61 protein-coding genes (1 of these 61 running past the window's edge) are annotated in these 57,671 nt (G+C 32.4%); 40 read left to right on the top strand and 21 right to left on the bottom strand.

Annotation, left to right across the window (positions count from 1 at the left end; translation table 11 throughout):
• The 3 genes from N4A35_05820 to yaaA all read left to right on the top strand — a co-directional run.
• A protein-coding gene (locus N4A35_05820; GenBank protein ID MCT4580919.1) for a DEAD/DEAH box helicase crosses the window boundary here: on the top strand, positions 1–249 show its 3' portion. Its footprint begins 1,080 nt before the window's first position; only the last 249 of its 1,329 coding nucleotides appear in the window; its start codon lies beyond the left edge, outside the window; the stop codon is at positions 247–249.
• A 69-nt stretch (positions 250–318) separates the two neighbouring features.
• Complete coding sequence (locus N4A35_05815) at positions 319–3,282, top strand: hypothetical protein (protein ID MCT4580918.1); 2,964 nt, start codon at positions 319–321, stop codon at positions 3,280–3,282.
• A gap of 9 nt (positions 3,283–3,291) precedes the next feature.
• A complete protein-coding gene (gene yaaA, locus N4A35_05810; protein MCT4580917.1) occupies positions 3,292–4,059 on the top strand; it encodes a peroxide stress protein YaaA in 768 nt (255 codons plus the stop codon).
• A gap of 69 nt (positions 4,060–4,128) precedes the next feature.
• Here the strand turns inward: yaaA and N4A35_05805 are convergent, their stop codons facing one another.
• On the bottom strand, positions 4,129–5,301 hold the full coding sequence (locus tag N4A35_05805; GenBank protein ID MCT4580916.1) for a cysteine desulfurase: 1,173 nt from the start codon (positions 5,299–5,301) through the stop codon (positions 4,129–4,131).
• 248 nt (positions 5,302–5,549) lie between these two features.
• Here N4A35_05805 and hisS point away from each other — a divergent pair, with 248 nt between their 5' ends.
• The 4 genes from hisS to N4A35_05785 all read left to right on the top strand — a co-directional run bounded on the left by hisS (position 5,550) and on the right by N4A35_05785 (position 10,000).
• Entirely contained in the window at positions 5,550–6,917 is a 1,368-nt protein-coding gene (gene hisS, locus N4A35_05800) for a histidine--tRNA ligase (GenBank protein MCT4580915.1), read from the top strand.
• 42 nt (positions 6,918–6,959) lie between these two features.
• Complete coding sequence (locus N4A35_05795; protein ID MCT4580914.1) at positions 6,960–7,766, top strand: ion transporter; 807 nt, start codon at positions 6,960–6,962, stop codon at positions 7,764–7,766.
• A 112-nt stretch (positions 7,767–7,878) separates the two neighbouring features.
• Positions 7,879–8,307 (top strand): hypothetical protein, encoded by a 429-nt coding sequence (locus N4A35_05790; protein ID MCT4580913.1) that lies wholly within the window; start codon positions 7,879–7,881, stop codon positions 8,305–8,307.
• Complete coding sequence (locus N4A35_05785; protein MCT4580912.1) at positions 8,291–10,000, top strand: hypothetical protein; 1,710 nt, start codon at positions 8,291–8,293, stop codon at positions 9,998–10,000. Before N4A35_05790 ends, N4A35_05785 begins: the two co-directional genes overlap by 17 nt.
• On the opposite strand, the gene N4A35_05780 is transcribed toward N4A35_05785, so the two are convergent.
• The 3 genes from N4A35_05780 to N4A35_05770 form a co-directional block, all read right to left on the bottom strand.
• Positions 9,997–10,398 carry a YchJ family metal-binding protein gene (locus N4A35_05780; protein MCT4580911.1) on the bottom strand — a complete coding sequence of 134 codons (402 nt, stop codon included), beginning with the start codon at positions 10,396–10,398 and terminating at the stop codon, positions 9,997–9,999. The two genes, N4A35_05785 and N4A35_05780, sit on opposite strands and share 4 nt — an antisense overlap.
• 35 nt (positions 10,399–10,433) lie before the next feature.
• On the bottom strand, positions 10,434–11,984 hold the full coding sequence (locus N4A35_05775; GenBank protein MCT4580910.1) for a peptide MFS transporter: 1,551 nt from the start codon (positions 11,982–11,984) through the stop codon (positions 10,434–10,436).
• 144 nt (positions 11,985–12,128) lie between these two features.
• Positions 12,129–13,268, bottom strand: coding sequence for a hypothetical protein (locus N4A35_05770; GenBank protein ID MCT4580909.1), 1,140 nt, complete (start codon positions 13,266–13,268; stop codon positions 12,129–12,131).
• 138 nt (positions 13,269–13,406) lie between these two features.
• On the opposite strand from N4A35_05770, the gene N4A35_05765 reads away from it, so the two are divergent.
• Together N4A35_05765 and N4A35_05760 are read left to right on the top strand one after the other, a co-directional pair.
• A complete protein-coding gene (locus tag N4A35_05765) occupies positions 13,407–14,354 on the top strand; it encodes a mevalonate kinase (GenBank protein ID MCT4580908.1) in 948 nt (315 codons plus the stop codon).
• Between the two features lie 12 nt (positions 14,355–14,366).
• The gene (locus N4A35_05760; GenBank protein MCT4580907.1) at positions 14,367–15,251 is read left to right on the top strand and encodes a UbiA family prenyltransferase; all 885 of its coding nucleotides are present in this window, start codon (positions 14,367–14,369) and stop codon (positions 15,249–15,251) included.
• Here the strand turns inward: N4A35_05760 and N4A35_05755 are convergent.
• Together N4A35_05755 and N4A35_05750 are read right to left on the bottom strand one after the other, a co-directional pair.
• Complete coding sequence (locus tag N4A35_05755; GenBank protein MCT4580906.1) at positions 15,226–16,164, bottom strand: 2-dehydropantoate 2-reductase; 939 nt, start codon at positions 16,162–16,164, stop codon at positions 15,226–15,228. The genes N4A35_05760 and N4A35_05755 overlap by 26 nt on opposite strands.
• Entirely contained in the window at positions 16,164–16,451 is a 288-nt protein-coding gene (locus N4A35_05750) for a hypothetical protein (protein MCT4580905.1), read from the bottom strand. The genes N4A35_05755 and N4A35_05750 overlap by 1 nt, the downstream gene beginning before the upstream one ends.
• 177 nt (positions 16,452–16,628) lie before the next feature.
• On the opposite strand from N4A35_05750, the gene rbfA reads away from it, so the two are divergent.
• The 5 genes from rbfA to N4A35_05725 are packed head-to-tail and all read left to right on the top strand — an operon-like array spanning position 16,629 to position 19,784.
• Complete coding sequence (rbfA, locus tag N4A35_05745; GenBank protein MCT4580904.1) at positions 16,629–16,967, top strand: 30S ribosome-binding factor RbfA; 339 nt, start codon at positions 16,629–16,631, stop codon at positions 16,965–16,967.
• Positions 16,968–16,970: 3 nt separating this feature from the next.
• A complete protein-coding gene (locus tag N4A35_05740; GenBank protein MCT4580903.1) occupies positions 16,971–17,741 on the top strand; it encodes a class I SAM-dependent methyltransferase in 771 nt (256 codons plus the stop codon).
• On the top strand, positions 17,741–18,166 hold the full coding sequence (gene tsaE / locus N4A35_05735; GenBank protein ID MCT4580902.1) for a tRNA (adenosine(37)-N6)-threonylcarbamoyltransferase complex ATPase subunit type 1 TsaE: 426 nt from the start codon (positions 17,741–17,743) through the stop codon (positions 18,164–18,166). Before N4A35_05740 ends, tsaE begins: the two co-directional genes overlap by 1 nt.
• Positions 18,163–19,383 (top strand): alanine dehydrogenase, encoded by a 1,221-nt coding sequence (locus N4A35_05730; GenBank protein ID MCT4580901.1) that lies wholly within the window; start codon positions 18,163–18,165, stop codon positions 19,381–19,383. Before tsaE ends, N4A35_05730 begins: the two co-directional genes overlap by 4 nt.
• A 20-nt stretch (positions 19,384–19,403) precedes the next feature.
• Positions 19,404–19,784, top strand: coding sequence for a Rid family detoxifying hydrolase (locus N4A35_05725; protein MCT4580900.1), 381 nt, complete (start codon positions 19,404–19,406; stop codon positions 19,782–19,784).
• On the opposite strand, the gene N4A35_05720 is transcribed toward N4A35_05725, so the two are convergent.
• On the bottom strand, positions 19,781–20,392 hold the full coding sequence (locus N4A35_05720; protein MCT4580899.1) for a class I SAM-dependent methyltransferase: 612 nt from the start codon (positions 20,390–20,392) through the stop codon (positions 19,781–19,783). The genes N4A35_05725 and N4A35_05720 overlap by 4 nt on opposite strands.
• Positions 20,393–20,672: 280 nt before the next feature.
• Positions 20,673–20,945, bottom strand: coding sequence for an HU family DNA-binding protein (locus N4A35_05715; GenBank protein MCT4580898.1), 273 nt, complete (start codon positions 20,943–20,945; stop codon positions 20,673–20,675).
• 443 nt (positions 20,946–21,388) lie between these two features.
• Between N4A35_05715 and N4A35_05710 the strand changes: the two genes are divergently transcribed.
• From N4A35_05710 to N4A35_05680, 7 genes are all read left to right on the top strand, one after another.
• Positions 21,389–21,841, top strand: a complete 453-nt coding sequence (locus N4A35_05710; protein ID MCT4580897.1) for a transcriptional repressor — start codon at positions 21,389–21,391, stop codon at positions 21,839–21,841.
• A gap of 1 nt (position 21,842) precedes the next feature.
• Positions 21,843–22,199, top strand: a complete 357-nt coding sequence (locus N4A35_05705) for an STAS domain-containing protein (GenBank protein MCT4580896.1) — start codon at positions 21,843–21,845, stop codon at positions 22,197–22,199.
• 24 nt (positions 22,200–22,223) lie between these two features.
• On the top strand, positions 22,224–23,504 hold the full coding sequence (locus tag N4A35_05700) for an adenylosuccinate synthase (GenBank protein ID MCT4580895.1): 1,281 nt from the start codon (positions 22,224–22,226) through the stop codon (positions 23,502–23,504).
• Positions 23,505–23,635: 131 nt separating this feature from the next.
• Complete coding sequence (locus tag N4A35_05695; protein MCT4580894.1) at positions 23,636–24,265, top strand: PorT family protein; 630 nt, start codon at positions 23,636–23,638, stop codon at positions 24,263–24,265.
• A gap of 371 nt (positions 24,266–24,636) precedes the next feature.
• A complete protein-coding gene (locus N4A35_05690) occupies positions 24,637–25,296 on the top strand; it encodes an alpha/beta hydrolase (protein ID MCT4580893.1) in 660 nt (219 codons plus the stop codon).
• Position 25,297: 1 nt separating this feature from the next.
• Positions 25,298–25,897, top strand: coding sequence for a Crp/Fnr family transcriptional regulator (locus N4A35_05685; protein MCT4580892.1), 600 nt, complete (start codon positions 25,298–25,300; stop codon positions 25,895–25,897).
• Positions 25,898–25,976: 79 nt separating this feature from the next.
• On the top strand, positions 25,977–26,579 hold the full coding sequence (locus tag N4A35_05680; GenBank protein ID MCT4580891.1) for a hypothetical protein: 603 nt from the start codon (positions 25,977–25,979) through the stop codon (positions 26,577–26,579).
• On the opposite strand, the gene N4A35_05675 is transcribed toward N4A35_05680, so the two are convergent.
• Complete coding sequence (locus tag N4A35_05675; protein MCT4580890.1) at positions 26,576–27,172, bottom strand: YigZ family protein; 597 nt, start codon at positions 27,170–27,172, stop codon at positions 26,576–26,578. The two genes, N4A35_05680 and N4A35_05675, sit on opposite strands and share 4 nt — an antisense overlap.
• 3 nt (positions 27,173–27,175) lie before the next feature.
• Positions 27,176–27,793 carry a NifU family protein gene (locus N4A35_05670; protein ID MCT4580889.1) on the bottom strand — a complete coding sequence of 206 codons (618 nt, stop codon included), beginning with the start codon at positions 27,791–27,793 and terminating at the stop codon, positions 27,176–27,178.
• 192 nt (positions 27,794–27,985) lie between these two features.
• Between N4A35_05670 and N4A35_05665 the strand changes: the two genes are divergently transcribed.
• Complete coding sequence (locus tag N4A35_05665; GenBank protein ID MCT4580888.1) at positions 27,986–28,897, top strand: T9SS type A sorting domain-containing protein; 912 nt, start codon at positions 27,986–27,988, stop codon at positions 28,895–28,897.
• A 4-nt stretch (positions 28,898–28,901) separates the two neighbouring features.
• Positions 28,902–29,978: a cytochrome-c peroxidase gene (locus N4A35_05660; protein ID MCT4580887.1), complete on the top strand. Its 1,077-nt coding sequence runs from the start codon at positions 28,902–28,904 to the stop codon at positions 29,976–29,978.
• Positions 29,979–30,004: 26 nt separating this feature from the next.
• Here the strand turns inward: N4A35_05660 and N4A35_05655 are convergent, their stop codons facing one another.
• Genes N4A35_05655 through N4A35_05645 form a run of 3 tightly spaced genes read right to left on the bottom strand, consistent with a single transcriptional unit; the run spans position 30,005 to position 32,557 of the window.
• Positions 30,005–30,901 (bottom strand): hypothetical protein, encoded by an 897-nt coding sequence (locus N4A35_05655; GenBank protein MCT4580886.1) that lies wholly within the window; start codon positions 30,899–30,901, stop codon positions 30,005–30,007.
• Positions 30,902–30,905: 4 nt separating this feature from the next.
• Positions 30,906–31,517 carry an RNA polymerase sigma factor gene (locus N4A35_05650; GenBank protein MCT4580885.1) on the bottom strand — a complete coding sequence of 204 codons (612 nt, stop codon included), beginning with the start codon at positions 31,515–31,517 and terminating at the stop codon, positions 30,906–30,908.
• On the bottom strand, positions 31,514–32,557 hold the full coding sequence (locus tag N4A35_05645; GenBank protein ID MCT4580884.1) for a hypothetical protein: 1,044 nt from the start codon (positions 32,555–32,557) through the stop codon (positions 31,514–31,516). The genes N4A35_05650 and N4A35_05645 overlap by 4 nt, the downstream gene beginning before the upstream one ends.
• Positions 32,558–32,723: 166 nt before the next feature.
• Between N4A35_05645 and N4A35_05640 the strand changes: the two genes are divergently transcribed.
• From N4A35_05640 to N4A35_05600, 9 genes are all read left to right on the top strand, one after another.
• Positions 32,724–33,794: an FAD:protein FMN transferase gene (locus N4A35_05640; GenBank protein ID MCT4580883.1), complete on the top strand. Its 1,071-nt coding sequence runs from the start codon at positions 32,724–32,726 to the stop codon at positions 33,792–33,794.
• Between the two features lie 149 nt (positions 33,795–33,943).
• Complete coding sequence (locus N4A35_05635) at positions 33,944–34,975, top strand: MoxR family ATPase (protein MCT4580882.1); 1,032 nt, start codon at positions 33,944–33,946, stop codon at positions 34,973–34,975.
• Positions 34,976–35,017: 42 nt separating this feature from the next.
• Positions 35,018–35,881: a DUF58 domain-containing protein gene (locus N4A35_05630; protein ID MCT4580881.1), complete on the top strand. Its 864-nt coding sequence runs from the start codon at positions 35,018–35,020 to the stop codon at positions 35,879–35,881.
• Entirely contained in the window at positions 35,882–36,841 is a 960-nt protein-coding gene (locus N4A35_05625; GenBank protein MCT4580880.1) for a hypothetical protein, read from the top strand.
• Positions 36,841–37,863 (top strand): VWA domain-containing protein, encoded by a 1,023-nt coding sequence (locus N4A35_05620; GenBank protein MCT4580879.1) that lies wholly within the window; start codon positions 36,841–36,843, stop codon positions 37,861–37,863. The genes N4A35_05625 and N4A35_05620 overlap by 1 nt, the downstream gene beginning before the upstream one ends.
• 1 nt (position 37,864) lies before the next feature.
• The gene (locus N4A35_05615; GenBank protein ID MCT4580878.1) at positions 37,865–39,028 is read left to right on the top strand and encodes a VWA domain-containing protein; all 1,164 of its coding nucleotides are present in this window, start codon (positions 37,865–37,867) and stop codon (positions 39,026–39,028) included.
• Positions 39,021–39,944, top strand: coding sequence for an outer membrane protein assembly factor BamD (bamD, locus tag N4A35_05610; protein ID MCT4580877.1), 924 nt, complete (start codon positions 39,021–39,023; stop codon positions 39,942–39,944). The genes N4A35_05615 and bamD overlap by 8 nt, the downstream gene beginning before the upstream one ends.
• 35 nt (positions 39,945–39,979) lie before the next feature.
• Complete coding sequence (locus N4A35_05605) at positions 39,980–41,749, top strand: BatD family protein (GenBank protein ID MCT4580876.1); 1,770 nt, start codon at positions 39,980–39,982, stop codon at positions 41,747–41,749.
• Positions 41,736–42,497: a hypothetical protein gene (locus N4A35_05600; protein ID MCT4580875.1), complete on the top strand. Its 762-nt coding sequence runs from the start codon at positions 41,736–41,738 to the stop codon at positions 42,495–42,497. Before N4A35_05605 ends, N4A35_05600 begins: the two co-directional genes overlap by 14 nt.
• 22 nt (positions 42,498–42,519) lie before the next feature.
• Here the strand turns inward: N4A35_05600 and N4A35_05595 are convergent, their stop codons facing one another.
• The 8 genes from N4A35_05595 to N4A35_05560 all read right to left on the bottom strand — a co-directional run bounded on the left by N4A35_05595 (position 42,520) and on the right by N4A35_05560 (position 48,801).
• Positions 42,520–42,915 (bottom strand): hypothetical protein, encoded by a 396-nt coding sequence (locus tag N4A35_05595; GenBank protein ID MCT4580874.1) that lies wholly within the window; start codon positions 42,913–42,915, stop codon positions 42,520–42,522.
• Between the two features lie 3 nt (positions 42,916–42,918).
• Entirely contained in the window at positions 42,919–44,310 is a 1,392-nt protein-coding gene (locus tag N4A35_05590; GenBank protein ID MCT4580873.1) for a YHYH protein, read from the bottom strand.
• A gap of 66 nt (positions 44,311–44,376) precedes the next feature.
• Positions 44,377–45,318: a c-type cytochrome gene (locus N4A35_05585; GenBank protein MCT4580872.1), complete on the bottom strand. Its 942-nt coding sequence runs from the start codon at positions 45,316–45,318 to the stop codon at positions 44,377–44,379.
• A 79-nt stretch (positions 45,319–45,397) separates the two neighbouring features.
• Positions 45,398–46,069: a hypothetical protein gene (locus N4A35_05580; protein MCT4580871.1), complete on the bottom strand. Its 672-nt coding sequence runs from the start codon at positions 46,067–46,069 to the stop codon at positions 45,398–45,400.
• A 1-nt stretch (position 46,070) separates the two neighbouring features.
• On the bottom strand, positions 46,071–46,526 hold the full coding sequence (locus N4A35_05575; GenBank protein ID MCT4580870.1) for a hypothetical protein: 456 nt from the start codon (positions 46,524–46,526) through the stop codon (positions 46,071–46,073).
• A complete protein-coding gene (locus N4A35_05570) occupies positions 46,519–46,791 on the bottom strand; it encodes a hypothetical protein (protein ID MCT4580869.1) in 273 nt (90 codons plus the stop codon). Before N4A35_05570 ends, N4A35_05575 begins: the two co-directional genes overlap by 8 nt.
• A gap of 37 nt (positions 46,792–46,828) precedes the next feature.
• Complete coding sequence (locus N4A35_05565) at positions 46,829–47,344, bottom strand: RNA polymerase sigma factor (protein ID MCT4580868.1); 516 nt, start codon at positions 47,342–47,344, stop codon at positions 46,829–46,831.
• Between the two features lie 53 nt (positions 47,345–47,397).
• Positions 47,398–48,801, bottom strand: a complete 1,404-nt coding sequence (locus N4A35_05560; GenBank protein ID MCT4580867.1) for an FAD-binding protein — start codon at positions 48,799–48,801, stop codon at positions 47,398–47,400.
• A 98-nt stretch (positions 48,802–48,899) separates the two neighbouring features.
• Here N4A35_05560 and N4A35_05555 point away from each other — a divergent pair, with 98 nt between their 5' ends.
• The 8 genes from N4A35_05555 to N4A35_05520 all read left to right on the top strand — a co-directional run bounded on the left by N4A35_05555 (position 48,900) and on the right by N4A35_05520 (position 57,324).
• On the top strand, positions 48,900–50,033 hold the full coding sequence (locus N4A35_05555; protein ID MCT4580866.1) for a glycosyltransferase family 4 protein: 1,134 nt from the start codon (positions 48,900–48,902) through the stop codon (positions 50,031–50,033).
• Positions 50,030–50,839, top strand: coding sequence for a hypothetical protein (locus tag N4A35_05550; protein MCT4580865.1), 810 nt, complete (start codon positions 50,030–50,032; stop codon positions 50,837–50,839). Before N4A35_05555 ends, N4A35_05550 begins: the two co-directional genes overlap by 4 nt.
• Positions 50,840–51,580: 741 nt before the next feature.
• Positions 51,581–53,020 carry a hypothetical protein gene (locus N4A35_05545; GenBank protein ID MCT4580864.1) on the top strand — a complete coding sequence of 480 codons (1,440 nt, stop codon included), beginning with the start codon at positions 51,581–51,583 and terminating at the stop codon, positions 53,018–53,020.
• On the top strand, positions 53,021–54,088 hold the full coding sequence (locus tag N4A35_05540) for a hypothetical protein (protein ID MCT4580863.1): 1,068 nt from the start codon (positions 53,021–53,023) through the stop codon (positions 54,086–54,088). It begins immediately after the preceding gene.
• 4 nt (positions 54,089–54,092) lie between these two features.
• Complete coding sequence (locus tag N4A35_05535; GenBank protein MCT4580862.1) at positions 54,093–55,214, top strand: hypothetical protein; 1,122 nt, start codon at positions 54,093–54,095, stop codon at positions 55,212–55,214.
• 2 nt (positions 55,215–55,216) lie between these two features.
• Positions 55,217–55,948 (top strand): hypothetical protein, encoded by a 732-nt coding sequence (locus N4A35_05530; GenBank protein MCT4580861.1) that lies wholly within the window; start codon positions 55,217–55,219, stop codon positions 55,946–55,948.
• Positions 55,949–56,121: 173 nt separating this feature from the next.
• On the top strand, positions 56,122–56,832 hold the full coding sequence (locus N4A35_05525) for a hypothetical protein (protein ID MCT4580860.1): 711 nt from the start codon (positions 56,122–56,124) through the stop codon (positions 56,830–56,832).
• Between the two features lie 3 nt (positions 56,833–56,835).
• On the top strand, positions 56,836–57,324 hold the full coding sequence (locus N4A35_05520) for a hypothetical protein (protein MCT4580859.1): 489 nt from the start codon (positions 56,836–56,838) through the stop codon (positions 57,322–57,324).
• Positions 57,325–57,671 lie beyond the last annotated feature (347 nt).

Genomic DNA, 57,671 nt, shown 5'->3' with positions numbered 1-57,671 from the left:
TTGATGAATAAGAACATCAAGATGCTTGACTTCCCTGAAGAAGTTGAAGTTTCTAACATCTTTACCGATGAAGAGCTTCCCTCTTTTCATCAAAAAAACTACCTACCTCAACATAAACAACAAGAAGGTGGAGGTGCTTTTCACGACAAGAAAGAGAAAAACACAAAAGTTAACCTAGGTGGAAGCTACAGAAGAATAATTAAAGCTAAATATAAAAAACCAAAGAAAAGAAGTGGAAAAAAGAAGTAGTTTTGTCATTTTTTTTCGATTAATCAACATTTAATTTATATATTAAAGCTTAAAACTTATCTTATTCTAATGTATAAACTTATACCCCTTATTACTCTTTTTTTATTCAATGCCTTAACAAGTATTGCACAACAGCATTCCCTTATTCAATATAGCGTGACTGAGGGGTTGGCTCAATCTGAAGCTTCATACATTTATCAAGATAGTTTGGGGTTTTTATGGATAGCCACGACTGGTGGTGGAGTATCAAAATTTGATGGAGTTCACTTTGAAAACTTTAATGAGAATAACAATCTTGGAGGGAATATTGTAACTGACATCACAGAAGGAGAAGATCATAAAATATATTTTGCCTCTACTTGGGGACCTCTTTCTTATTATCATAAAGGTTTAATTCATCAATTACCTGATCAAGAAACGGGCTTTCATCATATTATTTATGATCAACAGAAAAAAATAATCTATGCTGCAAAAAATAAAGCTATTTATTATCTAAGTGACAGTATATGGCAAAGTGTCTCCACGCATAATCAGGAGAAAATAAAAGGCTTCTTCTATGATCAGAAACATTCGATCTACTACTTTACCTCGAAAGAAATATACTCTTTAAATACAGAGACTAAAGAATCCCAAAAGTTATTTCAAACTCAAAAGTTTATTACAACTGTAAAATGGGCTCCTAATAATGAATTAATTGTGAGTTTAGAAAATGAAGGAATCTACAGCATTAACAGTGTAGATTCATTAACTCCATTTTTATTTAACCACCTACTTCCCTCACCTATTCAGATTACCAATATTGTATACGATTTAAATAATACGCTCTGGTTTTCTACCAACAATCATGGTGTTTACAAATACGTTAACAATGAATTAGTGAATATTTGTGATCAAAATGGAATCCCCTCTAGTGCGATCAATTCCCTCTTTTGCGATCGACAAAATAATATCTGGATTGGGGTTATTGGAGAAGGGATCTTTAAGTATATAAAAACTCCTTTTATCAATTATTCTAATATTGAGGGGCTCAATAAAGCTAATAACTTTGCTATACTCAAAGATGCTAAAGGCAATTTATGGACTGGAACAAGCCACAATGGTTGCTTTGTCTACGACGGGAAAGATGTGATTAATTACACTTCTAAAAATCACCTCCCAAACAATACCGTGTTTAGTATTATTGAAACACCAGATCATACCATCTGGTTGGCAACAAGAAAAGGTATCGTTCAATATAAAAATGGTGTATTTAATACAATCGATAAAACCCAAGGATTAGTGAGTAATGCTGTAAACTATCTTCTCTACGACAAACAAGATAGACTATGGGTAGCAACAAACGAGGGGATCTCCATGATACAGGATAAGAAAATCACTAATTACAATCATGAAAATGGATTATCCAATGAACAGATTCACGCCATTTATGAGGATCATAAAGGTATTATTTGGTTTGGAACAAGTGATGGACTGTTAAAATATTATGAGGGTAACTTTAGAAAATATAGCATCATCGATGGACTTTGCAACTCTTATGTGGGGAGTATAATAGAAGATGACAATGGCATTTTATGGGTAGGTACTGATCGTTGTATTAGTAAGCTTGTTAACGAACAATTTATACCATACACTGAAAAAGATGGCCTAAATTCGACAATTATATACCTTATGAATAAAGATAATGAGGGCAATCTATGGGTAGGAACTAATAAAGGCTTAGATAAAATAAAACTCAATAAGCAAAGTGAAATTGAATCCATAAACTTTTTTGGAAAAAATGAAGGATTTTATGGCACCGAAAATAATACTAGAGGAACCTTTAAAGATCAAGAAGGAAACCTTTATTTTGCAACAATTAAAGGAATTTTCAAATACCAAGCTAAAAAAACGACAAAAAATGACATTAGTTTTCCCTTATACCTCACCAACATTAAATTATTCCTCAATAACATTGAAGAAACCTATCAATATGGGAATAAAAATGCCTTTGGTATCCCTGACAGCTTAATTCTTCCTGCTGACAAAAATCATTTAACATTTGAATTTTTAGGAATAGATCTCAAATCTTCTACAGAAATAAAGTATTCATACAAGTTAGAGAATTTTGACTCGACGTGGTTTACCAATATGGGGGCCGACTATGCAGTATACTCTAATATTCCTCCAGGAGCATACACATTCAAAGTAAAAGCCACTTCGAAAAATAGTCAATCTACTCCTGATTTTGTTTCTTGTTATGTTAAGATTGAAGAACCGCTACCTCCGTTTTATTATCAATGGTGGTTTGTATTGCTTTGCTCAATTTTAATCATTTCAATCATGTATAACCTTGTTTTCCTTAGAAACAGGGCGCTAAGGGTTTCTAAAGAAGAATTGGAAGATAAAGTAAGAGAAAGAACTAAAGAAATTAGTAAACAAAATAAAGAGAAAACGGTTTTACTACAAGAAATACATCATCGTGTAAAAAATAATTTACAGATTATTAACTCATTGTTTAATATTCAAGCACATTATACTACCAATGAGGAAACTAAAACCTTGTTTAAAGAAAGTCAAAACAGAATTCTTTCCATGTCTAAGATTCATCAGTCACTCTATGAATCTAATGACTTCTCAAAACTAAATATCAAAACTTATGTTACCAACCTCGTTAACGATATTAAAGAAAGTTATGCTGTAAACAAAGAAGTCAACTTAGATTTAAATATCGATGATAATATACATATTGGATTAGACGGACTGATTCCTTTTGCCTTAATTGTCAATGAAATTATCTCTAATTCTCTAAAATATGCATTTGATAATCCAACTGGAAACATCATAGAAATTAATATTAAACAACACGACGATAAAAAAACAATCATACATATTGGAGACAATGGAAAAGGACTCCCTAGTGATTTCAACTGGGAAAACCCAACATCAATGGGAATAGACCTTATTAAAACATTAGCTGATCAACTTGAAGGTACAATTACTGTTGACAGCAGTAGTCAAGGAACAAACTATTTACTTACATTTGTTTCTAAATAATAAATTAAAATGAAAATTGTAATTTCTCCTGCTAAATCTTTAGATTTTGACAAAACAATTTCTACTGAATTATCCTCTCAAAATATTTTTGAAAAAGAAAGTCAACTCCTAATTAATAAATTAAAAAAACTTTCTAAAAAGAAATTAGGAGAACTGATGAAGTTAAGTCCTCAATTGGTTGATTTAAACCATCAGCGTTATCAAGAATGGGAGCTACCATTCACCACTACTAATGCTAAACAGGCAGGTTATGTATTTACTGGTGAAGTATATAGGGGCTTAGATTTTGATTCTTTTTCAGAAAAAGAAATTGATATCGCTCAAGATAAATTAAGAATCCTGAGTGGTTTGTACGGTTTACTAAAACCACTTGACTTAATTCAACCCTATCGATTAGAAATGGGGACTCGCTTAAATTATAGTGCTAAAATTAAGAACCTCTATCAGTTTTGGGACCATAAACTAACTGATGCTATCAATAAAGAATTAAAAGCTGATGATGGAATTTTAATCAACTTAGCTTCTAACGAATATTTTAAAGCTGTAAAAGCAAAAAATATTACTGGAGAAATCATTACTTGTAACTTTAAAGACAATAAGAATGGTACTTATAAGACAGTGATGACTTACGCTAAAAATGCTAGAGGTAAAATGACGCGCTATATCATCGAAAACGACCTAAAAAACAAAGAAGAAATCAAAACTTTTGATGTAGATGGTTATGTCTTTAACCCACGTTTGTCTTCTGAAGAGGAGTATATTTTTACAAGGGGTTAATCAATTATTAAACAAAAAAAGCGCTTTTCAATGAATAAGCGCTTTTTTTATTTTCCTTTATGATATGATTTATAACATTTCTTTAATCTTTTCTAAAGTATAGTTTATTTCTTCCTTAGTTGTATAACGGCCAAATGAAAAACGAATGGCTTGACAAGGATTTGTTTTCTCTAAAGCAGATAATACATGAGAGCCTTGATTACTACCAGAAGAACAGGCACTTCCTCCTGAAGCAGCAATACCATTAATATCTAAACTAAACAAAAACATTCCGCTTTTTTCATTTTCTGGAAAACAAACGTTCAATACAGTGTATAAGGATTTATTCTCCTCTACCTCTCCATTAAATGAAATCTGATCATTTATTTTTAATAATTCAGTTTTCATATAGGTCTTTAATCCTTGAATTTGCGTTTGATGCGCTTCTACATCTTCGTAAGCTAACTCGACTGCTTTTCCTAAACCTATAATTCCGTATAGATTTTCTGTTCCACCTCTATGTCCTCTTTCTTGAGCGCCTCCAAACATCAATGTATTCAGTTTATTCTTTTTATTAACATATAAAAAACCAACTCCTTTTGGGCCATGAAATTTATGTGCTGCACAAGTAATAAAATCAATATGAATTGCTTTTAAATCAAAACGATAATGTCCCATAGTTTGAACAGTATCTGAATGAAATAAAGCATCATTTTCTTGGCAAAGTTTTGAGACCACATCCAATGGCAATAAATTTCCAATCTCGTTATTCCCATGCATCAATGAGACTAATGTTTTCTTATCACTTGATTTTAATAATTCCTCTAAATGAGCGATATCTACACTTCCTCTTTGATCTAATTTTACATATACAACTTCTACATTATTGGTATCTATAAGACTTTCTGCCGTATGACCAACAGCATGATGCTCAATCGTACTTGTTATGATACGTTCAACTCCTAAATCGACTACAGAACACCTTAAAGCCATGTTATCTGCTTCAGTACCTCCAGATGTAAAGACAATTTCAGATGGTTCTGCATTTAAGGTCGTAGCAATTGATTTTCGTGCCATTTCAATTGCATTTTTCGTCTTTCTTCCAAAAGCATGTGTTGAAGATGGATTACCAAAATGCTCTTTCATATAGGGAACCATTGCATCAAAAACTTCTGGTGCCATTGGTGTTGTTGCTGCGTTGTCTAAGTAAACGTTCATAATTTGTTGTAATTCTAGTGCTGCAAAAATAAAAAACTTAAGCATATATACTATCAATTTATCTATTAGAAAAAGTTCTTATTATTGAAAAGCTATACTTAATGTAATTAGATAATGAGATAATGAGTGAATTAGATAATGAGGAATGTAGGCATTAATTATAATTATTGAATCAATAGAAAACTAATGACTTTACACAAAAATCAACGTATCTGTTCGCAGAGTATTCAATTAGATGAAAAATATTTTTAATTTTGTTGACTTCATATTTAATTTAGTGTAAACGCAACTCAATGGCCAAACCATCTATACCTAAGGGAACAAGAGACTTCTCTCCTACCGAAATTTTAAAACGTAACTATATTTTCGATACCATCAAAAAATCGTTTATCAACTTTGGTTTTTTACCTATTGAGACGCCTTCAATGGAGAAACTAGAAACGTTGACAGGTAAATACGGGGAAGAAGGGGATAACTTGATTTTTAAAATTCTAAATCGTGGAGATAAATTAAAGAAAGCCTTAAACAATGTTTCTAATGAAGAAAATCCATCTCAAGGTAAAATAGAACACACCTTATGTGCTGAAGCTTTACGATATGATTTAACTGTTCCATTCGCCAGGTATGTTGTGCAACACAGAAATGATATTGCTTTTCCTTTTAAACGCTTTCAAATACAACCCGTATGGAGAGCTGACCGACCACAAAGAGGTAGATATAGAGAATTCTACCAATGTGATGCTGATATCATTGGAAGTAAATCTTTGATACATGAGGTTGAGTTAGTTCAACTTTTCGATGAGGTACTGACTAAACTTGGTTTACCTGATTTTACAATAAAAGTGAATAATCGTAAAATTCTAACTGGTATTGCCGAAATTACTGGTGAAGCAGACCGAATTATCGATATTACTGTTGCCATTGATAAATTAGATAAAATTGGTGAAGAGGGAGTTGTTAATGAATTAATCAATAAAGGGATTAGTGAACAAGCTATAGAAAAAATAAAACCTTTATTCCAATTAAAAGGTGATATCGGGCTTATCTTATCAGAAATGAAAACCCTTTTAACGGACTCTGAAATTGGATTAAAAGGTTTGGAAGAACTAAAAGAAGTATTTGACACTGTAAAAGCTATAGGTTTATCAACTGCAAAATTAGAATTTGATGTAACCTTAGCTCGTGGGTTAAACTATTATACTGGTGCCATTTTCGAAGTAAAAGCGAATAATGTTAACATGGGAAGTATTTGTGGTGGTGGAAGATATGATGATTTAACAAGTATTTTTGGTTTAAAAGACATCTCTGGTGTAGGTATTTCTTTTGGAGCTGATAGAATTTATGATGTGATGGAAGAACTAAACCTCTTTCCTTCATTTAAATCTTCAACAACTCAGGTTTTATTTGCAAACTTTGGAGCTAACGTTCCTTCAATGTTGAAAATTTTAAAAACTGTAAGAGCACAAAATATTCATGCTGAATATTACCCTGAAAACGCCAACTTAAAGAAGCAAATGAAATACGCTAATGCTAAAGGAATTCCTTATGTTGCTTTTATAGGTGATAATGAATTGGAAAGCGGTTCTTTTAAAATTAAAAACATGGAAACTGGTGAGCAAGAAGAGCTTAATTTAGAGAAATTGCCTCTATTATTAAAATAAGACTTTGTAAATTGTAGCACTTTTTAAAAGGATTACATAGACATGAAACCATGGCAAGATAAAATACACGAAATCGTTTATGAAGCTGATACTCCCGCTGGTAGAGTATTTGACATTACCTTGTTATGGGCTATTCTAATTAGTATTGCCGTAGTAATGCTGGAAAGCGTCAATAGTATTAAAGCTATTTACGGAACTGAATTAGAGATTTTAGAATGGGGATTTACCATTCTTTTTTCAATTGAATACGTTTTAAGAATTATTTCTATTCAAAAACCTTTTAAATATATCCTTAGTTTTTATGGGTTGGTAGATTTACTCTCAATACTACCTACTTTCTTGAGTTTATTTATTGTTGGTTCACGTTCTTTAATTGTCATTCGTTCTTTACGCTTGCTGCGGGTTTTTAGAATACTTAAACTTGCTCACTTTATTGGAGAAGCTAATACATTAGTAAAAGCCTTAAAGGCTAGTCAAGCCCGAATAATTGTTTTCTTATTTGCTGTACTTAGCTTAACTTTTATCCTAGGAACGGTAATGTACCTTATAGAAGGAACAACACCTAATAGTGACTTTACTAGTATCCCAAGAAGTATATATTGGGCTATTGTAACGCTTACTACTGTAGGATATGGAGATATTGCTCCACAAACAGTATTGGGGCAATTTATCGCTTCTATCATCATGATTATCGGATATGCAGTTATTGCTGTTCCTACAGGTATTGTTAGTGCAGAAATCGTGAAAAATGATGATAAAAACATAAGCACTCAAGCTTGTAAAAGTTGTTCTATGGACGGACACGATGTCGACGCTATTCACTGTAGATATTGCGGAGAAAAACTTTAAGCTTAAGTTCTCTTATTTCTTCTTTATCATTTTATTGTTTTTTCGTATCTATACAATTCTTTGTAGAAAAAATGAACCTTTTAATCATACAATTGTATTGATTAACATAACAATGAATAAAATAATGAAAATAAAAACAATTCAATTACAGCACACCAACCCTTCTTTGGGTCCCCACGAAGTTATCACAACCGTAACACTTACCGCTAATTCTTCGACAGAAAAAGAAATCAGTACTTTTATAAGCAATGCTATAATCAACAACACTTGTAGTTTGGCTGATTACTTAAATAACCAACTTGAAGAAAATCATGAACCTGTTAATAAAGTAGAAGAAAACGCTCCCAAAAATGCTTTAAACCAAGGAGAACAAATTTCTAACCTAATCTTTCATTTTGAAACAGGAAAAACAATTAAAATTAGTGATGTGTATAGACGTTATTCTTTAACTAATTTTTATCCTGAGTTTACCCAATATATGGTTGCCAATGGTTCTATTACCAAAGAAGATAACACTATGTTTGGTGAAGCGCGATTATAGCATTAACCTTTCCTTATTTATGAATCAATTGATTAAAACGATATCCATAGTAGCTTGTTTTCCGGTATTGGCATGCAGTTCTACAGCTCAAAATGAAATAGTAGCCCCCATAGCTATTCAAACGATCAGACTAGAACATACTAACCCAAGTTTGGGACCTTATGAAGAAGTAAGGACCTTTCGCCTAGAATGCAATGAAAAACATAAAGAAACTGTCCATACTTTTTTGACAACAAGTGAAATTAATCATACAGTAAAATTATATGAATACCTTAAAGCGATTCAAGAAAAAGACCAAAAACTCATCGAAAAAACAGTCAAAAACAAACCCAACAACAAGTTCAATCAAGGAGAACCAATATCGAATTTAACGTTCACTTTTAAAGACGGAAGTTCCGTCGAATTATCTGATGTTTATCGAAACTATCATTTAACTCATTTCAATCCCAATTTTACAAAATACCTTGTAAAACATGGGAGTTTAACCACTAACAAATCAAACGACGATTTAAAAATTATGCATACAACCGATTATAAAGACACAGATTTAGTAATAAAAGTTCAATTAACACCAGGAGGACCAGGAAGTGATGACTACGAACTTTCGATTTTAGGAAATGGAACCTACACTTATAACAGCGAAATAGGTTCCATCCCTCAAACGAGTGTACACGAAATTCTAAAAAAAGCAGAAGCTATTCATTTTAAAGATATTACCGCTAACAATCAACCGTTATCCTTTGTTCATGATGGACAACAAACCAATGTCGCAATATGGTCTGATGGCTATCTAAAACAAGGTGAATTTGGGTATGGTAACCCTATGCCTGAATCAGTTCAAAATTTGGTAGATTTAATCCTTACAAAAACTGGAAAAACAAGAAATGGTTTCCATGCCCCTGCTCCATCTTCTTTGTTTGAAGAAATAAACTATACTGACTCTGATGTAATCATCAAAATAACAAGAACTAAAGGAGGCCCCAATTCGATGCATCAAAATTTATCAATCTTAGGTGATGGTACTTGTATCACCACTATTTATGGTCCAGGAAATAAAAAAAGACTAAGCAAAGAAGAGCTTAACGAAATATTTGAAAAGGCTAAAAAAGCTGGGATTTTTAACGAAGAGGAATTGACGGACTTCCCTAAAAAACAAAAAACACAAATTATTCACGACGGGCCCTCTACTAGTATTTCTCTTTGGAATAATGGAACGCTAAAAAAAGAAATGTCTGGGCATGGCCACTCCATGACACCCGGAACTATGGAGATTATCAATTACATATTCCATTTATTAGAATATGATTATAAACCTTCCGATGTCATACTTGAATTACAACTAACTCCTGGTGATCCAGATTCAGAAGATTATCAATTAACGTTATATGGTGATGGCCACTACAAATTTTCAAGTAGTAAGGAAAGTCAAACATTATTAAATCAATCTTCAGGTACTATTAGTATCGATACTAAAGTAAAAATATTTCACAAAATTAATCAAGAACAATTCCGTCGACTAGTTTATCAAAATTCATTAAAAGAGATAATTGCTAATGATGAGCAAAATGCCATTGTTTCATATTGGAATAATGGATCTTTAAAGCAGGAAGTGTTTAATGTTAATGGTGTTATACCTCAAGAACTTACTGAAGTTATTAATTTTATTTTTGAAACAATTAAAGCTCAAAATTAAACAACATCAATATAGTACCAAACACCTTTTTCTTTGATGAATTGAGAATGTTCATGTATATATTGAATCCCTCTTTTATCTTTAAAATAAGCTTTGAACTCAACTGTACCACGGTTATCATGTTGTAATCCTTGAGTAGTATTTAAGACCTCTAACTTAATCCACTCAACAGATTTAGCCCATTTTACAATTGCTTTCTTTTCAGATAATGGCCGAGTTGAACGATGGTGACTTTTCATTAAATAGTCACCATCTGCTTGGGTAAAAGCCGTATATCTTGAGCGCATTAATTGTTCAGCAGTTTCAGCATTGACTATCGACTCATGTATTTTAGCACAACAATCATAGTAAGAACTAGGCAAACCACATGGACAATTCTTTTTTATTTCTATAGACATGGCTACAAAAATAAAAAATTAGCACAATACACTAACTATTTAACCCCTGCCATTAACCGTTGAATGAGAGGAGCTAAAAAAATAGCTATTCCACCCACCAAAAGAGTTATTACCCCTATACCAGAAAATACAGATACGTATGAATAAAGCTGTAAAAACTCTTCTCCCTTTCCCTGTAATTCGTTATAATCAAAACTTGTTATAAAAGGAGTTATATATTGAAAGACCCCGTCATCAAATAAGTTTCTTCCACTTTCTTTAACCGTAGTTAATTTTGCTATCTTTCCAGCTATGAAATGTCCATAAAAGGAAGCTAAAAACCAAACTCCCATTAAAAAAGATAAATATTTCTTAGGAGCTAGTTCTGTTACTTTTGAAAGCCCAACTGGTGATAGTAATAATTCTCCTAGTGTATAAATTAATATTCCACCAACTAAAAACAGCATTGGAACTTGTGCTTCACTATCTGCAAACTGTGCTGAATAGCCAAAAATAAGAAACCCAGATCCTACCAGCAACATACCTAATCCCATTTTCAAAGGAGAGTTAGGGTTTCGATTGATTTTTGATAAATAGGTCCATAACCATGAAAAGGGTAATGCTAGTAATACAATATAAGCAGAATTTAAACTATTAGATTGAGAGGCATTGATAAATACTAACTTAACATTGCGCTGCGCAAACAATGTAAGCGAGGACCCAGCTTGTTCAAAAGCTGTAAAAAACAAACATGCTAATGCTGTAAAATATATAATCACTAATAGTTGTCCCCTTTCTCTTTGGGTGGATTTTAAGTAAATAGTTATCAAAACAATTAATATTCCTACGGAAACAACTCCCACCAAATAATGTTCATATTCATTAAATCGAATCAATAAAGCTATTATTGGGACGATTAATAAGGCTCCTATTGTAACCCAGCTACCTGTTTTTATAAACCCAAACTCTCTATTATACAATTCATGATTAACCACATTTCCTTTTCCTAAAAAGACTCCTTTTTTTACTGCTTGATGAAAGACCAATAACCCTATCAACATTCCTATACCTGCCAATCCAAAACCATAATGCCATCCATAGGTCACACCAAGCCATCCACATAATAATGGAGCTATCCAACCTCCAATATTAACTCCCATATAAAAAATCATAAATCCTGCATCTCTTCTATGATCACCGTGCGCATATAATGCCCCTACAAAAGAAGAAATATTAGGCTTAAAAAATCCATTTCCAATAATCAACAAGGCTAACGCCAAATAAAAAGCTATGGGATGCTCTACTGCCAGCACAAAATGCCCAACAGCCATTAAAACACCTCCTAAAATTATCGCTTTTTTATAGCCTAATAGTTTATCTGCCAATGCTCCGCCTATCAACGGAGTTACATACACTAATGAGCCATAAGCAGCAAAAACACCAAAAGAGAATTCATCACTATACAACAAGTGTTCTGTCATATATAATATTAATAATGCTCGCATTCCATAAAAAGAAAAGCGCTCCCATAATTCTGCAAAAAACAGAAAAAATAATCCTTTAGGATGTCCCCAAAGTACTTGTTGTTTACTTTGTATATTGCTCATAACATTCGATTTAAATTAATCATCGAATGCAAGTAGCAAACTAAGGCCCCTAAAAAAAAAGGATGTGATAAAAAATAATAATATTTATGGAATTGTAATTTTTTGTATTTTACATAAACCACTCAACAACAAATAGATAACACTCTAATTTAAAAAGGCTTGATAATTAGAATTCTTGGCATTATGAACAAATTCAGTCAATAATGCAGAATCTATTTCGATAGAATTGGGTAAAAATCGAAGGCGGTATTGCCCTTGTCCAATGAAAGTAAAAAGGTCGTTGCGATTTAACTTATTCTCACCCTCTAGTTTTAAAATTTGATTGATATTTTCAACTATGCGAGACAAATATGTTTGGCTAGAAATTTCACCACCACTAACTACTTCAATACACATTTCTTTTTCAGATGCGAACTTTCTACGAATAGCAAACTTGAGAAAATTATTAAATTGTGTTGTTTTACTTCCAAATTCTACCTTTTTATTATCTATACCCTTTGACGGAATAGACAATACTATTTGGTTCCAATCAGTAAAATATATTTTCATTTGTTGCGCATTAGGCAGTTGCGCCAATGCTAGTCCCCAACTTGTTCCCAAAACTAAAAAAATAGATATTAATCCAGTTTTAGCTATTATTTTCATTAAATCGCTAGTAAAGCCAAAAGCTTCTACATAAAAAACTGATGGTAACTGAGAAACAAATAACAACAAGATAACAACAACAGTAATCATTGCTACCAATTTCATCTTGCGATTTACAAATGTTCTAAATAATGAAAAACCTAAAAACCATGATAATACTCCTGATAAAATAATATCTGGAATTACACTATACTTAACGCCATTTGTCCCTAAACGATCATTCATTCCAACAGATAAACCTAAAGAAATGAGAGAAAGTAAGATAAAAAAGAGAATTAATAAATTAGTATTTTGCTTATTATTATATAAAAACGCTGGTGAATTATCTAAATAATAAAGAGCTAGCACCAAAAACAAACTGTTTAAAATCGAAAATATATTTTGACTAATTAAAACAATACCTCCATCACTTAACTCAGACAAATTAAAAAGTGTAACCAGACTTGAACAACTCCACACAAACAATGATAAACTCAAGTATACCAAGCCTTTATCTACCCGTTTAACTTTGATTTCATTGACTAATTTATTCTTAAAATTCCGTTGAACAACTGACCAAATAGCCAACAGTAGAATCCCTCCTATTAATGAGATAAAAAGTTCTGAAAGAATATAAAACTGATGTTGCTCGTTGATCATTGCATCCGAAATTACTAAATATTTTTTATTCGTTATTTATAAGAAATTAACATTTGATTAGGGATTAAAAATAATAGGAATTATAAAGAATCATTTTTTTACAGTATATTTGGAAAACTTTAATTGGCACAAAAACAGATGAGTAAGTTAAAGAATTCATTAAAAGATTCTCTTTTTTACGGAAAGATTTTACTTTTCGGAGAATATGGAATTATCGAAGATTCTATGGGGTTGTCGATCCCTTATAACAACTATCAAGGATCATTTGTTTTTGAAGATTCCGACAATTTAGAATTTAAAGATTCTAATGGTGAACTACGCAAATTTTACTTACACTTAGCAAAACTAGCTTCAACTGGCAAGTTGCCATGTCAACTTGATTTGGCAGCTTTTAAGGCTGATCTAGAACAAAAAATGGCTTTTAACTCATCTATTCCTCAGGGATATGGAGTGGGAAGTTCAGGAGCAATTGTCGCGGCGATTTATGATAAATATGCTGTTGACAAAATTGAGGGAAAAACCAATGAAGATATTTTAACTTTGAAAACTATTTTTGGAGCATTAGAAAGTTATTTTCATGGAAAAAGTTCTGGACTAGACCCTTTAATTTGTTATTTAAACTTACCTATTTTAATCAAGTCCAAATCAGAATTAAATACCGTAGGTTTACCTAAAGAAAGGGAAAACAAAGGAGCTATTTTTTTACTTAACACTGGTGAGGTTGGAAAAACGCAACCTTTAGTAGAACATTTTTTAGACCGTTTAAAAGAAGAAGGGTTTAGAAACATGATTCGTAATCAATTTAAAAAGTATAATGATGCAAGTATCAATGCTTTTTTGCAAGAGGACGGAAAATCTCTTTTAGCCAACGTTAAGAATTTATCTAAGCTTGCATTAGAACATTTTAAACCAATGATTCCTAACCTTTACCATAAATTATGGCAAGAAGGAATTGATAGTAATGCCTACTACCTTAAACTTTGTGGATCGGGAGGTGGCGGTTTTATCTTAGGTTTTACTGAAGATATAGATAAAGCCAAAACAAAACTAGCTGCATACGATTTAGCTGTGATACACAAATTTTAAATTTGTGCGCTTATGACCGCTCCCAATCAAAAATCTACTACCATTATTAAGCTTATAGCCTTATTATCACTTGTAAGGTGGTATAACGTTTTATTGGTTGGTATCGCGTTGTTGTTATCGTCTATTTTCTTGTTAAATATTAATACTCCAATTGGTTGGAAAGAAATCATTAATGACGGTAGAATTTATTTAGAAATTTTTGCAATCTCTTTCTTTATACAAGCTGGTTATCTTATTAACGCTTTTTATGATTTTGAAAAGGATATCATTAACCGTCCTAATGAAACTATTTTTGGAAGGATTATCAGTAAAAGAACCTGCATTAACACCTATGTACTCTTTGTTTTTTTAGGACTACTGTTTAGCTTTTTTTTGGGGTGGCGCGTTTTGCTATTCAATTTCTTTTTTTCTTTTTTGTTGTGGTATTACTCCCACCGTTTGAGAAAAATAACATTACTTGCTGAAATTACAGCTGCTATATTAACTATTTTACCGTTTATTAGCCTCAGCATTGTTTACCCCAACATTAACAGTACTTTTTTTCTTTACAGTGGATTTATATTTGCGATAACACTAACTCGAGAAATTGTTAAGAAAATGGTTTCCTTAAAAGGTGATTTAATTGTTGGGGAACAGTCACTTCCTATTGTTTTAGGAATAAGAAAAACAAAATATATTATCTTATTTTTAATGTTAACTACATTGCTACTCATAAGTTTTAACCTCCCATCAATTATCAATACAAAAGTGATTTATTTTTTTTATACCTCAATCTTACTCATATTTATTAGCTTACTTCTTTTAATTAAGGCAAAAACTCCCAAGCACTTTGATCGTATCAATACCGTTTATAAAGTAATCGTTGGCTTATCTATTTTTTCGATCTGTTTGATTTAGCTTCTAGCGCTAGTAATACGGTTTTATAAGTCTCGGTAGGAATTCCAACTTGTTCTCCTAAATCAATGATATACTTTGTTAATGCTAAATATTCTGTTCTTCTACCTTGTTGAAAGTCACGTTGCATTGATGTTGTTGTTGCATACGGAAGTCCTTTTACTTTTCGAATCGTATCTTCTTTAATGGTATCAGACAAATAAATTGAATGAGCATCAGCTACTGCCTTAAACTCATCCAAAAGTTTATTAAATAAACCTAAATAAGTCTCATTTTCAATTAGCTCTCCTGTAGTTATATCTAAATAGCTCGTAATACTTGCTAAGGTTGATATAAATAGATATTTCCCCCATATTACTTCTTGTATATTGGGAGCATACTTAGCCTTAATTCCAGCACCCAAAAACAACTCATGCAAATACTCTAAGCGTGCGTCTTTTTTAGAGCTACCAAAAAACAAAATCCCTTTCCCGGCTTTTTGCTCAATCACCCCTTTTTCTAAAATTTTGGAGATGACAAAAACACAACCATCTAACACTAAATTATCTGGATAAAACTGCTCAATAATATCTTTGGCTCCAACCCCATTTAATAAAGGTAAAATAATCGTTTTTTCAGAAATACAATCCTTAATACTTAGAATCGCTTCTTCTAAATCGTAACTCTTAACCGCAACAATTATAACATCTAAATGACCAATTGTTGAGCTATTACTAGAAATAACTGCTGGATATACAACCTCTTCTGATTCGGGAGTAATTAATCTTAATCCACTCTTTTGAATAATCGAAGAAGTAGCTGGTCTTGCAATAAAACTAATCGTTACACGAGTATCATTTTTATAGGCTTTGGCCAATAAACCACCAAAATAGCCGCCTACTCCTCCCAAGCCTAATATACCAATTTTAGTTTCCATTAAAGAACAGCAATAACTCCCTCCAAATTGATAAAGATTTTGTAACAAACAAAAATTAAAATCAAAAGAATAACAATTAAACGTACTGAAGACCAAGTTTCTCTTCTTGCTGATTGCCTTCTTGCATGATTTTTATCAAATTTCATTCGTAGACTTAACGCTTCTCTTGACATAGACTCATTAGACAATTCTAATTCCTTAGCTATTCTAGCTTTACGTTCTTCCATACGCTCTTTATCGGCATCATAATACATAGGAATATAATCGAACTGCCGAGCACTTTTCAACTTAAAAAAACGGGTTTTTAATAGCGGAGCTTTCATAAATAAAGAATTACCTGATTGTATACAAATATAAGCAAAATTGGTTTTCACTAGAAACAAAACGACTAAACGGTTATTATTAGCTACTGAATGGTTAAAATCTTTTTAAATTAACGTTTAGAATTGTACATTTGTCACCTTATGGCAAGTATAAGACAAGAAAAAATAGCAGAACTAATACAGCAAGAATTAAGTATTATTTTTCAAAGAGAGGCTCGTAACTACTGTATGGGAGCCATGGTTAGTGTTACAATTGTTCGTGTAGCTCCGGATTTGTCTATTGCTAAAGTCTACTTAAGTATTTTTGGAGCAAAAGACAAACAAGCTGTATTGGAAAGCATCCAAAATAACAAGCCTAAAATTAAACATGCGCTAAGTCAAGTTATAAAAAAGCAGCTAAGAAAAACACCTGATTTAAATTTCTACATTGATGATTCCTTAGATTATGCTATGGAAATTGAGCAACTCTTAAAGAAGTAAGCAATGAAAAAGATTGTTAAATTTGCTTTAAATACTGTCCCTAGACCGTTATTGATACGTTTAAGTTACGTATTTAAATTTTTCGCACCTGTTATATTCAAAGGAGACAATGTCGAATGTCCCGTATGTGAAAAGAAATTCAAAAAATTCCTTCCTTATGGGTATAATGAACATCAAAGAGATAATGTGCTATGCCCCTACGATTTGACCTTAGAGCGACACCGTCTAATGTGGGTTTATTTAAAAACAAAATCCAACTTTTTTACAGACAATTTAAAAGTCATGCATATTGCCCCTGAACAATGCTTTTATAAAACTTTTAGAAATCAAAAAAATATTGATTACACTACAGGAGATTTAGAGTCTCCATTAGCTGATCTTCATTTTGATTTACATAATATTCCTTTAGAAGATAACCAATACGATGTTATTTTTTGTAATCATGTAATGGAACATGTTGACAATGATGTTCAATGTATGAAAGAACTGTTACGAATTATGAAACCAGGAGGTTGGGGAATTTTTCAAGTACCGATTGATACTTCAAGGGATACCACCTATGAAGATCCAAGCATTACAGATCCCAAAGAGCGAGAGAAACATTTTGGACAATACGACCATGTTCGTTTATATGGTTCTAACTATCCCAATGTTTTGCGTTCAGCAGGCTTTGAAGTTGAAGAATATGACTTTACAAAAGAGTTAGATGAAGAAACATATCAAAGATATCGTTTTCAAAAAGGAGAAATGTTGTATATTGTACGTAAAAAATAATGCAACAACAAGTTTTTAATATTGCCAGTATTCAGGAACTAGACCAAGTTGCTCTAGCAATAAAAAAACTTTGTTCTACCCATACCATTTTTGTCGTTGATGGAGAAATGGGGGCTGGGAAAACAACACTTATTTCAAAAACTTGCCAATATTTAAATATAGAAGACGAACCATCTAGTCCAACATATAGTATTGTAAATACTTATTATTCTGAAGATTTTGGAGAAATAAACCATTTTGACTTTTATCGTATAGAAGATGAAGAAGAAGCTCTTGAAAGTGGATTAGATGAGCCCTTGTATAATGGTAGTATATGCTTTGTAGAATGGGCTGAGAAAATAAGCAACCTTTTACCACAAAACTATATAAAGGTAACGATAAAAACCTTATCGAATACTAATAGACAAATAACTATAACACTATGATCACATCTGGAGATGCCTTAAAGTCACTAGCTAGAGAAGCTGCTCTTTTACCACAAGAGGAGATGCTAGAAATCGGAAAGAAAAGACAAAGTCTATTTATTGGAATTCCGAGAGAAACCGAATTTCAAGAACATCGTGTAGCTTTAGTTCCTGAAGCAGTTTCTTTACTCATCAACAATGGGCATCGAGTTTTGATCGAAAGTAATGCTGGACGCCATGCTAATTTTTCTGATAGAGATTATAGTGAAGCAGGAGCTGAAATAGCTTATTCTACGCAACAAGTATATGAAGCTGATATTATTTTAAAAATCACTCCTCCATCTACTAAGGAGATTGAGATGATGAAACATAAACAAACTCTATTTTCTGCTTTACAATTGACGGTACAACCTGCCAATACCTTGCGTAAATTGATGGAGAAAAAAATTACTGCTATTGCTTGGGACTATATTAAAGACGAAGAAGGTATTTTTCCTATTATTCGATCTATGGGTGAAATAGCAGGCACTACATCTATTTTAATTGCCGGTGAATTATTAAGTAATGTCAATGAAGGAAAAGGACTAATGCTCGGTGGTGTAGCAGGGATTACTCCAACAGAAGTTGTGGTAATTGGAGCTGGAACAGTTGGTCAATTTGCGACAAGAAGTGCGTTAGCTTTAGGAGCTTCTGTTAAAGTTTTTGATAGCTCTGTTTACCGATTAAGAAGACTTCAACGTGATTTAGGTCAACACATTTTTACTTCAGTTATTCAACCAAAAGTACTAAAGAAAGCATTGATGCGAGCAGATGTTGCTATTGGGGCTTTAAGGGCTTCTTATGGACGAACTCCTTGTGTTGTATCAGAAGAAATGGTTGAAAACATGAAAGATGGGTCTGTTATCATTGATGTGAGTATAGACCAAGGAGGGTGTTTTGAAACCTCTAAAGTTACCACACATGAGAAACCAACTTTCGTTGATCACGGAGTTACCCACTATTGTGTGCCTAATGTAGCTTCAAGAGTATCAAGAACTGCTTCTTATGCCTTAAGCAATATTTTTGCTCCCTTAGTATTAGATATCGCCGATGGAGGTGGCTGTGAAAAACTAATTAGGGTCAATAAAGGATTTAGACATGGGGTTTATATTTATAACGGAACATTAACCTCTTCTTACTTAGGAGAAACGTTTACCCTTCCTTATAAAGATTTGGATTTATTAATTAGTGCTTTTTAAAATTTTTCGATAACCATTTTATGAAAAAAGTAATCAATTATAAAAACGCCCCTGCTCCAATTGGGCCATACAGTCAAGCTATTTTAAAAAATGATACATTGTATGCCAGTGGTCAAATTGCGATTAACCCTAGTACTAATGAATTGGTATTGACTTCTATTGAAGCCGAAACTACTCAAGTAATGGAAAATGTAAAACGTGTATTAGAAGCTGCCAACATGGACTTTTCTAACCTTGTAAAATGTTCTATTTTCTTGAGTGATATGGCTAATTTTGATGCTGTTAATAAAGTTTACGCTTCCTATTTTACCGATCTACCACCTGCAAGAGAAACAGTAGCAGTATTAGGCTTACCCAAAAATGTAAATGTAGAAATCAGCTTTATAGCTGTTCATCACTAAGGTTTTAGCACAAATATCCCCTCATAAAAATCTAGCCCGTGTTTAAAGTAAGCTTCTTCTATTGCTATAAACCCATTTTCTTCTAATAATTCATCCGTTTTTCGATTCAGGTTACATCCCGCTCCTACTCTTTTCCAAATTGGATTTATTAAGTTTTGAAATTGACTTTTAACAGGGTGTTTAGAATGAATATGTTCTAAAATAATTAATTTTCCATTCTCCTTTAACAAACCTTTAACAATCGAAAGTGCTTGTTTTAAATTGGGGACAGTACAAAGTACCAAAGTACAAACAATAGCATCAAAACCTCCTGCAGGTTTTAAATCATAAAGTGTTTCATCCTCAATACCATAGTTAAAAACACTTATGTTTAACTGTGTCAATTTTAGTTTAGCCTTTTCTAGCATTGGAAGCGATGGTTCTATTCCAATTACTCGACAAGATTCATCGTAAAATTTAAAGTTAATTCCTGTTCCACTACCAATTTCTAGGACATTTCCCTTTAAGTCAGCTATTAATCGTTTTCTTCTAAAACCAATACGTTCTTCTATATTTTCCATAAAAGAATCATAATATCGAGCAAATAGTTTTTCGTATCGCTTTCCCATAAATCAAAAATACAAAAAGAAAGCCGTTTCAATTATGAAACGGCTTTCACCACCTTACAGAATAACTAGTATTTTATCGAAGTGAAACCACTCTGCTTCGTAACCAGTTGTATCCTTTAACTCCTAAAAAATAAAAAGGTTACAGTTTTAACGAAAAAATAACACTCTTATCATTCATTTATGAATATTCGTTGATTTCATCAATGCGTTTGTCCATATCAAAGCATAAAAAAACCCCCTATAAATAGGAGGTTTTAACAAATTGTGTATTACTACAAAATTAGTTTACTTTTTCAGAAAGTTCGCTACCAGCTTTAAACTTAACAATGTTTTTAGCTTTAATAGTAATAGCTTTACCAGTTTGTGGGTTACGTCCTTGTCTCTCAGCTCTTTTAGAAATAGAGAAAGATCCGAATCCTACTAAAGCAACTCTATCGTCAGCTTTTAAAGCTCCACCAACAACTGTTACAAAACTGTTTACTGCTCTTTGAGCATCTGCTTTTGTTAATCCTGAATCTGCAGCAATTGCATCTACTAATTCTGATTTGTTCATAATTTAATTTTTTATGGGTTAATAATTAATTTGTTATCCCAAATATATACGTAATCCCACGCCAGTCAAGGGATATAGACCAAAATATATACATTTTGTTAATAATTCTAGTTAAATGTTAACAAGCAGAAAGTTTTTCCTGTATTTTCGGGTGTTTTTAAGGGTGATTTCATCATATTCTACTCGATATTTAAAATCCTAAAAACTTGTTAAATCCTCTGAAAACCAGCTTTTATACTCATTTTTATTTAAGTAGAATTACTTTCTACACTTTAGGATAAGCTTCAAAAAGATAAAGCTCCAAAAAATGATTTCTCTACGCATCACTATCTTTTTGTTTACAATACCCACACTTTTTTAATATCTTTTGCACTTAAATTATTTTGAACAAAGTAAATACCCTATTTTTGTAGAATATATCGCATAAATATTTATACATACATATGAATAACGAAGCCGTTGATCAAGTTTCAGAGCTACAATTAAAAGTCAAAAATATTTTTTCCGAATATTTAAAGGAAAAAATGCATCGTAAAACACCTGAACGCTTTGCTATACTCAGCGAAATTTATGATTATGATGGTCATTTTGACATTGAAACATTGTATGTGAATATGAAAGAAAAAAAATACCGTGTAAGTAGAGCTACATTATATAACACCATGGAGTTGTTGCTAGATTGTAATTTAGTTAGAAAACACCAATTTGGTCAAAACATTTCTCTTTTTGAAAAAGCCCACGAATCTAGACAACATGACCACATCATACTTCAAGACACCAATGAAGTCATTGAATTTTGTGATCCACGTATCCAACATATAAAATCTACTTTAGAAGATGTTTTCAATATAGAAATTGATAGTCACACGCTGTACTTCTATGGAAAAAGAAAATAAAATGCAGAACTTTACATTTAATATAAAACACTTCGATAACTATTTCATTGCACAGTTAGAGGGTCGAATCATGAATGACGACACCATAACTGAATTATTAGAAGCAATTACTAAAGCTTTAGAAAAGAATGATAACATTATCTTAGACCTACAAAAGTTAACTTACCTTAATAGTAGTGGCTTAAATTGCTTTATAACCATACTAACTAAATCACGCGTTAAGGGGGGAGAAACAATTATCACCAATATTCCCGAAGTAATTAATAAACTGCTTATCATTTCAAAACTCAATACTGTTTTTGAAATTAGAACGTCACTTGAAGAAGCTCAAAAAGAATTTTCATTAATCAAATCTTAAAATTAACTATAACTTACTATAACAATGGCTGTTGATGTATTATTAGGTCTTCAATGGGGAGACGAAGGAAAAGGAAAAATAGTAGATGTACTAACACCTAAATACGATATTATTGCTCGTTTTCAAGGAGGGCCAAATGCTGGACATACGCTAGAATTTGAAGGTATTAAACATGTTTTACATACTATTCCATCTGGAATTTTTCATAAAGGAGTAAAAAATGTTGTCGGAAATGGAGTCGTAATTGATCCAGTAATCCTAAAAGTTGAAATCGATAAATTAATCGAAATGGGAGTTCACATCAATGAACAACTTTTAATTTCCAAAAAAGCTCATTTAATTCTTCCCACCCATAAATTATTAGATAAGGCATCTGAAATTGCAAAAGGGAAAAACAAAATAGGTTCTACTCTTAAAGGTATTGGTCCAACATATATGGATAAAACGGGGAGAAATGGTCTAAGAGTAGGTGATATTTTTGCCGATAACTTTAAGGAGAAATACCAAGCTTTAGTTGAAAAACACATCAACATTTTAAAACATCATAATTTAGAATACGACTTAGAAGCCCTAGAAGCTCCTTTCTTCGAAGGTATTAAAACAATTAAAGGTCTAACAGCAATTGATAGTGAGCATTATTTGAACAATGCCATGAAAGCTGGGAAAAAGATTTTAGCTGAAGGAGCGCAAGGTACACTGCTAGATGTTGATTTTGGTACTTATCCTTTTGTGACTTCTTCCAATACAACTACTGCTGGTACAAGTACAGGTTTAGGAATTGCCCCTAATAAAATCAACAACGTTATTGGTATTTTTAAAGCTTATTGTACACGTGTAGGGAGTGGTCCTTTCCCATCGGAAGAAGCTAACGAAACAGGTGAGCAAATTAGACAATTAGGTCACGAATTTGGTGCTACAACTGGTAGAGAAAGAAGATGTGGATGGATTGATTTGCCTGCATTAAAATATGCTATTATGATTAATGGTGTTACAGAATTATCAATGATGAAAGCAGATGTTCTAGATACTTTTGAAAGCATAAAAGTTTGTACACATTATAACTATAAAGGTGAAATCATTGATTATTTCCCTTATTCAATTAATGATGGAGAAATAGAACCTATCTATAAAGAAGTTAAAGCATGGAACACTGACTTAACTCAACTAAACAATCAAGCTGATTTTCCAAAAGAACTTTCTGACTATATTGCTTATTTAGAGCAAGAACTAGAGACTCCAATCACAATTGTTTCTGTTGGACCTGACCGTTCACAAACCATTGAAGTCAACTCAGTTTTAGTTTGATCTAATACTACAGAAAAAGGCCTAATATCAATTATTAGGCCTTTTTATTTAAAATTGTAGTTCCAACAAATAATTTAACGAAACGATAACACCCTCGTCTAATTTTATCTACTTCTTTTGTTAAAAAAATTATGAAAACAATTAAAACTACAATCTTAGGGCTTATTTTCTTTGCTAGTATTAATAGTATCATGGCTCAAGAGCTTTCTTTTGGAGCAAAAGGAGGAATTAATTATACCACAATTGCTAACACTGATAATTCTAATGGTATAGGATATCATATTGGAGGGTTAGTTGATATTGGTTTATCTGATGTCTTAAACTTTAGAACAGAGTTATTATTATCTAACCGTAGAATTGCATTTACAGAAAAAACAGAAGTTTTTAACGTTAAAACCGAAATAAGTGGTTCTGCTAACCCATTGTATATTGCTATTCCTATATTATATCATTACGATATCAACGACAACCTATCTTTTATGGCGGGGCCACAACTATCTTTTATAGCCTCTAACTCTAGTAAATTTACTACAAAAACAACCGTTGGAAGTCTTGATCCTGTTGAAACAAAAAGTACTTCTAGCTCAACTAATGGAATGAGAAGTATGGAGTTGGGGATTGCTTTAGGGGGAGAATATAACCTTTCTGAAAACCTGGGACTAGGTCTAAGATATGTTAGAGGACTGCAAACAAAAACTGATTTTGATAATGCTGAAGATTTTCAAAATATTTTACAATTATCTGCTGCTTATAAGTTTTAAAACAAGTGCTAAATATTCTAATTAAAAAAACCTAAACAATTGTTTAGGTTTTTTATTTTCCACTATATCGAGAACATTATATCGACGACATAACAATGCTACCGCTGATCTGGTCTGGCTCCCAACAAACTAAAGTATTAATAAATAGATATATTACCACTTACAGAAGAATATCTAGGAGATGGGGCTAGAACAACTATTAGTTTACCCCAATTGGTACTTAAACACCTTTCGGTGATATTTTCGTCATTCCCCATCAGTTTTACTTTATATTATGAATAAGAAAATGAAAACCTTGATAATAGGTGAACCTATTAATTTAAAATAATTAAAACTAGAATAAGAGAATCTTCTTAAATTTGGAACGAACTATGAAACAGATCAACTTTAAGACCGAAAAAACAGCACGCTATTTTACATTAGGTACACTTAGCTCAAAAACTAAAAACATTTGGATAGTGTGCCATGGTTATGCACAATTGGCTAACCATTTTTTAAAATGGTTTGAATCAATTGACTCTGAAGAAAACGTTATTATAGCCCCTGAAGCTTTACATCGTTTTTATTGGAAAGGATTTGATGGGAAAGTTGTTGCTTCTTGGATGACAAAAGAAGATCGTTTAAACGATATCGCTGATTATGTTAACTACCTAGATCAAGTTACGCTTTCGATTTTACAGCACGTTAACCGCAAAACTATAAAATTAAATGTACTTGGTTTTTCACAAGGTGGAGCAACTGTTTGTAGATGGGTTACACAATCCAATTTAAATTTTGATAGCCTCACCCTTTGGGCTGGAGCTTTTCCAGAAGACATTGATTATTTTGAAGAACGTGATTTTTTTAACACTCTCAATTTACATTTAGTCATTGGAGATGAAGACCCTTTCTATAGCAAAGAGCGTGTAGCTAAGCAAACTCAATTACTGGCTGATAAGGATATTAATTATACGTTAATACGTTTCCAAGGAAACCATAAGGTCCTCCCTATTCCACTTAAAGAACTGGAAGAAAGCCTTAAGAACTCTTAATATGGAAATGAATTATAAAGCTATTATTCAACAGATTGAAACAAATTATAACGTTTTATTGTCTGAACCTTGTGTAAAAGACCTTATTCAAGCCATCAAAATACAGTCTGTTGAAAAAAATACATCATTGATTAAAGCAGAACAATACTCCAACACGATTTATTTTATTGTTAAAGGATGTGCAAGAGCATATTATTTAAAAGATGGTAAAGAAATTACAGACTGGTTTGCTTTCGAAAACGACTTTATTACTTCCATTAATGGGTATTTCCTATCCATCCCAAGCCCTTATAATATCGAAACATTAGAGCCAACTATTCTCGTTGGATTTTCTCGAGAAACTATTAATAAACTTTCTCAAAAACACCACAGTTTTACACAACTAGAAAAAGCGATAGTAACCAAAACAATGCTTCAATTACAAGAACGTATTGTAGCACTTCAGTTTAAAACAGCACAAGAAAAGTATCAAAGTTTATTAGAATTCTATCCTTCAATCACACAACGTGTTCCACTTACGCAATTAGCTTCTTTTCTAGGTATCACATTAGAAACGTTAAGTAGGATCAGAAGCTCAAAGAAAATTTCTCTTCCTAAATAACAATCCCGTTTCGAATTTGATATACATCAAATGATCTTAAATAAGAATCCATTTCCTTTGTAAAAAATCATTTAACACAATGAAAAACTTACATCGACTTTCAGGCATTATTGTTTCTTTATTTATTATTGTTCATTTAACCAATCATTTGATGGCATGGTTAAGTATAGAAAGTCACCAACACTTTTTAGAAACAGCTCGTACCATCTACCAACACCCTTTGGTAGAACCATTTCTTTTGGCTTGCTTTGCTTTTCAGTCGATATCAGGAACGCTGCTCTTTTTTAAATTAAGAAAAAATTCCCATCTATCAACTTCTGATAAAATTCAAATGTATTCTGGACTAATCTTAGGTGTTTTTCTACTACAACACATTTCTGTAAGTGTTGGACAGCGCATTTTAACAGGTTTAGATACTAACTTCTATTTTGCAGCAAATGTTGTGCTAAAATGGCCTTTAAAACTTTACTTTATTCCCTACTACTTTTTGGGTATTTTTAGTTTAGGACTCCACGTAGCAAATACCCATCGTATAAAAATTTCCACTTATATTGGAATAAGAAAAGCAAACCTACACTTCTACATTATTGTGATAACTTTTACTGCTATTGCCATCATTATTTTGTATTTATTAATGGGCGGGCACTACCCCATCGAAATGCCAGAACAATACCTTTACTAACCCTGAATTTCCAATTGAGGGTAGTCTTTTAATTTCAACAGCAAAGCTTCTTTTTTCTTTAAAGGGAACTCCAAAGTTATCAAGCAATCCAGCTCAAATTGTTGTGTGATAATTTTCAAATCAAAAATCTTTACAAGGCTCATCATGACATTCATTTCTTCATATTTAAAATGAATGGTAATTTGCTCGGTAACTTCTTTTGTAATGATTTTAGCATTTTCTAAAGCTAGCTTTGCTCCCTCTTTATAAGCCTGAATTAAACCACCTACCCCAAGTTTTGTTCCTCCAAAATAACGTACTACAACCACTAATACATTGGTTACTTCAAATGAATTGAGTTGTCCATAAATTGGTTTACCTGCAGTATTATTAGGTTCCCCATCGTCACTATAACGATATTTCTCACCTTTTAATCCTAATTTAAAAGCATAACAATGATGCCCGGCATCTTTAAATTCCTCCTTTAGCCCTTGCATATATTCTTTGACCTCTGCTTCAGAAAATACTGGAAATGCAAAAGAATAAAACTTACTACCTTTTTCCTTAAAGAAACTATCCGATTTTGTAGCTATCGTTTGAAACTCGGTTTCCATTTATCAATCAGCTAAAGCAACAACTTCCTGAACTTCCGGCATATGTGACTTCAATAAGGACTCTATACCTCCTTTTAAAGTAGCTGTAGAAGAAGGACAACCACTACAAGAACCTTTCAATACTACTGTTACAATTCCAGTCGTTTCATCAAACGATTGAAAATGAATTGCGCCTCCATCACTCTCAACGGCTGGCGTTACGTACTCTTCCAATAAATTTACAATCATTTGGTCTGCCTCAGTTTTGATCACTGGAGCTTTTTTAGCTGCCGCATTTGCATGAGCTGTTGAAGCATTAGCCTCTACAACAACCTCAGGCACTTTTTCTACTATCACCTCATTTTTTCGTACAAAATCAACAATAAAAGACTGCAACTCATTGGCTACATACTCCCATTGTAAAGCATCTGATTTGGTTACCGTAATAAAATTTGAAGCGATAAATACGCCTTGTACAAAAGGGAAATTAAATAACTCCACTGCTAATTGTGAATGTCCATTTGCGGAAGATTGTGTCAAAAACTCTGCTGTTTGGCCACCTTTAATTAACATAACATCTGCTACAAATTTCATTGTAGATGGGTTGGGGGTGCTTTCGGCATATATTGTAACTGGTCTCATGATTTCATTTTTTTACAAATATAAACATAGTATCTAAACTAAAATCTTAAGAATTTATAATTTAACAGCAACCTAAAAAACTCCCGTTAATTGATACTAAATTTGAGTAAATACTCATTTTTATTAGCAACTCAACTATATCGAACGATATTTTCCACAAAAACATCGTACATTTACACTAAAATATCTATAATGAGACCATATTTAATTTTAATTATTTCATTCTTACTTTCTTCTCTATTCATTAAAGCGCAATACTATGTACAGTACTTTGATGGTGCAGATACTTCGGTAAATAACTCTATTTTAATTGATTTAGACAGCACTTCTTCCAATATTTGGCAAGTAGGCCCACCTCAAAAAAGCATTTTTGATAGTGCTGCCACCGCGCCTAATGCACTAGTTACGGATACGATTAATTTTTACCCCATCAACAACACTTCTTCATTTCAATATACAATTCTACCCTGGCATATGTGGGGAATAATCGCTATTCAATGGAAACAAAAACTAGATATGGACCAAAAAGCTGATGGTGGATTAATTGAATTTTCTACAGATGGTGGAACAACATGGGATAATGCCTTTAATAACCCTTACGTTTACAATTTTTATGGATATGATACGAGTAGTATTGATACTTTAAATAATGGTTCTGTAGGCTTTACCGGAACGGACAGTACTTGGAAAGATATATGGCTTTGCTACGACATGAATTGGGTTAGTATAAATGACAGTATAATTATTCGCCACACCTTTCTTTCAGATTCTATCAACAACAATAAAGAAGGCTGGCTCATTGATAATATGATGATGCATGTTACATGGATTCATACCATCAATGAGAAGAAACAAGAAGATTACATGAGCGTTTCTCCCAAACTGACCTCAGGAATAATTGATATTTCGACTAAAAAGCTTGATGAATTTCATATCATTGAAAAAATTGAATTAATCAATTTAGAAGGAAAAACCGTAAAGAAATGGGGAGTTTCTCCTACGAAATTCTATATCGATATTAGCGACCAACCAAATGGAATTTATCTTTTAAATATTACAACCAATAAACAAGCTGAAACCTTTAAAATAGTACTGGAGCACTAAACTTATGGAGAAGCATAAAGTAGTTTATTATCTCTTGGTTATAGTAATATTAACCCTAACAGTATTAAGCTTTAAGAGCGGACACACTCCTACCCCATATTCCTATTCAAACCTCTCGCTATTCCCAAAGATGCCTGAGACCAATAATCCAGCTACGATTGAAGGCGTAGAATTAGGACGCTACTTATTTTACGACTCAACATTGAGTAGAGACCATTCAATGTCTTGTGCCAGCTGTCACCAACAAGCATTTGCTTTTTCAGATGCTCCTCATAGATTTAGTCAAGGAATTGATGGTCAAATTTTAAGTCGTAATACCATGCCGCTCTATAACCTTGCTTGGTATCCTACATTATTTTGGGACGGAAGAGTGCTTAGTATTGAAGCGCAAGTCTTTCATCCAGTTAGGGCACATAATGAAATGGACTTAGATTGGAAAACAGCAACTAAACGTATTCAAAAAAATAAATTGTATCGTCGTTTATTTCTAAAAGCTTTTGGAACCAGTACAATTGACAGTTTACTTATTGCTAAAGCGATTGCTCAATTTGAACGCACATTGATTTCTAATAATTCAAAATACGATCAAGTTTTAAGAGGAGAAGCTTATTTAACCCCCGACGAGTATAAAGGCTTTGAACTAATGAATGATCAAACTAAAGGAGATTGTTTACACTGCCATACTACTGATGCAGATATTTTAGGCACAACAACTAAACTCAGTAATAATGGACTGAGTAAAGCCTTAAAACCTGAAGATTACTTAGATAAAGGGAAAGCTGAATTTACAGGAAAAGATAGTGATGTGGGCTTATTTAGAATTCCATCTCTTAGAAATATTGCCGTTACAGCACCCTACATGCATGATGGGCGTTTTAAGACACTAAAAGAAGTCCTTGATTTTTATAGTGAAGGTGTTAATCAAAGCTTTAATATTGACTCCAAAATGGAATATGCACATCAAGGAGGGGTAAAACTAACAAGTGAAGAGAAAGAAAAAATTATTGCATTTTTAAAAACACTAACAGATACCTCATTTTTAACCAACCCCGAGTTTAGTAACCCGTTCAAAAAAAAATAATCAGAAAATTAAATCGACTAATTCTATTACAAAGCAGTGTAGAATAAATCAATCATTTCTTTATCACTTTCTAGTGATTGACTTTTGTAAGCTTTTACTACTTTCTTATCTTGTTGAGTTGCAACAGTTACACTACTTAATTCTTGGTCACTAAACGCCAAATCATCTAGTTCTTCTGCTAACTCTTTTGTAACCACAACAGTTTCAGCATCTGCCAACTCATCTGTATCAAAAGCTCTAGTATTACTTTTTTCATTTACAGCCAATTGGTCTCCCTCCATTTGATTAGTATGACCTTGCGAAGTTGCTGTGCTAAACTCAAAAGCAGGAGCCTCTTTTTTTGCACTGGGTTCTTCTGCTATAACAGGTGCTTTATTTCCACTTTCTGCCAATTCTACCACCACAGTTTCTCTTTCAAGCTCTGCTTCTTCTTCATTGACATTTTCATCAACCGTTATGCTTTTTTCTTTATGAATTTCTTTTTCTAGCTCTTTTATCGCGTCCACCTTATCCTCCTCTAACATGGCCAATTCTTTATGTTCGGGCATAAATAGATTTTCCCTATTTACGAACACCCCAATTAACAAAGCAATTGAAGCCGCTATTGAAAACCAGAAAAAACCTTTGTTTTTACGTTCTTGTTCTTGTTGGATGGGAACAACTTTTACATCATTCTTGGTTTCTATTCCTTGCTCCCATCTTGTTTTCTCAAAAGCAGCTACCAAACTTTCTTTCAAAGCTGGGTTCGGAACCAACTCACTTTCAACAGGAGCTTCTTCCATTACCAAAAGTAATTGTCGCATGGCGTCATACTCTTCTTTTGTAGTAATGGCTTCATGAACCAATTTCAATTCATCTGGAGACAAGTTATCATAATCTTTTGTCAACAAATAATATTCTATGTCATTCTTATTAAATTCCATAATGTTATAATATTCCCAATAACAATAAAGCTGATATCGCTATTGGATTAAACTCTTTTAAATTAGCACTCAATTTCTTCAACGTATAAAAGACCCTAGATTTAACCGTCCCTTCAGACACCTCTAAAACCTCAGCAATTTCTTTTAAACTTAATCCTTGCTTAAAACGAAGTATAAATACTTTTTTGTGTGATTCACTCAATAAATTCAATTCCTCCTTTAAACGAGCATTAAATAAGGAACGGTCCACTTTTTTTATCGATTCATCTGTATGCTCTCCCACAATATTTTCATGTAGATCATTATTAGATCCTTTTCTTACCTCTTGCTTTCTATATTCATTCTTACACATATTATTGGCTATACTAAAAATCCAAGTTTTAAATTTTAATTTACTATTAAACAAATGTGGTTTTTGAATAATTTTAGTAAACAACTCTTGCATAAAATCTTCGGCTTTTAACTGATCTTGCCACAACATCCTATAAAAATAGTTAAGCATCGGTTTACTATAACGGTCATAAAGTTCGGTAAAGGCACGACTATTCCCTTTAACAACTTCATCCATTAGCTGTTCATCTGTATAAGTGGTATATGCTTGTTTATTCAATTTCACTCTTTCAGCTTTGATTCAACTAATGCTTTTTTCCCGTTATACGCTGCGATTTTCAATGTTGTTTTCTTCAATGCTTTAGCTTTCTCTATGTCTCCATATTCCACATAGTAGTTATGTAAATAAATAAAAGGCAAAAGATAATTGGCCAACACTTGTTTTTGCTTGAATGAAGAAGGGGGACTTTCAATCGTTGTTTTTTTAAACTGATTTTCCCATTTCTCTTTAATCAACAAGACATTATCAATAGGCTCTTCAGAATATTTAAAAACGAGCCCTGTTAAATAGAGTTTTTGATATAACTTTTGAATAACAGCCTTATCAACGGTCATTGCTAAATAAATATTTTTATCAGCGTTGTTCTGAATAACATCTACAATTAAATCAGCTCCTTGGTATTTTTTCTTATACTTTAACCCCGCTCTTTTAAGCACTTTATCTTTATAAACTTTATCCTTTAAGAGCCCTACATTGATAATGGTCACATCTTTTCTAACCTTTTTTACATCCTGTGTTACCCATACTGGATAGGTGTCATCATATCCGTTGGTAAACAAAATAGCATTAATAGGTAATGACATTAAAACATTATAATTGTATTCCATGATGTAATCTGAAATGGTATTGCTCTTATATAATTTAGTCGAAAATACTCTCCTATCCATAGCATTATCCGTCATTTCATAATACGCCATAAAATCATCATACAAGTCTACATTCTCTGGATAGACAGCATAAGCTTTTTGAAGAAACTTAAATGTCTCTTCATTTTTTACAGTTGCAGTTAAATAAGCATTGTAATTGTATTCAAATGAATTTTGATCTTCAGCAGTAGTCGATAAAGAGTAGGTTTTAGCAGCTCTCTCTTTTTTTAGTACATCTTTTTGTGGTAAGGCACTTTCTCCTGTTTTACTTTCTTCTAACTCTTCTTCTATTTGAGGGCTAGATGGGGTTATTGCATTGTTGCTATTCATATTAGAATTACTCTGAGCAGTAGCTTCTAATAAAGGAAACAAAAGCAATATGTATATTAAATACTTCATTATCGTTTTATTAAAAAAGTTGTTTTAACCTAATCTTTTGTATTCAAAAATTGACATTAAATAACTTCAAATTCAATAGCATATACCCGTAAAGATAATGAAAGTTCAATTTATCATGAATTTATTTTAAGATTTGTAAATTTGCCTCAAATTTTAACCAGTAAATATGCGCTTATTTTTTTATTCTATAGTATTGATCAATATTTTGTTATTAGAAGCTTGTAGTGACAGTAACAACCAGTCGAAATCCAATAGCCCATCCTACTATTTTCAGACAACTGGACATGCGCAAGGAACGACTTACAATGTAATATACAAAGATGAAAAAGAGCGTGATTTGTCTACAACCGTGGATTCCATCCTAAAAGCATTTGACCAAGAACTTTCTATTTATGTGGACTCTAGTACGATTTCTCAAATCAATAAACTACCTGGGGACACGAGTCTTCAACTCATCAACCAACCTCTTTTTGAAGAATGTTTCCGTTTAGCTAAAGAAGTATATCATAAAACAAATTATGCTTTTAACCCTGCCATATATCCCTTAGTTAAATATTGGGGATTTTTAAATTTCGAACAAGGAGATCAAGAACATCAACAAACTAAAATTGATTCATTATTACGAATGATAGACTTTTCAGACAGTGCGATTACCATTTTACCAGGTGATAACTACAACATTATTCAGAAAAACAAAACCGCTAGCTTTGATTTTAATGCCATTGCCCAAGGCTATTCTGTAGATGTAATTGCTAGTTACCTTAATAAACTTGGTATAGAGCACTATATGGTAGAAGTTGGTGGAGAATTAAAGACCAAAGGAAACAACTCAAAAGGTTCAACATGGAAAATTGGAATTGATCAACCAATAGAAAATTCAAAACCTGGTGAAAAGGAATTTCAAATAATTGCAGGCTTAAACAATAGTGCTTTAGCAACCTCAGGTAACTATCGAAAATTTTATGAAAAAGATGGTGTAAAATATTCACATACTATCGATCCAAATACAGGAAAACCAGTACAACATCAACTCCTAAGTGCTACAGTTATTACTGACAACTGTGCTTTAGCTGATGCTTATGCTACCGCTTTTATGGTAATGGGGACAGCGCAATCAAAAACCTTTATTCAAAACAATCCTGATTTACATTTATCCGTCTATTTGATTTCAAGTGATTCAACAGGTAAATGGACGACATGGCAAACCGAAGACTTTCAAAATTTTATTGTTGAGTAACCAATATTTACGCTCCTATCTCCCATTAACACTATTTAACAGCACATTTTTTTTCATAAGATTAAAGTATTTTTATATTTGTGGTTATTGGAAAATTATAACGATTTAAACCTAAAATAGTAAGTTTAAACATGGATTTAGGAAACACAATGAATGATGCTACACCCCAACAAACAACAGAAAGTGGGGCGCATACAGATATTAGAGCTTTAAATGAATTGATTCAAAAAGAAAGTGCTTTTATAGATTTGATCAAGTTAGAAATGAACAAGGTTATTATCGGTCAATCGCACATGGTTGAACGTTTATTAATAGCACTTTTAGCGAATGGTCACATTCTATTGGAAGGTGTTCCAGGACTAGCCAAAACACTTGCAATTAATACTTTATCAAAAACAATTGATGCTGATTTTAGTCGTATTCAATTTACTCCTGATTTATTGCCTGCCGATTTATTAGGAACCATGATATACAATCAGAAAAAAGAAGAATTTATCTCTAAGCAAGGTCCTATTTTTGCTAATTTCATCTTAGCCGATGAGATCAACCGTGCTCCTGCAAAGGTACAAAGTGCTTTATTAGAAGCCATGCAAGAAAGACAAGTAACGATTGGAGATGAGAGCTTCCCTTTAAAAGAGCCTTTTTTAGTAATGGCTACTCAAAACCCTGTAGAACAGGAAGGAACCTATCCATTACCTGAAGCACAGGTCGATCGTTTTATGTTAAAGGTCGTTTTAGGGTACCCAACTAAAGAAGAAGAAAAATTGGTTATTAGAGCCAATGTATCAAAAGCTGGCTTCCCTAAACCTAATAAAGTTGTTACAACCGATACTATTTTAAAAGCAAGAGAAGTTGTAAAACAAGTCTATATGGATGAAAAAATAGAGCAATACATTGTTGATATTGTTTATGCCACACGTACTCCTAAAGACTATGGTTTAGATGAGTTAGAACCTTTAATTGAATTTGGAGGATCACCAAGAGCTAGTATTGCATTAGCTACAACAGCAAAAGCTTATGCTTTTATTAAGAAAAGAGGATACGTTATCCCTGAAGATATTCGAGCAGTTTGTCACGATGTACTAAGACACAGAATTGGTTTAAGCTATGAGGCTGAAGCTGAAAATGTAACTACTGAAACGATTATCAACACTATCCTAAATCGAGTAGATGTACCTTAATAACCTTACGATCTAAATCATTTGTAGTAAGTTATTTGCACAATGGACACTAAAGAGCTATTAAAAAAAGTACGTAAAATCGAGATCAAGACTAAGGGTCTCTCTAATCAGGTTTTCTCTGGTGAATACCACTCTGCCTTTAAAGGAAGAGGTATGGCATTTGCTGAGGTGAGAGAATATATGCCTGGAGATGAAATTCGAACCATTGATTGGAACGTTACTGCACGTTTTAACCATCCTTACGTTAAAGTTTTTCACGAAGAAAGAGAGTTAACAGTCATGTTGATGGTTGATATTTCTAGCTCTGAATTATTCGGTTCTGATCAGGTGATAAAGAAAGAAATTATCGCGGAATTGTGTGCCGTGATTGCTTTTTCAGCGACTCAAAACAATGATAAAATTGGTTTAATGTTATTCACTGAAGAAGTGGAATTGTTTATACCACCTAAAAAAGGTAAAAAACACATACTCAGAATAATAAGAGAGCTTATTGAATTTAAACCTTTAAGCAAAAAAACAAACATTAGCAATGCCTTAAAGCATTTTAATAATGTTATAAAAAAACGAAGTGTAGGCTTTATCATCTCTGATTTTATAGATAGTGATTTTGAAAACTCTTTAAAAATTGCTAACCGTAGACACGACATCATAGCTTTACAAGTTCAAGATCAAAGAGAATTAGAAATGCCTAATATTGGGATTGTTCAATTTGAAGATAAAGAAACAGGTAAATATCGATGGATAAATACCAGCAGAAAAAAAACAAGGACAAACTATAAAGCCAATACATTAAGAAGAAATGCTACACTAAAAGAAACATTTAGAAGAGCTGGAGTAGATTATGCTTTAATCGAAACACATAAACCTTACACTATACCATTAATGAACCTATTCAAACAGCGTTAAATGAAGTTTATTATCAGTATATATTGTTTATTTTTTGTTACGGCTTTCTTTAGTCAGGAAAGTATTCGTTTCAACCTCAATGCTCAAAAAAATAAAATTGAATTGGGCGAACCACTATCTGTACGGCTAATGATTGAATTTCCTGCTGAATTGAGCAATCAAAAAATTGTGTTACCACTAATTACCGATTCCTCTAAAATAGGCAATGGTATTGAAATATGGGAAACTTCACCGGTTATAGACACCTTAATCGAACAAAATAATGGTGCATTTGTTAAGCACATTGAGCAAGAATTTACTGTCGCTACATTTGATACAGGAATGGTAGACATCAACCCACTTATCGCAATATTTAATGCTGATACTGTTGTTTCCAATGCAATTACATTGACTGTACTTAATGCTCCACTAGAAGAAAACGCCGAACTAAAAGCCATAAAACCAATTGAAGAGGATCCCTATACCAACTGGGAAAAATTCCTACTTTGGCTAAAAGAATATTGGGTCATTATTTTGGTAGCTACCCTACTCCCAATTGGAGTTATTGTAGCCTATCTAATTTTAAAGAATAGACCAGAAAAAGTAGAGGTTAAAGAAGTAATTCCCCTCAACGTTAGAGTACTCTCTCAATTAGACACCATCGAGCAAGAGAAAATATGGCAAAAAGGCGATTATAAACAGTATCACTCAGAAATCACAGGGGTATTATGGGAATATTTATCTGAACGCTATCAAATTGCAACATTCGAAAAAACAAGTGATGAAATCTTAAAACAATTGAAATACAAAGCTGTTTCAAATGACCATTACATCCAATTACAAAAACTAATGGAACTAGCTGATTTAGTTAAGTTTGCCAAAACTATTCCTACCCCATTAGAGAACGAAAGTGTTCTATCTATTACACGTGAATTTATTCATACAACATACGAATCAGTAAGTAAACCAGTAGAAAATTAATGAACTTATTTAGCACATATCAATTTGCAAATGCTTGGGTGCTTTGGTTTTTATTACTAATCCCCCTATTAGCTGCTCATTTCTTTCTGTTTCAAGCAAAGAAAAATAGTGCTTTAAAATTATCTTCTTTACAAGGATTTGATGGACTAGAAAGTGGTATTCTGGGTCATTTAAAAGCACTTTATATGCTTTTGAGATTAGCAGCATTAAGCTTATTCATCATTGCATTAGCCAGGCCACAGCTAAGTTCTGAATCAGACTCGTTCATTGAGCATCATAACGAGGGAATTGATATTGTCATGGCACTGGATGCTTCAGGCAGTATGTTAGCCATAGACTTTAAACCCGATCGTTTTCAAGCAGCCAAACAAGTAGCCAAAGATTTTGTTTCTAATCGTAAAAATGATCGAATAGGATTAGTGATTTTTGAAGGAGAGGCTTATACGCAATGTCCTTTAACAAGCGATAAAAAAATTGTCAATGATTTAATCGATGAAGCCGAACAAGGAGTCGTAACAGAAGGGACAGCTATAGGTATGGGCCTAGCAACTGCTGTCAATAGGCTAAGAGAAAGTAAAGTCAAGAGTAAAGTCATTATTCTTTTAACAGATGGCGTTAATAACCAAGGAAAAATACACCCTATCACTGCCGCTGAAATCGCCAAACAATTCAACATTAGGGTTTATACTATTGGTGTTGGAACCAACGGTAAAGCAAAAACCCCAGTAGCAATAGATCCTTTCACCAATAAATATATCTATGATTATGTTGATGTTGAAATTGATGAAAAAACATTGACAGATATCGCAGACATGACTGGCGGTCAATATTTTAGAGCTACAGACAACCAAAAACTGAAAGAGATATATGAACAAATTGACCAACTAGAAAAAGATAAAATTAAAACTATTGAATACGAAGTTGATCTACCAGAAAAGAGCTTCCCATTCATTTTAATAGGTTTCATTCTAATACTAATAGAATTTTTATTAAGGTCAACATTATTTAAATCTGTATCGTAGTATGTCTGTTAATAAGTACAAATACAACCTAGGTAATGCACTCGTCTTAATATTAATTATTGAGGTGATCTTTTGGGCTTTTGCAATAGCTTCCTACCGATATCTTACGACTAATGTAGAAGAGTTTAGGTTTGAACGAGAATATGTCTTATATGGGCTTATTTTCATTCCTATAGCTATCTTACTCTATTTTTACGCCACACATTGGAAAAATAAAACCCTCATTAAGTATGCTAATGAAAAACTATTGCCTTATGTCTATACAGGTATTTCCTCATTCAAGAGCATCACTAAATTTATTTTATTACGGCTTGGCTTAGCATTTATTGTGATTGCTATGGCCAACCCTCAATATGGTGAAAATGAAAAATTAGTAGAGAGCAAAGGAATCGATATTATGATTGCTATCGATGTTAGTAACAGTATGTTGGCCGAAGATTTACAAAAGAACTATAATCGACTCAAAATTACTAAGCTGTCTATTGAAAAACTGTTTGACAAACTACACGGAGATCGAATTGGAATTGTTGTTTTTGCAGGAGATGCATATAAACAAGTTCCTATTACACCTGACTATCACGTAGCTAAAATGTTTTTGAAAAACATCTCTACAGGGATGATTTCTGCTCAAGGAACCAATATTGGACTAGCGATAGAAAAATGTGTTTCTTCTTTCAATATGGAAGATGGAAGTAACAAAGCTATCATTGTTTTTAGCGATGGTGAAGATCATGAAGAAGAAGGGATCGATGCTGCCAAAGAAGCTGCTAAAAAAGGCATTAAAATTTACACTATTGGAATGGGAACTAAAACAGGAGTTCCTATACCATTGTACAGAAATGGTATAAAAGTTGGCAATAAAAAAGATCAAGATGGGAAGACTGTATTGACAAAATTAAATGAGAACTACTTAATTGACATTTCTGAAAGTGGATCAGGCTCATACACCAGAGCTAACGGTTTAAATGTTGGTATTGAAGGGATAGTGGACCAATTAAATTCAATCGAAAAAACAACGATGAGTCAAGAAAAATACACAGGGTATGACGATCAATTTCAGCCCTACTTGCTTATTGGGATTCTGTTACTGTTGATTGACTTTTTTATTACTGATAAACGTAATAGACTATCAGACAAATTTAATTTATTTAAAAGCTATGAATAGGTTATTAGTCGTCATATTAATCCTAGTTTTTGCATTAAAAAACTTCGCTCAAACCGAAGAAAAAATAATGTTAAACAAGGGAGTTGAAGCTTATAACAATGGGAACTTTGGTTTAGCTCTAGAGGAGTTTAATAACAGTTACAAAACCAATGACGCTTATAAAAAAGCGCTCTTTAATGCTGGAAATGCAGCTTTATTGAATGACAGTACTCAAATTGCTAAGGATCTTTTTTCAGAATACCTCTCAGTTGTAGATAGTAAAGCTGAAAAAAATAAAGGACATTACAACTTAGGAAATGTTCAGTATAAAGAATATGAAAATTTAACCAAAGACCCTAAAAAGAGTCAAGAAGCCATCAAAGCATTAAAAGAAAGTATTGAATCCTATAAAAATGCCTTAAGAAACAATCCTAAGGATAGTGATGCTAGACATAACCTAAGGTTAGCGATGAGCAAACTCCCTCCTCCTAACGAGAATCAAGATCAACAGAATCAGGAAAATAATCAGGATCAACAAAATCAAGATCAAAACCAGGATCAACAGGATCAGCAAAACCAAGAAAATCAGCAAAACGAGAATCAAAACGATCAAAACAAACAAGGGGACCAGCAAAAAGAAGGAGATAAAGGAGACAACCAAGAGCAACAGAACCAAGAAAATGGTCAAGGAGACGAACAGCAAGATGGAGAAGGACAACAAAATAAGGAAGAGCAGGAAAAAGAAGGTGAGCAAAAAGGAAAACAAGGAGAAGAAAGCAAAGAAAAGGGAGAAGAAGAAATGAAAGGGCGAATTTCGAGAATGCAAGCGACCAAAGATTTAGATGCTCTGAATAATGATGAGCAAAAAACACTAATGAAAGTCAATCGTAAGAAAGGCGATCAAAAACAACAAAACTCATCCTCAAAAGATTGGTAAAAAAGTTCAACACAAGATTTAGCAGTATTAACAAAATGAAAAATATAATTCTTATACTCTTCACGTCATTACTTTCCCTAACAGTCTTAGGGCAAAAGATGTTTGTTGATATTAAAACAACTAACCCATCTCCTGGTGTGGGGGACAAATTTAAGGTTTCATATATTTTAAAAATGAAACTTTCTGGAGGAGTAGCTTCCATTTCCCATAATGGTATAAAAATGAACAAGCCCAACTTTGACAAAGGCTTTGTAATTATCGATGAAGGGAAAGAATCTTCTAGGTTTGGATTTGGTGGTTTTGGTAGCCAAGAGATGGAGCTCCACAAATATTCTTTTATTTTACAAGCTAAGAAAAAAGGAACGTTTAAAATACAACCGCTAACATTTACCATTAATGGAGATAACGTTACTTCAGGAATCTTTACAATCAATGTTGGAACAGGAAACCCAAATGTAAAAATACAAACTTCAGACCCTAACCTTTTTGCACGAATAGAGGTCAACAAAAAAAACATTTATAAAGGAGAACCTGTTACCGCTGTCTATAGAGTTTATACAAGGTACAACCTGTTTGAAATTGAAGATTATGATATGCCAATGACCAATGGTTTATGGAAAGAAGAAATAAAATCAGGTAAAAATGGATGGCCTCAAAATACGAAAACGGTGAATGGTACTCCTTATCATGTTATCACACTAAAAAAAGAAGTCCTGATTCCACAAACTACTGGTGAAATAAAAATTAAGCCCATAAAAATTGATGCTAGAATCGGAAGATTTGGTTTTAACCCAGGAAAACAAAAATCAATTACGAGTAACTCCCCTACCCTAAAAGTTAAAGCTTTACCAACTCCAATTCCAAATAATTTTTCGGACCAAGTTGGTAGTAATTATAAAGTTGATATCCAATATTCAACAGCTCAATTAAAAACAAATGATCCTTTAGATGTAAAAGTAACCATAAGTGGTCAGGGTAATTTAAAACAACTTTCAACACCTCAACTAAATTTTCCGCCAGATTTTGAAGTTTTTGATCCAGAAATAAAAGATCAAGTAAAAGTAAGTAGCAGTGGTATTTCTGGCAAAAAAACATTTAACTTTTTAGTAATCCCAAGACACCGTGGAACCTATCAGATTCCAGAGTATACCTTTACTTATTTTGATGTTAATTCCAAAAAATACAAAACGTTAACGCAACCAGGTAAAACCATTGAAGTTCAAAAAGGAGAAAACGAAACCGAAAGTAACGCTATTGCACATTCTAGTAACCAGCAAAATGTTGAAATCTTAAATTCAGGAATTAGACACATCAAAGCTGACACCACTTTATATGCAAAGCAAGGTTCTTTTTATGGGACATGGCTATATTGGCTACTGCTTGTATTCCCTTTTATCATAGGAATTATTTCTTATATTTTTATTGTTATTCAACGAAACGCTCGTTCCGACGAATCAGCATCTAAGGTCAAAAACGCTAATAAAAATGCCAATACCCGTTTTAAAAAGGCTTCACAATTGTTAAATGAAAACCAGCACCTAGCGTTCTACGAAGAACTTTATAAAGCAATCACCAATTATTGTTCTCATAAATTATCTATAGCTAAAGCTAACCTAAGTAAAGAAACAATTATTCAAGTTTTAAAAGAAAGTCAGGTAGAAGAAACAACAATCCAAGATTTAATAGCCATTTTAAGTGAATGTGAGATGGCTAGGTTTAGCCCTATCAGTCATGACGGCGCTGAGAAAACACTAAACAACTCCATTCAAATTATTAATAAAATAGAACAAGATGTTAAGAAATAAACTACTATTATTGATTGCATTATTTTCTTTGCTCTATTCTGTCAAAGCAAATGATCAGCTAAAAGCACTTTTTATTGAGGGAAACACTGCTTATCATAATAAAGCTTATCTTAAAGCTGACTCTTTATATTCAATGATAGAGGCACAAGGCTTTTACTCAACAGAATTATTTTACAATCTTGGCAATACTAATTATAAGCTGGACAGAATACCAGAAACAATTTTTTATTTTGAAAAAGCGTTAAAACTATCCCCTGGTAATGAAGAAATCATTCACAACTTAAAACTTGCTAATCAGAAAATAGCCGATAAGAATACCATCAAAACATCAAGTAGAATTGAAGATGTTATTTATACCTATATCAAAACCTCTACTAATTTATGGGCCAAAACCTCTATTGTCGTAATGTTTATTAGTGGCGGGCTATTCATCCTCTTTATTTTTGTTCAACAATTAAAAACAAAAAAAATCGCATTTTATAGTGCTATTGGCTGCTTTATTGTTGGGCTAGTGACCATTTATTTATCTGCACTACAACATAAAAAATTAACCTCAGAAGAATATGGGATTGTTTTTGCTCCATCAGTAGAGTTAAAGATGGAACCTTCAGACAACTCAAGTACAGCTTTTATTTTACATGAGGGGACTAAAGTCAAACTGTTAAACCAAAACGAGGCTTGGCATGAAATATCATTTGATAAAGGTCAGATTGCTTGGATAAAAAAAGAAGCTTTAAAAACATTTTAAACGACTTGAAGCGTTCTATATTTCAGTTGAGTTGTTTTAAAACTTTAAGCTCGAGCAATACAAGAAGAAAGATCACCATAAGTTCCAGTGAAAAATAAAGATAAGCTACAGCCGTTAAACGTTCTTTAAATAACACAAGAACTCCTATAGAGATTAAAGTATATAATAAATTCAACCCCACTACTCCTTTAATTTTTACATGGACGTGATCAGGCATTGTTCTATAGCAATAAACATCATATAGTACGTATAAGACAGGAAAAGCTGCTAAAAAGAATAAAGTTTCAGGAGGAATTCCAATGAAGGTATGATACTTCGCCAAAACACCTCCCAACAATAAAGCAGAAAACAATGCACCTATACCGTCCATCAAAAATAGTTGATGGGGAGATTGAGATAACTTTTTGATCAAATTCACCACTTATTTTGTAACAATTATTTGTTTTTTCTGTTCTATTTTTCCATTCTTAACAAGCAAGATATAATTTCCTGCATATAACGTTTGAGTATCAATATAAGCGATCGTACTCCCTGGATAAATTGTTTTACTCAAGACTACTTTTCCTGCTATATTATACAATGTTAATTCAATATCATTTTTAACCATACCTTGATATTGTATCGCAATAATATCAGCAGATGGATTAGGAAATATGGTTAAATTCAAATCATTTTCTTCATTTTCAATAGCGGTATAAGTTTGTACATTTTCATTAATGTTATTCACACTACCTCCATCAACTACACCATAATATTCTGGACCAACAAGATAAGGGTAAGCAGAATTCCAATTCTGATCGACTGTTGCAAAATAACAATAAATACCATTAGGATATTCAGGTGTTACACAGAAACGACCATTATGTATATCCAAATCTCCTGAATTGGCTATAAACTCATAATCTTCTCTATAATAGCCTAATGGAAAAGTAGCACTAACTGTTGGCCCGTCAGTGACATCAGTACCATCAGCATAATGTGTTCTTTCAGTAATATTTCTTAGTTGATAACTCGACTCTATTCTTTTAATCCCCCCCGTACCATTGGTATTCGCATATCCATAAGCTCCATAAACTGGAAAACCATCAAATGCATAACCTATTAACGGAGCATGTTGAGTAGAATCTATAGTGTATAATCCATCAGCCAAATACAAATCACAAACATCTGAAACTTCAACTCTATCTAGATTAAATGCAGTAGGATTTTGATGATGATGATAAGTTCCTCCAACTAACGTTTGACCTCCTCCTGGACCACCTCCACCAGGGCCTCCAGAGAATATTGGAGACGGATGTCCTTTAGCACAATCAAAACCATCATTTTCAGCTTTTATTGCATCTCTATTCCAAACACCATCACCATTTCCACCTAAAGGACCTCCTGCATCAGCACCACTACTATAACTATACGACACTCCATCTTTGTAATCATACATAGGAACACCATTAACAAAAGCTCCAATAGCTCCTAAAGGGGTACTCGTTAAAGTACCTGTATTTTCAACTGGAGAAAGTGGTATTTTAAAGATATGCTCATTGTTACTAGCTTGTGAAGGATTACCATCTAAATATGGTCCAATAATATATGCTGGTAAACCACTTGCACTGACATAACAATAATTAGTAGAAAATTGTACGCTTTGAACATTGGCAGGTTCATTGTCTTCAATAGGAATTGAGTTTCCATTCACATAGTGACGTGCAGTAATGTTAGTTGTATTTATCATCCAACTAGAAACTGCTGAATTTGTTTGTGCTAGAGTCGATATAGAAAGAAATACACTTCCTATTAAAAGTGTCCTTGTTTTCATAAGCATTTAGATTAGTGTTTAGTAGTTAGACGAAAGTTATAAATTTTTCCGTTGCAATTGAGCTATTTATTTTCGAGGATAGGCAAAATCAGGATTAAACAAAAAGGATTTATCGGTTAATGTTAATAAAAAAGAAATAATTTCAACTTGATTTTCAAGGGTTAAATTCATTGGGATTGCTAAATCTTTAGACAATGTTTTATTGTCTTCAATACCATGATTATAGTGTGCAACAACCTCTGACAGCTTTTTAAAACGTCCATCGTGCATATAAGGGAATGTAAATTGTACATTTCGCAATGTAGGTACCTTAAATTTTTGGGCATCATTTTCGTTCATTGAGATTTCCATTCTACCGTAATCTTTCAAGTTAGTATCCAACGGTAATCCATTATTTTCAAAACGACCATTGGTAAACAATGGCTCTGGATGACAAGTAGCACATTTGTTTTTAAACAGCTGATAGCCTTTTTGTTCTTGTTCAGTAAACGTTTCTTTACCTTTCATTACTCGATCATATTTTGAATTACAAGAAACCAATGTTAATTGAAACTGGCTTAAAGCTTTCAAAAAATGTTGTCCTGTAATTACACTATCTCCAAAAGCGTTAAAAAATAATGCTGGGTATGCTGATGTTTGTTGCAATTTTTCAATGACATGACTTAACTTCTCCCCCATTTCGTCAGGGTGCTCTATAGGAGCTATTCCCTGCACTTCAATATTATTAATTGCTCCATCCCACATAAATGAAGTATTCCATGCCAGGTTAATTAATGCTGGAGAATTACGCCTACCAATACGGTCTCCTATTCCATGGCTTAATGCATGATCTACATGGGTAAATCCAGTATAAGAAAGGTGACAACTGCTACAAGATATTGTTCCATCTAGAGAAAGTATTGGGTCATAAAATAGTTTTCTCCCTAATTCAACCTTAGATTTTATTAGAGGGTTCTTTTTAAAATCATAAACAGGTTTAGACCAATTCTTAGGAAAATCTATCTCCATTATTTCATACTTGATTTTCCCTCTGCTAAAATTGAAAAATAAAAAGAAGATCCCCAAAAGTGCTATTGTTTTTAAAACACTATTCATTAATATAAAAAATCTGAGGTAACTTTTGTGAGAATTCGACAGCCTCTTTACATGGACGCATAATTTTTGCACCATTACTCAACTCTAAATCCCACAATAATAATTCTAAATCCATCATCAGCTCTATCCCCTCTCTTTCTTTCTTAACAGGAAACGATAATACTTGTATAGCATTATAAGGATATTGGTATCCTCCAATATGGTATTTAAACTTTTCCTGATTTATCGTCTTACCTTCTAATTTAAAATTGATATAACCACTTTGCCATGACCAATACATTCCTTTTGTTGGATCCAAATCGCCTCCCAAAGCTCCTGAAGTGTTTAGGACACTGTCTATTCCTAATTTCAGTTTCAACTCATCATATTTCAATTGCTCATTTAATTTGAAATAAAAATCTAGAGAAGTGCTATCTTTAAAATCGATCAAATGAGCTAAAGCATTATCTTTCCAAACTAAACTCCCTTTATGATACAAAGCTATTTCGCTGATGTAAAATCGTAATTCTTCTATAGTTCCAGATACACTTTGACTCTCAAATGTATTTTGTTGTGTATTGAGGTTTATACTACCTATAACAGGTTTAATATGAAACAAACAATCTTCTTGGCCATGACCAATTATCACTAAGAAAGTGAACACTATTTGTAAAACATACTTCATATTATCGTTTTGGTCTAGGAGGATGAGGCGCAAAAATATGAGCTAAATCTTCTGCCAGCTCATCAAATTTTGGAAGTTGTTCAGCAGTACAAAGATTTTTAATCTCCTTAAAATGTTTGAGGTGAAGCCCCTCAATTTCCTTTTTCACCAGCATTAACTCCTCTAGCAACTCTTTTTCTCTTGCAGTATCATCCGATTTTAATGTTAAATATAGTTCTTTTTTTAATCGTTTCAACTCTTTTTCTTGTGCTCTAATTGCCTGAATATGCTGTTCTATAGAGTACTCAAAAAGATCTACTTGATCATTATTAAAACCTAAACGTTCAATAATAATTTGTTTTTCTTGATGATGTCTAGGCGGATGATGCTTTCCACCAATAAAAACAATTACAACTAGAATTAGGTTAATTAAAACCAAAACAACAACACTAATTTTTAATAATTTCAACCTATTCATAATACAAATGGTTTGAAGATTCACCTACAAAAGTTTCAGACAGTTCTGTAGTACGCTTTGTACTTTGATTGCTACTATTAACAGAAATAGTATACATATTTAAAGCTAATAAAAAACAAAAACCTATACTTAAAGGGATCAACTGCTTCAATGAAACTTTTTGAAAAGCCTCATTACCTAGTTTTCCCTCTATCCTTGTTAAAACAAAAGGCGATGGTGCTACTTTCTTTATGTTCTTTAATTTATTTAACTCGTTTTCTAACATTTCTATATATTCTGACGATAAATCTTTCTATTTCCTTCTATCTTAATTTACTTTTTAACTTTCTTTTTGCCCTTGATAACAATGATTCTACTGCTTTCTCAGACAAAGCCATTGTTAGAGCAATTTCTTTTTGAGAAAACCCATCAATATATTTTAAGATCAATGCTGTTTTTTGTTTAGGTGGTAAAGTATTAATTTTTTGAAATAACAACTGTATTGCTTCTTTATCCTCTAATTCTACCCCTGGGTGATTAAAATTAACCAATGGTCGTTCTTGATTTTTTGAATCTCCATTAATCACAGCTAAAAAGCCCAACCGTTTGACTCTTTTTTTAGCTTTAATAAAGTCTAAATTTTTATTAATCGTTATTCGATAAATCCATGTTTTTAAAGATGAATTACCTCTAAAAGAATCATGCTTTTCATATACTTTAAGGAAAACATCTTGCATAACTTCTTCGGCCTCTTCAATATTCTGAAGATAACTTAGGCAAAGATTATACACCATCCCATTATAATCCTTATATATTTGATTAAAGATGGTTTTATCCATTCAATATCATTAAACTTTTAAAACTTAGACGAACTTAATCGAGAAATCCTTCGTTATTTAAAAATTTTTCCGGGATTCAGAATGCCTTTGGGGTCAAAAACATTTTTAATTGCTTTCATTAAGTCTAGCTCAACATTCGAAAATGCGATATCCATATACCCTTTTTGCACATATCCAATACCATGCTCTCCAGAAAGCGTACCTCCCAAGGCCACTGTTAATTCAAAGATTTCTCTGATTCCCCTAGGTAAATCTTCCTCCCAAGCTTTGTCTGATAAATTACCTTTAATAATATTAATATGTAAATTCCCATCACCAGCATGTCCATAACATACCGATTTAAAACCATATTTATCTCCTATCTTTTTAACACCAGATAATAAATTTGCTAATTCAAATCGAGGGACAACAGTATCTTCTTCTTTGTAGATAGAATTAGACTTTACCGCTTCTCCAACTCTTCTTCTTAAAAACCACAAAGCATCTTTTTGAGCTTCACTTTCAGCAAACATGACCTCTCCTGCTTCATACTGCTCTACAACTTCAGCAATAACTTCACAATCTTTAAACAACACCTCTGTATTGTTTCCATCCACCTCTATCAACAACTGTGCGGCAACATCTTCTGCTATTGACAAGGTTTGATCCTTTAAAAAATCTATAGTCCAAACAATAGCATCTCTTTCCATAAACTCCAATGCAGATGGAGTAATTCCTGCTTTAAAGATTGCAGATACAGCTTCACAAGCTTTAATGGAAGACTTAAACGGCACCAACATTAACAGTCTATTCTTAGGGTATGGGATTAACTTTAATACAGCTTTTGTTATAATTCCCAGGGTTCCTTCACTTCCTACCATCAACTGTGTGAGATTATAACCTGTTGAATTCTTTAAAGTGTTAGCTCCTGTTGTAATGATTTCCCCATTAGGTAAAACTACTTCTAAATTAAGAACAAAATCCTTGGTTACACCATATTTTACAGCTCTTGGGCCTCCAGAATTTTCTGCCAAATTCCCACCAATAAAACAAGTCCCTCTACTCGCAGGATCTGGCGCATAATACAGTCCCTTTGCTTGACAAGCTTCTTGTAAAACTTGAGTAATGACACCAGGTTCTACAGTAACCTGTAAATTATTCTCATCAATTTCGATGATACGATTAAAGCGCTCCATGGACAAACCTATTCCTCCATAAATTGGCAATGCTCCACCACTCAATCCTGTTCTCGCTCCCAAAGGTGTTACAGGTATTTCATACTGATGAGCCAATTTCATGATTAAGCTAACTTCTTCTTTAGTTTTAGGCTTTACAACAACTTCTGGAGGAAAATTAAAATCCTCTGTTTCATCACTCCCATACGTTTTTCTTGCTTCACTATTTGTAATAGCGTATTGTTCTCCTACAATCGATTTCAATTGTTGAATCAAAGAATCTGTTAGTTTATTGAAATTCATTATTATCTTTGCATTTTATATTAATGAGGTTGACTAATTTTTAACTTTAGAAAACTTCAATTGTATCCCCACAAAAATAGCGTTTTAATCAACAATTAATGAATAAAAAAACAATTTTACATATTCCTTCATGGTATCCAAATCCAGATGATGTTCAATTGGGAATTTTTATTCAAAATCAGATCGAATTGGTTAACGATGAGTTCAACCATGTAGTACTATACATTCAAGGAAGACCGCTAAGTAAGACGATACAAACAACGGTATCAGAAAAGAACAATATACAGCTAATTCACGTAACTTATCCTTCTGGCAAAAGTATTTTCTCAAGATTGAGAAACTTTTTAAATAGTGTTACTGCTGGACTTTCGAAGCTTATTGAACTGAACGCAAAAGTAGAATTAGTACATTGCCATGTTGCCAATAAAAACTTATGGATTGCTCAAAAGTATTTTGATACCACACCTTGTATCTTAACGGAACATTGGTCTGGCTTTTTAAATGGGAACTTTGAAGCATCCCCCAAATGGAAGCAGCGGTTGACGCTAAAACGGATTAATAAATGCCAACAAATCTTTACGGTTAGCCAATCACTTCAAAAAAAATTACAATCACTAGGTGTAACCCGACCAATTAAGGTGATCAGGAACCCTATTCAGAAAACTATTCAAAAAACAGAACTCAATCAACATAATCAATTGAGACTCTTATTTATTGGGGATTTAGTCGATAAAATTAAAAATGTTTCTGGGATTCTAAAAGCACTCAAAATAGCTTTAACCGATACTCCTGATATAACATTAACCATTATTGGAGATGGAATTGATCGAAATAAGCTACAACAATTGGTTACTGAAATGAGCTTAGAAAATCATGTTGAATTTAAAGGTCGACTAGCACAACAAGAAGTCATACAAATTTATGCTTTATACGACACATTACTTGTCAATAGTTATACAGAAACCTACTCTATGGTTACACTCGAAGCGCTTAGTGCTGGTATTCCTGTTATTGCAACAAAATGTGGAGGACCTGAACAATTTATTACCAAAGCGAACGGACTATTAATTTCTATTAACAATTCTCAGGAACTTTCGGAAGCCATTAGCGCTATTCAACAAAACATTACAAAATATTCTCCTGAGAGAATTAGAAAAAGTGTAATGCATTACTCCAACGATTCGATAAAAGATCAACTTATCAACCATTATAACTCATACTTATCACAATGAAAAACTTCCTTTTTGTATTGCTTATCCTTGTTTCCATAACAAGCTGGGGACAAGATACTACTCCTCAAAAGCGTAAATTCTTTTTTTATTATGGTTACAATTGGAGTGCCTATACTCCTAGTACATTGCAGTTAGATGGAGATGGATACAACTTTACCATCTACGATATCACCGCCAAAGATCGTCCAAGTCCTTTTGATGCAAACACCTATTTTAACATCAGTAAATTAAGTATTCCTCAATTCAACACACGTATAGGTTATCAATGGAAAGAAAAATGGGCTCTATCCTTTGGTTATGACCACATGAAATACGTCATGAACCCTTATCAAAGAGTTGCAATCACGGGTAGTATCAAGTCAGAAAGTGCAGGATCATATAGGGGCTATTATTCTAAAGGAGACTCTATCACATTGAATAAAGATTTCTTAGAGTTTGAGCATACTGATGGTTTAAACTATTTTACTTTTGAAATTGATAATGTAAATGAGGTTTTTAACTTCAAGCAGGGACTTTTATTATTAGAATTAAGAACAGGAGTAGGAATAGGTTTTATTGTACCAAGAACAGACGTCAAAATCTTTAGTGAAAAAGGACCTAACATTTTTAATTTTGCCGGTTATGGAACTTCATTAAAAACAGAGTTTAGATTACAATTTAAAAAACACTTTTTTCTTCAAGCAACAGGAAAAGCAGGATATATTAATTTACCACATATTTCAACTACTAGAAATGGAGATAAAGCCAGTCAACAATTTGGTTTTGTAGAAGGATTCTGGGCCCTTGGAACGAACCTGTTTTTTTAATTAGATAATTAGCTAATGTGAGAATGAGATGATGGAATAAAGAATAGAGAGAAAAGAACAAAGAAATTAGATGATAAGATAATAAGCTAATTAGATGATGGAACAAAGAATAAAGTTCAATCCATTATAGCATTTCATCATTAAATCATTGCAGCACTAATCCAGTCAGTTCGAGTATCGACAAAGGAGATGTATCGAGAACTGGACGACCTATTTAACTAGAAAATAGAATAGAGAATAAAGAACAGAGACAATTAGATAATAAGCTAATGAGATAATGGAACAAAGAATAAAGTTCACCCCATTATAGCATTTCATCATTAAATCATTACAGCACTAATCCAGTCAGTTCGAGTGTCGACAAAGGAGATGTATCGAGAACTGGACGACCTATTTAACTAGAAAATAGAATAGAGAGAAAAGAACAAAGAAATTAGATGATGAGATAATAAGCTAATGAGATGATGGAACAAAGAATAAAGTTCACCCCATTATAGCATTTCATCATTTCATCATTCCACATATCCCCCATTAACACTACGTTTCAGCAGTTCAATAAGCACTTTTTAGTTATAAAAACTTAGAACAAAAGACTTTTTATAACTCCGCCAAGATTCATTAGCTTTATCGAAGATTAACCCCTCAAAAAAGCAACGTAGAGCAATTAATAAAGAGATTTAGAAACTGCATTAATCAACCATCCAATTAATTTAAGTCCTGAAGAGCGTCCCCCCTCCTCTCATGAAAGCAAACACACTCCTAACAGCTATTTTACTGCTAAATAATTTAACCTATTTGGGACAAATTAATGATGTTGAAAAACCAGTATTTAACTCTCCAAATATTGTTCGTTCATTTCAAAGCTATCAGGTTACAAAGAGTAACATTAACTCCAGTTTTCAGAATGCCAATATTCATCAGCCAATGCTGGGAATGACAGCAAAAGACGTTATAGCCAACAACAATCGTCAAACCATGCAAAGAATGGGGTATAAACCGCCTCCAACCGAAACCGATATTCAAGCAGAACTACAAGCTAAGAGAAACTATAGATATCAATTGCAACAAAAACAAAACACTATTCAAGCTCAAACAAGAAAAGCTGTCTATGATGCCTTAAAAGACGGTCATAAAACAGACAGGCAATCTACTACTACAGCCCACTATAATGGGGATTTTCTTTTTGCAGATCACAACAGTGAGCGATACAAAAACAATATTGAGTATTTTGAATCAGCATTTAATAAGATAAATAGCATGTTAAATGATGAAGATGCATTAAGCATTAAAGAAGCAGTTTATCTTATTGAAGATGTTATAAATAAAGGCAAGATGTCTCGTACGAATTATAACAATAGAATAGATAACCTAAAAGAATTTGCTAGAGAAAGAGCCAAAGAGTATAATGTAAACCTCAATGATAATCTTAAAAAACATTTTGCAATACAAAGATTATATTCTGATACAGCACTTAATGCACTCAAATATGATTTTAATGACCCATTAGGTCGGAATGACTATCGTCAAATATTTGTTACTAAACTCTTAGAGACAGGAATGGGACAATGTCGTTCATTACCATTAATGTATTTAATTCTAGCTGAGGAAATGGGAGTTGATGCATATTTATCATTTGCTCCTGAACATTCATACATTCAATTTGAACATAAAGGACATCTATACAATTTTGAAACTACAAATGGCTTTATTGGTTCAAAGAACTATATCGTTGGTTCAGGGTTCGTTAAAGTAGAATCCATTAAAACCAAAGCGTATATGTATCCGCTTAATAAAAAGCAAACCATTGCACATTTACTGTTAACTCTTGCTAGAATGTATAGACAAGAGATTGGTTATGATTCATTTTTAGAAAAATGTGTCAACACTTCTTTGAAACATTATCCTGGTATTCATGGCGCAATGGAAAAAGCAAATGTTGAAACAGCCAAACTTGATTTAACCCTTTGGCAACATGGATACCCAACAATGAAGCAAGTAGAACAAAGCCCACAACTATCTAAACAATTTGATAGGTTAATGGGATGGTATCAAATTATTGACGATATGGGCTATACAGAAATTAGTACAGGAGCTTATGAAGCTTGGATTGAATCACTAAATAGTGAGCAGTTTATTAATGCTGGTCAAACCATTAAAGTAAATCTTAAAAAGATTGATTAAATGAGGCAAGTCGTAATAGTCATATTAATAAGTCTTTCGACAACTTCTTTTGCTCAATCAAAAGCATACACTAGTGCATTTGAGCAATTAAAATCTATGTTGGAAGATAAACAAGAATACAGTTTCAAAAAGGCAGTTTTTCTTGTTGAAAATGCTTATTTAGATAATACAATTATTGAAAAAGAATATAATAATGTTATTACGCAAATAGCCCAATTAGCAACAGTATGGAGTGAAGCAAATAAACTTGAAAACTATCCTTACGAAGACAGTTTGTCTTTTGCCATGAATAGAGCCATTTTTACTTTAATGACAGATACAATCTTTATTACTAAAGGTATTCCATTGCATTATCCTTTTACGTATGATTTTGAGGACTTTTTTGGCGAAAAAGATTGGTCAAATCAATTTGTGATAAAGTTAATTAATGAGCATACTGGGAATTGTCATTCAATGCCCTATTTATATAAAATATTGGCAGAAGAACTTGGAACAAAAGCTTACTTGTCATTTGCTCCTAATCATATCTACATTAAACAACGTTCTAAAAAACCTGATGTAGGTTTTTACAATACAGAATTAACCTCGAAATGCTTTCCTGTAGATGCTTGGATTATGACATCAGGATATGTATCAATGGAAGCTATAATGAACAATTTATACATGGATACATTGGGAGATAAAGAAAGCATAGCTATTAACCTCATTGATTTGGCAGAGGGACACAAAAGAAAAGAAGAAGCAAATCTCGATTTTGTATTGCAATGCTGTGACTTAGCATTAGAATATTACCCTAACTATGCGAATGGTCTATTACTCAAAGCTGAAACCCTTAAACGGCAATTTGAAGAGATGATGAAGTTATTTAATGCTATCTATCCAAGTGAATTATTTACAAACAGTGAAGCCGTGAAACTATATCAAGAAATGGAAACAACATACGGAACACTTATCGAAAAAGGGTATCGAAATGTTCCTCAGACTGTTTACTTAAAGTGGTTAGAAGAGTTGGCAAACAATTTAGATAAATACTCAAACAAAAAAATCAGTACAGTTAAAAACAATTAAGGCTATGAAAAACAAATTATTAATCTTAATTTTGGGGCTATTACCATTATGGTCATTGGCTCAAAACCCATTTGAAGATATAGGTATAAAAGTTAAAGTTTTAACGCTGTCAAACGGTAAGTATCAAGAGTTTTTTCCTAATGACACATTAAGACGTGTTGGTTCAGTGATGTATAATTCAGTAACTGGAGAAATAGAATATTTTGTTTCTGAAGAACAATTACGTTCGGAAGCAACTGCTACACCTTATCTAGTTAGTCGTTGGTTTAGTCGTGATCCGCTTGCTGCAAAATATCCAAGTATGTCGCCTTATAACTCAATGGGTAATAATCCAATATTTTATGTAGATGGAAATGGAGATAGCATTTATCATCAAAAAGTTGGTAATAATACAAGAGTGCTAGTTTATATTATTGACCAAGACCAAGTAGAAAGAAATGTAAGTAATAAATGGGCAAACTACTTAGATATAGAGGGGTGGGATTATATTATTACTGATAAAGTTGAAGATGCAGACAACTGGCTTTATAAAAATTATTCTTCAAAATTACCGCAAAACCTGATGATTAGACAGCATTCCTCTTATGATGAGGAAGGTGATTTAATGACTAGAGGAATATATATTCAAGATGAAGCAGAAACTGAGGATCCTGCTACTTTTAAAATAGGTAATGTTAAGGCTAAAAGTATTAGAACTCTTAATTACAATGTAGGAGCAAAGGAACTAGCTACAATTAATTCATATACAAAACTATTTAGCTATGTTCAAGCAGACGGAGTATTATGCTTAGCATTTTGTGGTTTTGCTGCTAAACAAGATAGAAGTACTGAGCAATTTACACTTGATTTGGAAAAATTAGCTAATTTTCATCAGTTCTTCCAAATAGCTCCTACTGTAAGTGTTTTGTCTAGTACTAATGATATTAGTGTGTCACAACATTTGGATAAACAAAAGCAAACGTTAACACCAGATATACCAAATAAATCTACTCCTTTTAACTGGGTCGAGTTTAATGGAACGGGCATGAAAGATATGGGGTTTGATCTAAAAATAAATAAAGGAGGTTTTCAAAAAACATCAACCCAAAGTACAACAGGAAAAAGTAAAAACCCTAGATTTCTTTAATTATGATGATATACAAAATTATATTTAGCGCATTCGTTTTGACCGTTTTTCAAAGTTGTGGTCAAGAGGAGCAACAGGAAGTATTAAAAATAGAAGTAGATACTAATTCATATTACAAGTTATTTGATTTTAAAAACTTTAAAGGGGTAGAAATTATAAATAATAAAGATAAATCTCAGTCGAAATATTTAGTTGAAAAAAATAAAGTAAAATATATTACAGGGGACAGTACAATTATTGAATTTACACGCTACACACCACAGGAAAAGCTATGGGATTCAGGGTATAAAATCAAAATTATTGATCCACAATTCAAGTATAGTGATATTGGTGAAAATAAGATTAACAGCAGATTATATTTAAAAGATCGTCACCTTTTATTTACTAATGAGGTTGCTAGTATTTATGGAGATAATATCGTGATTTTAGACTCTCTACTGAATCCAATAATTTTTACAAGAGCTTACGGAAAAAGTTCAAGAACTCAATTAATTCAATATGTAGGTGGTTTTGAACAAGAAAAAATCTATTTAATAGATTCCACAAGACAAACTTTTAACTATTCTGATTCAAGTATTAATAATTTGATTAGTAAATACTCAAATAATCCAAAATTAGACTATGGTGAGCCAATTAAAACTAAGAATATATTCTATGACCTCCCTTATTGGCTGAATTTTCATTTTTACTCTATTATGAAAATAGAAAGAAGAATCAAAATAGACATTTATTAGAACTGGTAGGAAGTAAAACACGCTGATATGAAATTCACTAATGGTCATAGTACCGCAGAAAAGATAATTTTAGAGCTTAAAACCCAAAATAGAAAAAGTTTAGAAGCTGATATTATAAGTGCACTAGATTCATAAGAAAAAATAAAATAGGTGTTGAATAAAAAAGCAAAATAATGAATAATATAAATATCAGTCTAATTGTTTTTTCACTTTTCATCTTTTCTTGTGCATCCGAAAACACAAAAAATAAAAGTCAATATTCAACTATTAAAGTTAACACGAAGTATTTATTTGATTTTGAAGATTCAATTATTTTAGAGAAAGAGAGCAGGCCAATAAGTATTTTATATACGGGATTAGGAAAGGGATATCATATTGACGAACACAATAAGTATTATAAATTTGACTCAATTCCTTTTGGTAAATATCAAGCAAAATATTCTAATATATTTAACGAATTAATAACAGACTCTATTGAAATAAAAAACTCTACTCATCACTTGAACATTGACAGGACAAATCTTCAACAGTTAGATGATAACTTTGAATTTTCTAGTTTAATTATTGATACTTTACATATTAAAACCTCAATGATTAGTAACGGTTCTAATGGGAATCAATACTCCTTTTGGGTAAAAGGTAATAATATTTGTTATAGGATTAATGATGATAAGATAGACAATGTTTTATCTACCAATCAAAAAGAATTTTTAAATCAGTTTTATCAAGAGTTGAAACAACTAAACAAAAAGAATTTATTGAGTTCTAAATATGATAAATATCTTATTATTAGCAATAATGATACAACGATATTCAAAGATTCTGATCAATTATGGCATGGTAGAGAAAAGCTAGATGAGATGATGAAAGATAAAAAACAATGATTTATGAAAACAATATTAATCAGTTTTTCAATCCTTTTTCTAGGATGTATTCTACAAGATGAATCTGTTGAAAAGGGAAAAATAAACTCAAACAATGAAACATACACAAGGATTAATTTTATTAACTCTATAGGTTCACTCACAAAAGATAGCTCCATTACTATCAAAGGTTCATTAGGAACTGAAACACTGGTATATTTGGGGGAAATTACCGATTCAAATAGTATTAAGCATTTCATTTCTATGCAAAAAAAAATAATTTTAGCAAATGGAATAAAAGGTAAATCTGCACTTATTGTTGTGGATGAAGATAATATTGAAAATTATCATTTATATGATTTCGAACTTCCTGAAAACTTACCATTAAAAATAGAAGGTAATATATTTGTTTTTTCGAGGGAGAAATTAATTTATAGTAGCGATATAGAAATATTTGAAGGCTTAATATGTATTAGTAGTGAGCTTTTTAATGAATGCTACGAGGCGTTTTAACAAAAAATGAGTAAGTCTAACAGTTTATGCGAATTATATTGATATACAAGATTATACTTAGCAAATTGGTTTTAACCGTTTTCCAAAGTTGTGATCAAGAGCAACAACAGGAAGTATTAAAAACGGAAGTAGATACTAATTCATATTACAAGTTATTCGATTTTAAAAACTTTAAAGGTTTAGAACTTATAAGTAATAAAGATAAATCTCAGTCGAAATATTTAGTTGAAAATAGAATAGAGAGAAAAGAACAAAGAAATTAGATGATGAGATAATAAGCTAATGAGATGATGGAACAAAGAACAAAGATGAAGATTCAACCCATTACAGCATTAAATCATTACAGC

It is taken from the genome of Flavobacteriales bacterium, from assembly GCA_025210295.1.
Classification (GTDB): Bacteria; Bacteroidota; Bacteroidia; order Flavobacteriales_D; family Parvicellaceae; genus S010-51.
The sequence above is the reverse complement of the archived record's forward strand: the minus strand, read 5'-3'. Positions and strand labels throughout refer to the sequence as shown.

Bases quoted from the DNA above. Each gene is read 5' to 3' on its own strand.
- N4A35_05815 (MCT4580918.1), top strand. From the start codon at position 319: ATGTATAAACTTATACCCCTTATTACTCTTTTTTTATTCAATGCCTTA.
- yaaA (MCT4580917.1), top strand. From the start codon at position 3,292: ATGAAAATTGTAATTTCTCCTGCTAAATCTTTAGATTTTGACAAAACA.
- N4A35_05805 (MCT4580916.1), bottom strand. From the start codon at position 5,301: ATGCTTAAGTTTTTTATTTTTGCAGCACTAGAATTACAACAAATTATG.
- hisS (MCT4580915.1), top strand. From the start codon at position 5,550: ATGGCCAAACCATCTATACCTAAGGGAACAAGAGACTTCTCTCCTACC.
- N4A35_05795 (MCT4580914.1), top strand. From the start codon at position 6,960: ATGAAACCATGGCAAGATAAAATACACGAAATCGTTTATGAAGCTGAT.
- N4A35_05790 (MCT4580913.1), top strand. From the start codon at position 7,879: ATGAATAAAATAATGAAAATAAAAACAATTCAATTACAGCACACCAAC.
- N4A35_05780 (MCT4580911.1), bottom strand. From the start codon at position 10,398: ATGTCTATAGAAATAAAAAAGAATTGTCCATGTGGTTTGCCTAGTTCT.
- N4A35_05775 (MCT4580910.1), bottom strand. From the start codon at position 11,984: ATGAGCAATATACAAAGTAAACAACAAGTACTTTGGGGACATCCTAAA.
- N4A35_05770 (MCT4580909.1), bottom strand. From the start codon at position 13,268: ATGATCAACGAGCAACATCAGTTTTATATTCTTTCAGAACTTTTTATC.
- N4A35_05765 (MCT4580908.1), top strand. From the start codon at position 13,407: ATGAGTAAGTTAAAGAATTCATTAAAAGATTCTCTTTTTTACGGAAAG.
- N4A35_05760 (MCT4580907.1), top strand. From the start codon at position 14,367: ATGACCGCTCCCAATCAAAAATCTACTACCATTATTAAGCTTATAGCC.
- N4A35_05755 (MCT4580906.1), bottom strand. From the start codon at position 16,164: ATGGAAACTAAAATTGGTATATTAGGCTTGGGAGGAGTAGGCGGCTAT.
- rbfA (MCT4580904.1), top strand. From the start codon at position 16,629: ATGGCAAGTATAAGACAAGAAAAAATAGCAGAACTAATACAGCAAGAA.
- N4A35_05740 (MCT4580903.1), top strand. From the start codon at position 16,971: ATGAAAAAGATTGTTAAATTTGCTTTAAATACTGTCCCTAGACCGTTA.
- tsaE (MCT4580902.1), top strand. From the start codon at position 17,741: ATGCAACAACAAGTTTTTAATATTGCCAGTATTCAGGAACTAGACCAA.
- N4A35_05730 (MCT4580901.1), top strand. From the start codon at position 18,163: ATGATCACATCTGGAGATGCCTTAAAGTCACTAGCTAGAGAAGCTGCT.
- N4A35_05725 (MCT4580900.1), top strand. From the start codon at position 19,404: ATGAAAAAAGTAATCAATTATAAAAACGCCCCTGCTCCAATTGGGCCA.
- N4A35_05720 (MCT4580899.1), bottom strand. From the start codon at position 20,392: ATGGGAAAGCGATACGAAAAACTATTTGCTCGATATTATGATTCTTTT.
- N4A35_05715 (MCT4580898.1), bottom strand. From the start codon at position 20,945: ATGAACAAATCAGAATTAGTAGATGCAATTGCTGCAGATTCAGGATTA.
- N4A35_05710 (MCT4580897.1), top strand. From the start codon at position 21,389: ATGAATAACGAAGCCGTTGATCAAGTTTCAGAGCTACAATTAAAAGTC.
- N4A35_05705 (MCT4580896.1), top strand. From the start codon at position 21,843: ATGCAGAACTTTACATTTAATATAAAACACTTCGATAACTATTTCATT.
- N4A35_05700 (MCT4580895.1), top strand. From the start codon at position 22,224: ATGGCTGTTGATGTATTATTAGGTCTTCAATGGGGAGACGAAGGAAAA.
- N4A35_05695 (MCT4580894.1), top strand. From the start codon at position 23,636: ATGAAAACAATTAAAACTACAATCTTAGGGCTTATTTTCTTTGCTAGT.
- N4A35_05690 (MCT4580893.1), top strand. From the start codon at position 24,637: ATGAAACAGATCAACTTTAAGACCGAAAAAACAGCACGCTATTTTACA.
- N4A35_05685 (MCT4580892.1), top strand. From the start codon at position 25,298: ATGGAAATGAATTATAAAGCTATTATTCAACAGATTGAAACAAATTAT.
- N4A35_05680 (MCT4580891.1), top strand. From the start codon at position 25,977: ATGAAAAACTTACATCGACTTTCAGGCATTATTGTTTCTTTATTTATT.
- N4A35_05675 (MCT4580890.1), bottom strand. From the start codon at position 27,172: ATGGAAACCGAGTTTCAAACGATAGCTACAAAATCGGATAGTTTCTTT.
- N4A35_05670 (MCT4580889.1), bottom strand. From the start codon at position 27,793: ATGAGACCAGTTACAATATATGCCGAAAGCACCCCCAACCCATCTACA.
- N4A35_05665 (MCT4580888.1), top strand. From the start codon at position 27,986: ATGAGACCATATTTAATTTTAATTATTTCATTCTTACTTTCTTCTCTA.
- N4A35_05660 (MCT4580887.1), top strand. From the start codon at position 28,902: ATGGAGAAGCATAAAGTAGTTTATTATCTCTTGGTTATAGTAATATTA.
- N4A35_05655 (MCT4580886.1), bottom strand. From the start codon at position 30,901: ATGGAATTTAATAAGAATGACATAGAATATTATTTGTTGACAAAAGAT.
- N4A35_05645 (MCT4580884.1), bottom strand. From the start codon at position 32,557: ATGAAGTATTTAATATACATATTGCTTTTGTTTCCTTTATTAGAAGCT.
- N4A35_05640 (MCT4580883.1), top strand. From the start codon at position 32,724: ATGCGCTTATTTTTTTATTCTATAGTATTGATCAATATTTTGTTATTA.
- N4A35_05635 (MCT4580882.1), top strand. From the start codon at position 33,944: ATGAATGATGCTACACCCCAACAAACAACAGAAAGTGGGGCGCATACA.
- N4A35_05630 (MCT4580881.1), top strand. From the start codon at position 35,018: ATGGACACTAAAGAGCTATTAAAAAAAGTACGTAAAATCGAGATCAAG.
- N4A35_05625 (MCT4580880.1), top strand. From the start codon at position 35,882: ATGAAGTTTATTATCAGTATATATTGTTTATTTTTTGTTACGGCTTTC.
- N4A35_05620 (MCT4580879.1), top strand. From the start codon at position 36,841: ATGAACTTATTTAGCACATATCAATTTGCAAATGCTTGGGTGCTTTGG.
- N4A35_05615 (MCT4580878.1), top strand. From the start codon at position 37,865: ATGTCTGTTAATAAGTACAAATACAACCTAGGTAATGCACTCGTCTTA.
- bamD (MCT4580877.1), top strand. From the start codon at position 39,021: ATGAATAGGTTATTAGTCGTCATATTAATCCTAGTTTTTGCATTAAAA.
- N4A35_05605 (MCT4580876.1), top strand. From the start codon at position 39,980: ATGAAAAATATAATTCTTATACTCTTCACGTCATTACTTTCCCTAACA.
- N4A35_05600 (MCT4580875.1), top strand. From the start codon at position 41,736: ATGTTAAGAAATAAACTACTATTATTGATTGCATTATTTTCTTTGCTC.
- N4A35_05590 (MCT4580873.1), bottom strand. From the start codon at position 44,310: ATGAAAACAAGGACACTTTTAATAGGAAGTGTATTTCTTTCTATATCG.
- N4A35_05585 (MCT4580872.1), bottom strand. From the start codon at position 45,318: ATGGAGATAGATTTTCCTAAGAATTGGTCTAAACCTGTTTATGATTTT.
- N4A35_05580 (MCT4580871.1), bottom strand. From the start codon at position 46,069: ATGAAGTATGTTTTACAAATAGTGTTCACTTTCTTAGTGATAATTGGT.
- N4A35_05575 (MCT4580870.1), bottom strand. From the start codon at position 46,526: ATGAATAGGTTGAAATTATTAAAAATTAGTGTTGTTGTTTTGGTTTTA.
- N4A35_05570 (MCT4580869.1), bottom strand. From the start codon at position 46,791: ATGTTAGAAAACGAGTTAAATAAATTAAAGAACATAAAGAAAGTAGCA.
- N4A35_05565 (MCT4580868.1), bottom strand. From the start codon at position 47,344: ATGGATAAAACCATCTTTAATCAAATATATAAGGATTATAATGGGATG.
- N4A35_05560 (MCT4580867.1), bottom strand. From the start codon at position 48,801: ATGAATTTCAATAAACTAACAGATTCTTTGATTCAACAATTGAAATCG.
- N4A35_05555 (MCT4580866.1), top strand. From the start codon at position 48,900: ATGAATAAAAAAACAATTTTACATATTCCTTCATGGTATCCAAATCCA.
- N4A35_05550 (MCT4580865.1), top strand. From the start codon at position 50,030: ATGAAAAACTTCCTTTTTGTATTGCTTATCCTTGTTTCCATAACAAGC.
- N4A35_05545 (MCT4580864.1), top strand. From the start codon at position 51,581: ATGAAAGCAAACACACTCCTAACAGCTATTTTACTGCTAAATAATTTA.
- N4A35_05540 (MCT4580863.1), top strand. From the start codon at position 53,021: ATGAGGCAAGTCGTAATAGTCATATTAATAAGTCTTTCGACAACTTCT.
- N4A35_05535 (MCT4580862.1), top strand. From the start codon at position 54,093: ATGAAAAACAAATTATTAATCTTAATTTTGGGGCTATTACCATTATGG.
- N4A35_05530 (MCT4580861.1), top strand. From the start codon at position 55,217: ATGATGATATACAAAATTATATTTAGCGCATTCGTTTTGACCGTTTTT.
- N4A35_05525 (MCT4580860.1), top strand. From the start codon at position 56,122: ATGAATAATATAAATATCAGTCTAATTGTTTTTTCACTTTTCATCTTT.
- N4A35_05520 (MCT4580859.1), top strand. From the start codon at position 56,836: ATGAAAACAATATTAATCAGTTTTTCAATCCTTTTTCTAGGATGTATT.